Below are 57,671 nucleotides of genomic sequence, written 5' to 3' on the forward strand. Positions count from 1 at the left end.
CAAATATCACCGCTTTATTCACAGTACGAATTCCTTGGAACGTTTGAATCAGGAAGTGAGACGAAGAGAAAGAGTCATACGTATTTTTCCAAATACCCAATCCGCCTTTCGATTGATTGGCGCCGTCTTAATGGATGAGGCTGAAAAACAGAAGCAAAAGAAAAATATTATCGGAGTTCCCAACCATACCAAGAAAAAATGACGATTTGGCAGGGTATGGGGCCGGCCCCATACCCTGCCAAATCAATATTCACATAAGAGCACTAAAGGTTGAAAGCTTGTAACCCAATTTACACATAACTATGGACTTGACTAAATATGTGCTGGAGAGAAGAATTATCAGCCCGAGAACGGAAATTTCGTCCCGAGAGCAAAAGTATCAGCTCGAGCGAGGGTTGCGCCTTTTAGCACTTAACGACAATCAGAAAGGGAGAATTTTCACTGGTTCGCACTTCCGCATTTTGTGACAAAATCCTGCAATTCCATTAACACCCGCTGCTCTTCTTTTGTTACAATAAAATCAGTTATACTATCTTTTTTACATAAGGAGGCAGTCAATATGGATTACCGGATAGAAAAAGATACACTTGGGGAAATGAAAGTGCCGGCAGAAAAGTATTGGGGAGCGCAGACACAGCGAAGCAAGCAAAACTTCCCGATTGGTGAGGAAAAAATGCCTATGGAAGTCATTCGGGCATTTGCGATTCTTAAAAAAAGTGCTGCTAAAGCCAACAGCGAGCTGGGCCTGCTTGATAAACAAAAAGCGGATGCGATCGGTTATGCTGCTGATCAGATTGTAGAAGGGAATCTTGACGATCATTTTCCATTAGTCGTGTGGCAAACAGGAAGCGGCACCCAGTCCAACATGAACGTTAACGAGGTTATTGCTTACGTGGGAACAGAATGGCTGAAAGAGCAGGGTAGTGATATAACGCTTCACCCGAATGATGACGTGAATAAATCACAAAGCTCCAACGACACTTATCCAACAGCGATGCATATCGCTTTTGTTTTGAAACTGGAAGATCATGTTTTGCCTGCTGTACAAGCTCTGAAGAAAACAATGGGCGAAAAAGTTGAAAACTTCCAGGAAGTGGTTAAAATTGGCAGAACACATTTGCAGGATGCGACACCTTTAACGTTGGGGCAGGAAATTAGCGGCTGGCACCGTATGCTCGAAAAGTCAGAAACGATGATCTCTGAAAGCATTGCCTATGTCAGAGATCTGGCTATCGGCGGAACAGCCGTCGGGACAGGCCTTAACGCGCACCCTGATTTTTCGGAAGCTGTCACGAAAGCAGTTGTTGAAGAAACTGGTAAAACATTTAAATCTGCTCCGAATAAATTTCATGCATTAACGAGCCATGATGATACGGTTCATGTTCATGGGGCTTTAAAAGGACTGGCAGCCGATTTAATGAAAATCGCCAATGATGTGCGCTGGCTGGCAAGTGGTCCGCGTTCGGGCATTGGGGAAATTACAATCCCGGCTAATGAACCCGGCAGCTCGATTATGCCTGGTAAAGTCAATCCGACGCAGCCTGAAGCCGTCACAATGGCAGCAACACAGGTTATGGGGAACGATGCTGCGATTGGATTTGCAGCAAGTCAGGGCAACTTTGAACTGAACGTCTTTAAACCGGTTATCGCTTACAATTTTCTGCAATCATGCCAGCTCCTTGCTGATACGATGCTTTCGTTTGATGAACGTTGTGTTCAGGGGCTCGAGCCGGATTTGGAAAAAATTGAGACGTATCTGCGCGATTCCTTAATGCTTGTTACCGCCTTAAACCCGCATATCGGGTATGAAAATGCAGCGAAAATTGCCAAAAAAGCATTCAATGATAATTCAACATTGAAAGAAGCTGCTGTTGAGTTGGACTTGCTTACTGAAGACGAATTTGAAAAATACGTTAATCCAAAAGAAATGACATATCCGAAATAAAATGATCTAAACTACAAAAACTCACTATCTTCTCAGGTAGTGAGTTTTCATGTTGATTGGTCATTAATATGGTTTTGATAGAGATTTTAAAGAACACGTCGATATAAGCAACAATTACCAGCTGCATTTTATGATAAGTTTCCGAGTTCTGTTCACAATAATGCGTACAGGAGGTGATAAACATGGCTAATAACAACAGTGGAAATTCAAATCAGCTGGTTGTGCCTGGTGCTGAACAAGCTCTGAACCAAATGAAAACTGAGATTGCCTCAGAATTTGGTGTTAACCTTGGCGCTGATACAACTTCCCGTGCAAACGGTTCGGTTGGCGGTGAGATTACCAAGCGACTCGTTCAGTCAGCTCAATCTCAATTTAGCGGACAATAACAATAATAAATGGCCTCAGAGGGGCACTGCACCCCTATGACAAAGACAGAGGGAAGTTTTAAAAGCTTCCCTCTGCTTGCATCACTTGGTATTTTTTACATTTCCCACGTTATTATACTGAAGTCATCTGTTTTTATCTGCCCCACTGATTGAAGATTCACCGGATACGCTCTTCTGTTTCACGATCAAAGAAAATGGCTTTGTTCATATCAAAGGCCAGCTCGATCGTGTCACCTCCGTGAACGTCCGATCGGGCGTCAACACGAGCAATGAAGTCCTGTCCATTAAATTTCGAGTATAAATACGATTCAGCACCCATCAACTCGGCAACGTCAACGGTTGCTGAGATTTTTGTTTCAGGGCTTGCTTCAATAAATGCCGGCTCATCATGTATATCCTCAGGCCGTATACCTAACACAATATCCTTATCAAGATACCCTTGATCACGCAATGTCTTCATTTTGCCTTCAGGAATTTTAATCGTTGTGTCTTCACTAACGAATGCGTCATCCTTAATCGCACCGGAAAGAAAGTTCATTGATGGGGAACCAATAAAGCCGGCAACAAACATATTTTCCGGCTGGTCGTAGACATCTTTCGGAACGCCCACCTGCTGAATAATACCATCTTTCATGACAACAAGGCGTGTGGCCATTGTCATCGCTTCTGTTTGATCATGTGTTACATAAATCGTAGTGGTTTGAAGACGCTGGTGCAGCTTTTGAATTTCCGCGCGCATTTGGACACGGAGCTTGGCATCAAGGTTGGAAAGCGGTTCGTCCATTAAGAAGACTTTCGCATCACGGACAATGGCACGGCCTAAAGCGACACGCTGGCGCTGACCGCCCGAGAGTGCTTTTGGTTTACGGTCCAAATAATTTTCCAATCCGAGAATGGAAGCGGCGTTCTGCACTCTTTTATCAATTTCGTCTTTTTTGAATTTACGAAGCTTTAACCCAAAGGCCATATTGTCATAGACATTCATGTGCGGGTATAAAGCATAGTTTTGAAAGACCATTGCGATATCACGGTCTTTCGGTGCGATGTCATTCATCCGTTCATCATTAATGTAAAGCGACCCGTCAGTAATTTCCTCAAGACCGGCGATCATTCGTAACGTGGTTGATTTTCCGCAGCCTGATGGCCCCACAAACACAATAAATTCCTTATCCTTAATATCAAGGTTAAAATCATTGACAGCGGTAACATTTTTATCGTATTTCTTTTGGATATGTTCCAAGCGCATTTCAGCCATCTTCGTATTCCCCCTATGTAATCGTTTAACTAATTTTAGCTGACTGGAAGAGACGCTGTAAACGGCTAATGTGCCTGAAAAATTTGATTTCTTTTGTGCATGTTGTTATTCATTAGACTAGCAATACTTGCAAAAATACAACGCCTGATTTGAAGTTTTACTTATTTGGTTGCCAGAATTGCTAAATATACCGTTGCTGCCTGATGGAAGTCACGTATGTCAATATTTGTTTTTTCTTTAAATTTATCAAGCCTGTACTGAAGACTGTTGCGGTGCAGGTACAGTTCCTTTGCGGTCAAGGAAACGTTTAGATTGCAGGCAATAAATGTTTCAGCGGTTATGAGAAGTTCAGTGGCGTCTATAGCCTCAGCCAAAACAGTCCGGGCAAGCCCATTTCGAAAAGCGTTTGTTGTCTGGTTAATCAGCATAAAAGGGAAGGCGTCGACGTAAGTTGTAACGGGCTTACCCGAATATTTCCGGGCGATGACAGCTGCTTCCATGAGCCACTTATACCCTTCTTTAGCATTTTTAAGCGATGTCATAAATGGCCCTACGAAAAAACGGACCTTGACGGCAAGGTCGCTCATGAGAATATCGATGATGGTGTCATATGAAATAGGCTCATCAGGCTCCGTTTCAACAATGATACCTTCATGGTCATTCTCCCATAAAACAGGAACCTCTTTGGCAAAGAACGCGTTCACTGCCTCCTTAAACAAAGAAGGTTCTATCTGGTTCGGCCGAAACGAAAAGTGGATAAAACGGAAGACCTGTGATGAAGGTTCCGGAATACGATCGGCTCGGATATATGTAAGCCAATTCTTTTCTTCAGGTGCTAAATCGGGCAAGGAGTTGCTGTGAGGCCATAAAAAAGTATTTAATAACTGGATATCTTTTGTATCCAGTTCGCTGTTGTGAATGCCAATTAACGTTCCATTTTCGGTCGTAAACCATTGATAGTTATCGTTTTCTTTTTCAGCTGCATCTTCAGATAAAATTAATGAAGAAAAAATATTACGTAATTGTTCAATCATAAAATGCCTCTTTCCCCTGGACTTTTTTCCATTATAGCAATGTATGACAGAATCGAAAATCAATTTTTCCATTTATTCGTCTCTTTACTAATGGTATACAGGGGTATTAACGTCTGTTATAGTATGTTTAGACGAAAATTAAGGAGGACTTATCGTGGCAAATATTTACGATAGTGCATACGATCTTGAAAAGGCAATTCGCAACAGTGAAGAATTCACGAGTTTAAAACAAGCATATGATGCCGTTATGGCGGACGAATCAGCTAAGAAAATGTTCGATAACTTCCGTAACACACAAATGGAACTTCAAGAAAAACAAATGCAGGGTCAGGAAATTTCTGAAAAGGAAGTTGAAGAAGCCCGCAAAGTTGTTGAATTAGTACAGCAGCACGAGGACATCTCCAAATTAATGGAAGAAGAACAGCGTTTGAATGTTGTTATTAATGATGTCAGCCGCATTATTACAAAACCGCTTGAAGAGCTGTACGGCAACCCTGAAGAAGAATCAAACGAATAAACGGTTTTTATCCCTCGCAATAAAGTAGATGTTGCGGGGAATTTTTTTCATATAAGAAGGATTTTTGATAAAAGTCTCGAAATATGTCTTATATAAATTTATTGGAAGAGGTTGATGGCATGCGTACAGTTTTATTTGAAAGCAAAAATAACGTATCGTACGTTTATTTGAACCGACCGGAGCGGTATAACGCTATGGACAGAGAAATGCTGTTTGAATTGAATCATGTGCTGGGTCAAGTGGAAGCGAACGATGATAAAGTTGTTATTTTAAGCGGCAAAGGGAAAGCGTTTTCTGCAGGTGGCGATGTTGGTATGATGGTTGATTTAGCTGGGGAAGACTATTATCAGGAAGTAATGGAACAAATCGAAGAAGTTGTTCTGAAGCTTTACCGGATGCCAAAAATCGTCATTTCAGCCGTACAAGGGTCCGCTGCCGGCTTAGGTTTAAGTGTGGCGTTAACGGCGGATTATACGGTGGCGGATAATCACGCTAAGCTTGGAATGCTGTTTATTGGAATAGGGCTTGCTCCTGATGGAGGCGGACACTTCTGGCTGAGTGAGCGCGTTGGCACACATCGGGCAAAACAGTTCATATGGGGAATGGAGCAAGTTAAAGGAAAAGAAGCTGAAGAAATGGGCTTGGTGGATGTATTGACCGATGAAGGTGTGATGGAGGCAGCTGTACATATTTCCGAGAAAATTTTGGCTTCCCCGATTGTTTCCATGCTAAAGACGAAAAAAATCTATCGGGATCAAAATATCGACAGGCTTAAAAGCTATCTCCAAGCCGAGCGGCAAACACAATGGGAATTGCTTCATACTAAAGATCACAGGGAAGGTGTAAGGGCTTTCCAGGAAAAACGCAAGCCGGCTTTTATTGGAGAATGACACGGTTGCCGGAGGGAGCGGAATATCCCGCTCCGCTAACCCCCGTCATCCCGTCACCGGTGGAAGAGGACGAGTTTTGCGTTTGGTGAAACACAGCGGTGGGTATACTCGCTGTAGCCTTCTTCGCCAAGCCGTGTCTGGCCAATCTTTTTTGCCTCTTCATTATCGCTCGCTTCAAATGATTCATTAAGCAATCTTTCACCAGTCTGGTCAAAAACAGTTAAAAAATAGGTTTTCATCGGAACTTCCTCCCAAATACTTAATCTGCTTAATGTAAACATATCACAAAGCAGAGGAAAGTAGAAGGAATTTTATGATAACAGATGTAGTGAAGCACATTGTAAGCTAAGTCATTAAAGGTTGTCTGGTAAATTTACGTTCGCATTCAGCAGTCATTAATGGTAAACTATTTCCAGATTAGAAAACTAGCTATTTTGCTGGTAACCCCATGAGGAGACCGGTGCGATAAGCAGCATTATTTAAATAACTAAAACCTCTGATAACTACATATGGAGGGATCCGATTGTCTGATGACAAAAATCTAAATAACGAAGAAGAAAAATATGAAGAAGCGGTGGAAAAATTTATTCAGGTAATCGCCAAAAACATGAATCTGTATGGCATTACTTCATCTATCGGACGATTGTATGGTGTATTATATTTTTCGGATGAACCGATGACACTGGATGGCATGCGTGACGCCCTTAAAATGAGCAAAACCAGCATGTCAACAGGTGTCCGGGCGCTGTCCGACATGAAAATGGTCGAATCCACATTTAGAAGAGGGGAGCGGAAAGATTTATACCAATCGGAGGAAGACTGGTATAAATCATTTACCTCATTATTTGGCAATCGGTGGCGGCACCATACTGAAACAAATATTGAAGAAGCCGATGAGACCATAGTGGAACTACAAAAAATTGCGGAGAAAACCAGTGATCAAACCCTCAGGGATAAGATACTCCGTGACATTGAACGCCTGCGTTACGCGAAAGATTATTACAAATGGCTGATGCGTTTTATTCAAGTCGTTGAATCCGGCGAAATTTTTGAATACATACCAAAGAATGTTCAAGGTGAAGACAGAGAAAACGATTAAGATAAAAAGCATGGCGTTATAAAGGGGGAGAAAGCAAATTGAAAAAAGGGATAGGAAACTGCAGTGTCGGGGATGCTTTTGATAACTTTTTATTGATCAAGGGGTCCTCGCGGGGGGTTGCCAGCAATGGGAAGCCGTTTTTGACATTAATATTTCGTGATGCCACAGGTGAGATTGAGGCAAAGTTATGGGACGCAACAAAAGAAGATGAAGAGTTATTTGTTCCTGAGCAGATTGTTAAAGTTTCAGGGGAAGTTAATCAATTTAGAGGCAAACCGCAGCTGAAAATATTTTCCGTCCGCCCTTCACAGCCAACAGATGGTGTTCAGGTATCAGATTTTGTGGAAAAAGCGCCGGTGGAAAAAGAAGCCCTAATGGAAAAGTTAACCGAAGCAATTTTTGAAATGAAAAATTCTTCACTTCAGCGAATTGTACGAGCATTTATCAAGAAGTATCAGGAAGCTCTTTTAACATACCCTGCAGCAGCGAAAAACCATCATGAATATGTATCCGGTCTGGCGCACCACATTGTCAGTATGCTTGCGCTCGCAAAAGAGCTTCATCATTTGTACCCGCAAACGAATAAGGATTTATTATATGCAGGCGTGATTCTGCACGATTTAGGCAAGATTAAAGAGCTGTCAGGAGTCGTCACAACGTCTTACTCGTTGGAAGGTAAGTTAATGGGTCATATCCCAATAATGGTGGAAGAAATTGGAGACATGGCCAAAGCGTTACAAATTGAAGGTGAAGAGGTATTAATTTTACAACATTTAATCCTTTCGCATCACGGTAAAGCAGAATGGGGGAGTCCTAAACCGCCATTAATACGGGAAGCAGAGTTGCTGCATTTAATTGATTTGATTGATGCACGCATGAATATGCTTAACCGTTCATTGGAAAAAGTAAAACCCGGGGAATTCACTGAGCGAATGTTCGCTCTTGATAACCGATCATTTTATAAACCGCTTTTTGAAGAACAGTAAACCGGGAATTTAGTAATTTTGGTCATGCTGCCGCCGCTACAGGCATATACATGAAATAGATTCGTTCATGGACAAGGAGGAAATCGACATGATCCTGGGCGTCCCTTGGTGGGTTTTTATGATGATTCTTTTCATTTTTTTAAGTGGTTTAATGGCTTTTAGAGCAATGAGAGCGGAACAGCGGCTTGAGGAGCAATTTATTGAGCAGGAAGGCAGAATCTATATTGACCGTATGGAAGAAGAACGCAGGGAAAAGCAGAACCGAAAACAAAGGCTGCCGCAATAATTAATTTGTTTACATTAAAAAACTGCTGGGCCACTTTTGTGGTTCAGCAGTTTTTTAATGTTTATTGGTTTAGCCTTGGCCTTGACCTTGACCCTGTCCTTGACCTTGACCTGAATTTTGCTGTTCGAAGATATCTTCCAGACCTTCAGCCTGCACGTTGACGTCAGCTTCCTCAATCATGCTGCTAACTTTCTCTTGAAGCGCTTGAGGATCAATCCGCTGATTTATAATATTACGGCGAATGCTTTCTTTCTCTTCCTCAAACGATCCAATATCCGCTTCAGTTTCCCGCTTGTCGTTTACTTTTATAATGTGAAAACCATGTTCTGATTCAACCGGATCGCTTACTTCATCAGCCTCCATGTTGTATGCAGCATCTTCAAAAGCAGGCACCATATCGCCGGATGAGAAGTAACCCAAGTCGCCGCCATTTTGTGCTGACGCATTGTCAGTGGAATATTCCTCAGCGAGGGAAGCGAAATCACCGCCGTCTTCCAGTTTGGTTTTTACTTCATTGGCTGTTTCTTCATCCTCAACTAAGATGTGCTGTGCTTTAATTTCTGTCTGCATGCGGTCATAGCGCTTCTGAAGTTCTTCTTCTGTTATGTCCATATCTTCGGCAGCTGCCTCCATTTGCAGAAGACTCAGCCGGATTCTGTCGCGATAGGCTTGTTCATCCGAAATACCCTGTTGTTGGAGGAACATCTCGAATTGATCGCCTAATTGGTCTTTTGTACTTTGAACTTCTTTATCAACTTGCTCATCAGATACATCATATTTATCATTGAGAAGCTTAAGTGTCACTAATTGCTGTAAAACCTGCTGTCCGGATTGTGATTTCATCTCCTGGTAGAATTCTTCCTTTGTAACATCTCCGGCGCTGGTTTCGGCTACAACTTCTGAGTCGCCTTCACCTGAATTACAAGCGGTTAACGTGAATATACTGACTGTCAGCGCTGCAGCAATTGCTGTTTTTTTCATTTTGAGCACACTCCTAGATTCTTGTTCACTTTTACATGAGTCAATTTTAATACGTACCATCGATCAGCTTGAATGACGAGCATCAAACGGTGGCATTTAACACTCTGACATATGAAGATACGAGTAATATGAGAACCATTATATTAATAACACGGAACATGGAAGATTGCTTTTTTTCTTTCATTTCCATTTTCGTGCAAAATTGCTGGGTCAGTGAATTAAAAATTAAGAGCACCAGTATTGCATAAAACGGAAAAATCAAATCCATTTCAAAACCCCCTTAAAAGGATACCACATCATCCATATTTAATACTTTATCAAAAGATGCCTGTCATGAACAGTATAAATTTTCAGCGTTGGAATTCCATGAATTGCAGGGTGCAGGCTAATAGTCATATAAGAGCATAACGTACTGCTGTTTTAATAAGCAAAAAAAATCGGCTATATAGCCGATTCATTTTCTTTGCTTATTAGAATTGTAATTTCATTGTTGCTGTTTTCAATATATGAACGTTTTGGTGCTTTAACAATATATCTGATATAAATGAAGTCAGTAAATGTCAGTGCTGTGTGAACAGACGTGAAAATGAGAAAGTACACATAGAAATCACTGAATAAGAAGGTTGCTGCTACCCCTGGTACTGTAATTAATAATGTAGGAGCCATCGCAGCAAACAATGAAGCTTTTTTAGACACGTATTTTTTAGTATAATAATTAACAATTGGAAATAATAGCGCATCGCGTTTATAAATTAGCCGCGCCTGTTTGTTCATTAAAATTAAAGGCAGTATATGCGTGAACGAATGTAGAAACGGCAACAAGCACAATGCTATAATTAATGGCCAAACGCCAGTTTCATCGATGGTAGAGGTACCATGCTTAATTGAAAAAGGTATATATAGAATTATAAAACTCAGCAGGCCGATTAAAAATGATTGCAAATACAACCTGTTTATTCCGAACTCTTTGTTGAAATTAATGATTTGCCAGCAATTCATTTTAATCCCTCCTGCGTAAATGGTTAATCTGATTTCCCTAAAGCATCATAGTACTTCCACTATTAAAAATCAATAGGTTCGACAAAAAAATTTATTCTTTTACAAAACACTGTCATAAAGAGTCTGAAGAATATAACTTTGGGGGTCATTTTGTTGATAAATGAAGAACAGAATGAAACAATTAATTTCCATCTTCAACTGTTATCCAGAACGATTGATATGAATCGGTTTCCATTTACAAAATTGGTTATTGAGAAAAATATTACGAAGTCTGATTATGAAAAACTGTTTAATATGCTGAATGAGTTGGAACGTCAATATAAAAAACAGAAAGAAGAAGGGTTTTTGGATTTCTCTTCTCTTTTAGTTCAATTTGCCGGCATGCTGAATGAAAGATTTGAACCGACCACCTTGGTTTATGCATTAAAAAAAGAAGGATACTATCCTTCTTTAATGAGTGAATTTATAAAAATCTTAGAGTCTTAAGTTTCGTCTTCGCTGTTTTCCAACTGGTTGAAGGAGGTTTCAATCTGCCGGTGAAATCGGATAATTTTATCCAGGCTGTCAATAAGGTCCGGATGATCTTCTGTATCACTTAGTTCCATCTCTGTTTTAATATGGTTTAATGCATCCTTTTGTTGGCCGGAAATACTAATCCACTTACTGATATAATGCGTCATAAATGTTTTGAACAACGCCTCGTTTGCTGCATATAAATCTTTTCGCACGCCTTTTTTCCATATAAGTGAGACAAGCCCATAATTAGATAAGTTTCGTATGTTTGTATTTATGGATGTCTTGCTTTTTCCGAACGCTTCACCCATTTCATCCAAGGTCTTTGGGTCCTTTTGCAAATACAGATAAGCAAACAATCGTGCTTCTGGTCCATTTAACCCAAACAGTTCGATCGTTTTCGAAAACTCCAGGATAATGTTATTAATTTTGTCCTCAGTTGCTAAGTTTTGCATATAATCCCCCTAGTAGAAACGACTGTTTAAAGATTACATGAAAATAAACCTGAATAAAAATGTAGAAGAAACCAGTATAATATCGAAAAATGGAGGAAATTTAAGAATGTGGAAGAATAGTTTTGTACAGTACAAACTGTACAAAAATTACATTTAAAATTTTTGGTATTTAATATTTGAAATTTATGTTTGAGAGTAATATAGTGTTAAGAGTGAGCGATGCGAGGTCGGGTTATAAATCAAGTCAAAAATCAAACCAAATAGCGTTTGGGTTGATTTATGGTATTTATCTGATGAAAAAGTTGCAGGACTATTATCCTTTCCATTTTGTCTTAAGGTCGGTTTGAAAAAAGACTTAATAGAAAGTTAGATTTAAGCGAGCAGCTGAATTATATTTCTTTTTTCTAAACACAACGATTTCGCAAAACAAGGAAGTTAATTCCTGACAAATGAATACCCCGTAATTGGGATAAGAGAGGTGAAAGAATGAGTAAAATAAAGGTGGATCGCTTGACTAAAATATTCGGCAAGCGTCCGAAGCAAGCGGTCAAATACCTGGACGAGAATAAATCCAAAGATGATATTCTCGAACTGACAGGTATGACTGTAGGTGTGAACCAAGCTACATTTGAGGTTGAAGAAGGTGAAGTCTTCGTTATTATGGGTTTATCCGGAAGTGGTAAATCCACTCTTGTTCGTATGTTGAACCGTTTAATCGAACCAACTTCAGGAGACGTTCTGCTTGGTGATGAAAACATTACGACGATGAATAAAGAGCAGCTTCGCGAACTGCGCAGAAAAAAAATGAGTATGGTTTTCCAGAACTTCGCATTGCTGCCACATAAGACGATACTTAAGAATGCGGAGTACGGGCTTGAGATTCAGGGTATTGATAAGTCGGAACGCGAAAAAAAAGCAACTGAGGCGCTTGAATTGGTTGGCTTGGGCGGCTATTTGGATAAGTATCCGAATGAGCTTTCCGGTGGTATGCAGCAGCGTGTCGGATTGGCACGAGCACTCGCCAACGACCCCGAAATTCTTTTGATGGACGAGGCGTTCAGTGCATTGGACCCATTGATTCGTAAAGATATGCAGGATGAATTGATGGATTTGCAACAGCGCGTGCATAAAACCATTATTTTTATTACGCATGATTTGGACGAAGCATTAAGAATCGGTGATCGAATCGCACTGATGAAAGATGGAAGTATCGTGCAAATCGGTACGGCAGAAGAAATTCTGATGGATCCAGCCAATGATTACGTTGAACGTTTCGTGGAAGATGTGGATCTGGCGAAAGTACTGACAGCCGGCCATGTTATGAAACGCGCAGAAACAGTTACAGTTGACCGGGGTCCTAAAGTAGCGCTGAAGCTAATGAGAAACGATGGGATTTCAACTGTATATGTCGTCGATAAGAGGCAAAAATTACTCGGCTATGTAACAGCAGACCAGGCATCGCAAGCCGATAAAGAAGGTAAGACCCTGGAAGAGGTCCTTACCACTGATATCCCAACTGTGCACCAGGACTCGTTGCTTGTTGATCTATTTGAACCAATGGCTGACGATAAAGCACCCCTTTCAGTCGTTGATGAAAACGGTAAGCTACTGGGTATTGTTGTCAGAGGCTCAGTTATTGGTGCGTTAGCCGGTAATAATGAAGTGCTGAATGAAAATGGGGGTGAAGGTATAAATGAATAACGAAGGAACTCTTTTCCCCAAATTACCGTTAGCTGAATGGGTAGAATCATTTGTTGATTTTCTTACTGCTAATCTATCGGTTGTCTTTGATTCAATTTCAGCAGTTGTTGCGTTTATTACAGAGAACTTTGTTGTGCTGCTGGAAATGGTGCCGCCTTTATTGCTGATTGTTCTTGTTGCACTGCTTGCATGGTGGGTCGTGAATTGGAAACTTGGCCTGTTCGCGCTTATTGGTCTTGGTCTTATTAACAACCTTGGTTATTGGCCGGAGACACTTGAAACGGTAGCACTGGTTATTGTTTCTGTTGTGATTTCGATGGTTATCGGGATTCCGATTGGTATTTGGATGTCACAGAAAGCATCGGTCCAGGCCATTGTTACACCTATACTCGATTTCATGCAGACAATGCCGGCCTTTGTTTACTTGATTCCTGCAGTCGTATTCTTCAGTCTCGGAATGGTGCCGGGGGTCGTGGCAACGATTATCTTCTCCATGCCGCCGACTGTCAGACTGACAAACCTTGGTATTCGCCAGGTGGATCAGGAATTGATTGAAGCATCGAATGCGTTCGGTTCATCAACCGGACAGCGACTTGGAAAAGTACAAATTCCGCTTGCTATGCCAACAATCATGGCAGGTATTAACCAGACAATCATGCTTTCATTATCGATGGTTGTTATCGCATCTATGGTTGGGGCGCCGGGACTTGGTACAGTTGTTTATCGAGCTGTAACACAGGTCGCTATCGGTCCTGGCTTTGAAGGTGGTTTGTCCCTTGTTATTCTGGCTATGCTGCTGGATCGTATTACACAGGGAGCAAACGCAAAATAAGGATGTTTCCGGGATGACTCTGCCCTTTTGACAGGGCAGATGCCCGAACATATATATAATTATTATTTTAAGGAGGTCAATTTCTTATGTTTAAGAAATTTAGATTTTGGGGATTAGCTGCAGCCCTTGTGCTGGCAATTACATTGGCAGCTTGCGGCGGTGGAAGTGACGAAGGAAGCGGTGACGAATCCGGCGACAGCGGCAATGGTGAGAGTGGAGACAGTTCAGGCAACGAAAGTGTCGAACTGGGAGAAAGTGAACTCTCTATCCCGTACGTTTCTTGGGCAGGCGCTATTGCTCGTACGCCTTTAGTTCAGCAGGTTCTGGAAGAAGTAGGATATACTGTGGAAACGTCACAAGTTGATGCTGGGTCGATGTGGACAAGTGTTGCCAACGATGACGCATCATTCATGACCGCTTCATGGCTGCCGGCGACACACACATCTTATCAAGAGCAATATGGCGATGATGTGGAAGCTATTGGTGAATTCGTAGCACAGGCACCTCTTGGTATGACAGTTCCATCATATATGGATGTTGAAGCTATCGAAGACTTGAAAGGCAACGAAGAAATTGGTGAAGCAACAGACTGGACAATCACTGGCATTGATCCTGGTGCCGGTGTTATGCAGAGCACGCAAGATGCTATTGACACTTACGGTTTGGAAAACTGGGAACTGCAATCCAGTTCTGAAGGTGCTATGCTGTCAGAACTGCAGTCAGCCATTGAAAATGAGGAACCAATCATTGTTCCGGGCTGGCAACCGCATTGGAAGTTTGCAGAAATGGATCTGAAAATGCTTGAAGACCCTGAAGAAGTCTACGGTGGTGAAGGTGACCGTATCGAAGCTGTAGCACACACAAGCTTCAAGGAAGATTCACCTGCAGCATACGAAGTCGTCCAACGTCTGACAGAAGACTACGATACTGAAATGGAAAACGAACTGCTTGTAGCGATTAATGATGGTGGCGATCCAGCTGAAGTTGCAAGCCAGTTCCTTGAAGACAATCCTGATCTTCTTGAAAAGTGGACAGAAGGACTTGGTGAATAATACACCGGTTTTTGAATAGAAAAGCTGCTCCCTTAAACGGGGAGCAGCTTTTTAATGAAGAAAACGTAACATTAATCGTTATTCCTTAGCTTTTTCTTCTAAGTCTTTCAGGCTTGATTCAATTTGTTCCAGATAATCATGAATGTTTTCCTGATGCGGTTCAATTGTTTTTTTCCACTCTTCAACAGAGTTCTTCATTTCCTGAGTCAATTCTTTGATAAGAACGGCACCTTCTTTTGACGTTTCAGTAAGCTGCTCTTTCAGCTGCATACTGTCATCTTTTAATTTGTCAAGAAGTTCTTTCCATTCAAAGCCTTGTTCTTTGACACGGTTCCTGAGATTTCTCCCCGAATCGGGTGTGCTCAGCAATGTGGCAGCTGCACTGATCGTTCCTCCTACAAGAATTCCCAGAAGTATGGATTTTCCTTTCCCCATAACAGTTAGCGCTCCTTTCAGATTCTCCATATAACTTTACCTGTTTAGAACATAAAAAAACATTCGGTTTAAATTAATTTTTGAAAAAAATCCTCTGACAAAAAATGTGCCAGAGGATTAATCAAGTTTACCGTCTTAACTTAGACGGTGGTTAGTGGGCGGGACTGTTTTAAAATGTTTTGAACGATTGGGTAGATAACAATCATAAATGCTGTATTCAAAGCAGCTGCAGGCAATACAATCGTACCGAACAGAATCAGAAATGCGCCTTCCATCAGACCAATCATGTAGAGTGCCACTGTTAAAAATATGGCACCGCTGATCATTGTCCCGACAGCTGTCATCACTGGCACATTAATCTTAGGATTCACCCGATCCTTTACTAACAAGAGCAACGCGAAAAACAATATGCCGGTAATTGGTTTATCGATCATATTGGCAATCTGTCCGCCGGGTGTCTGTGTGGTTAAAGCTGAAATAACGCCTGCTGCTACAGACAGCACCAAAACATAATTTGTCTTAGGAAACAGCATGATACCTAAAAACATCATAGACAGCAGCATGTCTGGTTTCATTCCGTAAATAAATGGCGGAACGACAAAGTGTAAAACAGCACCAATCCCCAATAACAGTGATAAAAGTACTAAAACCCTCGTATTCATTTATACCTCTCCTCTTCTCGGCTAAGCTAAATTTAGTTTCCAGCTGTGCACTATTGCCAGCTGCGAAAGTATAAAATTATTATAACAGAAAACATCGAAAATAAACAGTGCTGTAATAATTTTCTGACCTTTTCAGGCTGGTGATGTGACGCGCCCGAATCGATCGGTTAACTATGTTTGATTCTGCATACTTACAAAGCTTCATTAATTTCTTGAGCAATTTGCTGCAAATCATCTTGTGAATAATCATCTGAATGGACCTGCCAATTAAATGAAAAGCCGTCATCCTCGCCATAACGGGGCAACAAGTGGATATGTAAATGGAATACTGACTGGTCGGCCGGTTTCTCATTATTATTGAGCAAATTCATGCCGATTGGCTGATATGCTTTTTTAATGGCATTCGCGATATACGGAACGCGTTCAAACAATTTACCGGCAACTTCCGGCGGTGTTTCATAAATGTTTTTGGTATGTGTTTTGGGGATGACCAACGTGTGGCCTTTTGTTACTTGACTGATATCAAGGAAAGCATAAACATCATCATCTTCGTAAACTTTCGCTGATGGAAGCTCGCCATCAAGAATCTTGCAAAAAATACAATCTTCGTGAGCCATGCCAATCACTCCTATACAGGTTTTCATCCATTGTATAAAGAAACAGGGTGAAAAGTAAAGCTTTGTGACCAGCAGCCAAAAAAATAACAGGTCAGACTCACGTTTTAAGTGAGCCTGCCTGCTTTAAGAAGCAAGAGGATGACAATGCATCTAACGTTGGGGACTTCGTAATTCTTGTTAAACCGCATCTGCTCTTTAACGTGATTACAAAAACCAGTTTGTCAGCATCCCAAATGACTTGGGGTTTTGGCAAAAAGGTTTAAAGCATTAGATGGAACGTTAGATCGGCTTTACATCACGTATGATGTTCAGCTTTAAGATCTGTTCTGACAATCACCTAATTGTCGATCACAAACACCTCATTTGTGTGCAATACGAAATTATATGATGTTGTACATCCCCTTAACTTCATTTATAGTCTGTCGCATCGGTACATTTATTATACATATTTATGTTTTTTTATTTAGCTGTTATCGTGTATTATTTTTACCTACTCCGCGCATTAGATGTGAATTGCGACGGAGTGAAAATTAATTAGCCTCTCGAGCGACGCAGCTGGAATACCCGGGTGCTCGCCGTCTGCAGGTGATTTCAGAGAAGCAGGATTCCTCGCAGATCGTAGCATGTTCAGCGAAGTGTTGCTTTGTGCTCGTCGTTTTACGCGGCCCCGTGCTGAAGCATCCGCTCTCCGGAACATATTTTTGTTCTCCGGCACATATTTCAGCTCTCCGGCACATATTTTTGTTCTCCGGCGCATATTTCAGCTCTCCGGAACATATCTCTGCTCTCCGGAACATATTTTAGCTCTCCGGAACCTATTCCCGCTCTCCGGCGCATATTTCTGCTCCCCGCCCCCCGATTTCTGCTTTTTTCAGGAAGCGGTCTGTCCTTCAGAGATATCACAGCAAAGTACGTCGCAGTTTATGGAAACTGTCGAATGGCAACGATGAGTTTGTTTTGTTATGCCGCTGTAATCGTGGTAAAATTTAACTAAGTGAAAATTGGGAGGCGCGCTTGTGGAACCTTTGCTTCGTATCGATAATTTACATGGCGGATATACACATAAAAACGTGCTGCACGGCATTTCGTTCAATCTTTTTCCCGGCGAGATAGTTGGACTGATCGGATTAAACGGTGCCGGCAAGAGTACGACAATAAAACATATCATTGGTCTGATGCAGGCTAAAAAAGGAACGGTCGCTGTTAACGGAAGAACTTTTAAGGAGAATCCTGACACTTACCGAAATCAAATTGCCTATATCCCTGAAATGCCGATCCTATATGATGAATTGACACTGTATGAACATCTGAAGTTGACGGCAATGGCGTATAACATTCCGGAAGATACATTTGAAAAAAGACTTCCGCCGCTTCTTAAAGCGTTCCGGATGGAAAAACGTCTGAAATGGTTTCCGACCCATTTTTCAAAAGGGATGCGGCAAAAAGTTATGATCATGTGTGCGTTTTTAATTGAGCCGCCGCTGTATATAGTGGACGAGCCGTTTGTTGGTCTTGACCCGCTTGGCATAAAGTCTTATTTGCAGCTAATGGATGATATGAAAGCGGACGGTTCAGGTGTTTTAATGTCAACACATATTCTTGCTACGGCGGAACGAAATTGCGACCGGTTCATTATTTTGCATGAAGGTGAGATAAGGGCGATTGGTACACTTGATGAATTACGGGAAAAATTTGATATGCCTCGGGCAGCGCTGGATGATTTATATGTAGAACTGACAAAGGAAGATAGCCATGTTTGACGCACATGCTTTTTTTAAAGAGCGGTTTGCGGCGCATTTAAAGGAAACCAGCCGCTACATGCGTTATATTTTTAACAGTCATATTGCATTTGCTATGTTCTTTTTTGTATCCGTTGCGGCTTATTATTATCAGCTATGGCTGCAAGGGCTTCCGGATGACTTTCCCACAGCAACAATCATTGGCATAACGTTCGGTCTACTGGTCAGCTATAGTCCGGCCAGAACGCTCTTGAAGGAACCTGATTTAGTATTTTTAATTGCTGCTGAGAATAAAATGGGGCCATATTTCCGGGATGCCCTGGTTTACAGTTTTGTGGTACAGCTTTATTTAATATTTCTTGCAGGTGCAGCGTTTGGTCCGCTTTATTTTGCAACTTATCCTGAACGGGCAGGGAATGTTTATTTACTGACATTGCTTATCGTCCTGATATTTAAAGCAGGGAATCTAATTGCTTCCTGGTGGATGCTCAAAATAAGGGAGCCGGGAACTCGACGGATAGACCAGGTTGTAAGACTGCTGCTCAATTTGGCTGTTTTTTATTTCCTTATTGAAGGGGAAACGCTTTGGGCTGGTGTGACAACCGTGTTATTTGCACTGGTGTTCCTGTATGATTTGAATGTTTCCCGAAAGCAGCCGGGGATTGTTTGGGATCTGCTGCTTGAAAAAGATCAAAGCCGTATGCAGACGTTTTACCGGATAGCTAATATGTTTACGGATGTTCCTCATTTAAAAAATCAAGTTAAAAGCAGGCATTGGCTTGTATCGCTTGTGGCAAAAGTTCCATTCTTGAACAAGCATACGTTTGATTATTTGTACCGTATTTCCTTTGTCCGGAGCGGTGACTACTTGGGGATGTATGTCCGACTGATCGTTCTTGGCGGTCTGTTCATTGTTTTCATTCCTAATTTATGGATGAAATTATTTCTTGCGCTATTGTTTTTATATATGAGCGCATTCCAGATGATGACCTTATATTCCCATCATAAAACGATCATGTGGCTTGATTTGTACCCGGTTCCGCTTGAGATCCGGAAACAGTCACTCATTAAGCTTCTGTTTCAGTTGACATTCATTCAGACAGTGATTTTTGGTCTGTTATTTATTGCTTTGCAGGAATGGATTGGAATGGCGGCTGTGTTTGTTGGCGGCATCGTGTTCAATTATATATTTATTCAAGGGTACGTTAAGAAAAAAATTGGAGCATCTTAAACTTAACGAGTGTATTTATCCAGATTGATAGGTTTTAAAAAAAACTGCTCCAAACGATTGGTTTGGAGCAGCTTTAATGGTTAATGAACTCTGGGGTCCGTCAATAATCGCTGAATTTCTTCCTCATGTCCTGTTTCATCGGCAATCATATCTTCAAGCTTAACAACGAGTTCGGTGTAGCCCAGCGCTTCTGCCTGGTTTCTGCGGTTTTCATAACGTTTAATAGTTGCTTTTTCAGCTTCCAATGAGGCTTCCAGTAAGTCTTTCACTTCAGTAGGCTGCGGTACTGAAGCTGATTCAGTTGTCGGTGTTCCGCCTAATGATTTAATCTTTTCAGACAAGTACAAGGCATGACCCATTTCGTCATTAATTTCACTTTCAAAGAAAGGTTTCAGGGCAGAACGATATAAACCGCTGACAACCGCTGCGCTGTACGTATATTGAATTGCTGCTGCATATTCATGTGCCAAATCATCGTTAAGTCCATCGATTAGTTCCTGTAAATCTTTATCCATCTTATATCCCAACCTTTCTAAAAATAATAAGAGCACATAATTAATGTACCCTTCTTGATATTTTTGAAACGTGATTTACTGGAGCTGTGCCCGGGAATTATGACAAAGTAAAATCAGGTATGATAGGATCAGGGAGTGGTACATGTGCGACAAAAACGAAATTATGGGCTCTTACTATTCTTTTCAGCAGTCCTTCTGGTTATTGGAATATGGATTTACCGGATTGTCAGCGGAAGCGTGCTTTACATTGATACAGCAACACGCGGCCTTGTGGAAGCGTTATCGGGTACTGCAACGTTTACAATTTTTCGATGGATTACGGAACTGGGTTCTGGTGAATTTCTGACACCGTTTACGATTATCATGTCTCTTGTAATGTGGTATGTTTTCCGCGACTGGCTTCCGGGATTGGTTTTGGGGTTAGGAACATGGAGTACCCATGGTTTAAATATAATGATTAAACAGATTGTTGAACGTGAACGCCCGAGCATTTTCATCGCAGCGAATGCGGAAGGTTATAGTTTTCCATCCGGTCATGCAATGATTCCAATGGTATGTTACGGCTTGCTTGCTTATTTTGCTGCCAAAAAACTTTTGTCGAACAAGAGTGCTTTAACTGTTCAAGTAAGTCTTGCTCTGCTTGTCTTTTTGATTGGGATCAGCCGTTATATTATTAATGTGCATTATTTATCAGATGTGATCGCAGGCTTTGTTTTTGGGTTCATTTATTTAATGGTTTTAATATATTTGTATAACTGGGTGCAGGCCTTAAAAGGGCCAACAGGAAAAACGTCAGCGTGACAGAACCATAATGTTCACAAAACCGACGAATTTTAATTGATTAAAACACTATTAAAAGACTTCCCTTTTGATTTATAATCAATTTTAGCTGTATAATACGGAAGAAATGAAAGGGAAAGGACGTCCATATGGAAAACGCAAAAACAAACGAAACATTGTTGATGATAATATGGGCGCAATCGGTTGCAGCGGTACTCGGCAGCTTGTTTTTTTCCGAAGTACTCGGCTACGTGCCGTGTGAATTGTGCTGGGTTCAGCGGATATTAATGTACCCGCTGGTGATTATTTATGGTACTTCGCTTATAAAAAAAGATGTATCGATTGCTCTTCCCGGGTTAGTCTTAAGCAGTATTGGAGCAGTTGTATCCATCTATCATTATATGGTGCAGAAAGTGCCGGCACTTCAGGAGGCAGGAGGTTCATGTGGCGCTGTACCGTGTAATACCGAATATGTGAACTACTTTGGCTTTGTCACGATCCCATTTTTAGCCGGTTCTGCTTTTATTATTATTACCGTATTGCATATTTTTATCTTAAAACGGAGGAAAATTAACTTATGAAAAAGAAAATGATTATTATATTAAGTTCAATCGTCGTATTGTTAGTTGCGCTGTATTTTGTTGTTGATTACAAAAATCAGCAGGCGATGGGTGATAATGAAAATCCATATGGAAAAGAAGACTTGGATCAGGCAACGATTGATCAATTAGATAACCCGAACTATCAAAATCAAATTTTGCCGGATGAATTAAGTGATAAACTGGAGAATGGAGAAGACATGATGGTCTATTTCTATGATCCGACATGCCCCCATTGTCAGGAGTTAACGCCAAGGCTTGTCCCAATTGCAGAGGACATGAATGTCGATATGAAGAAGTTGAACCTACTTGAATTTCAGGGTGCTTGGAATACGTACGGCATACAAAGTACCCCGACACTCGTTTATTTTGAAGATGGGGAAGAGGTCGACCGTATTAACGGCGCCCAGCAAAACGAACTGTTCGAAGCGTTTTTCAATGAATATGCTGCTGACGATTCAGGAGATGAACAAGAGGCTGGGGCATAACTTATATTTAACATAAAAGACGAACGATAATTTAGAGGGGGCGGGATACACCGCTCCGGAAATATGCTTCGCTTTCCGCGGGCGGCTGGTGAGCCAACTCGTGCTCGTCGTGTTGCAAGTTTTTCTGTGATGCAGCACTCCTCGCAGGTCGAAGCATACTCGATGAAGTCTTGCTTTGTGCCAAGGCACTTCGTCGTCTCACCTATGCCTCTGTTCCCGCAGGAGGCTACGCATATTTCCTCCGCTAACCCACATTATCGTTCGTCTTTTCTTTCACCTTTAAACCTTTTGTCCCAGGCTCTTATTTTATTTTTCTTCTAAATCAATCATCCGGTAACTGGTTATAAATGGCCGGTCAAGAAAATAGGCTGGCGGTTTCACATTGCTTCCTTCTTTATGTGCCTTCTTGAATTGATCTGATTTTTTCCAGTTTTCAAAGTCTGCTTCTGAAGCCCATTGTGTCATGACAACATATGTGTTTCCTTTCTTTGGTCTCAGTAATCTGAGTGCCTCAAAGCCAGGCATTGTTTCAACATTTTGCTGGCGCTGTTTAAATTTATCCTCAAAGGTTGCCTTGCCGTCATCGGCTACGGGAATATTATTCATGACCACAAAGCCGGTGTCTTTAAGGTCTCCCTGTTGCAGTATGATTTCATAGGATCTCCCGGAAGCAAAGATGCTCTTTTTTTCATCTTCGTAATAGACAAGTGTGCTGGCACTTTCCCGCATAAAATAAAAATTTTTCCCAGGGTGTTTTTCCGGAAGCTTTCTTAAAAAATCCAGCGTCCCGTTTGTCATATAGCCGTTCATATTTGAATCCCCCTTTGTATTTTAGGCTTTTTCGTAAGCATTGTTGTTTCCTTCACATTTGATGTAAAGTGCGAACCAATGAAAATTCTTCCTTCTAATTTCAGTAAGTGCTATACCACCGCTTCGGAAATACACGCCGCTTTCCGCGGGCGGCTGGTGAGCCAACTCGTGCCAAGGCACTTCGTTGTCTCACCTATGCCTGTGCTCCCGCAGGAGTCGGCGTGTATTTCCTTCGCTAAGATTGTTTATTTCTATACTATTATGGAAACAGTAAACACTTCCCAGCGCAGGCAATATACGAAGACTCCTATGGGAACAGCACGTGTCCGAAGACACCTTGAAAAGTGGTCTTTGCTTTTCAAGGTGGCTGAGGCCGTGCCCATGGAAAGCGAAGTATATTGCCGGAGCGGCTTTAAGCACCCATGTGTATTTCCGAAGTGGTGGACGAGGCACTAACTAGTTCGCACTTTATGGATTTTTTGTAACAACAATCTCACAGAAAAAAAGCCTTTATTTACTGTTAGTTTATCATACCCGTTTCTCTAATGTGTTACGCTTAATTTTAAACACCGTACGTTATTTAGAATGATTATCAGATGACAGTGGATATTATTCTTTCGTCACTGCGAGAATTGTCGTATACTAATACTGAGGTGAATTAATAATAAGATGAAGAAGCTTAAATGGCTGCTTTTGTCATTAGTTTTTGTACTTGCATTGGCTGCAATGGGGTATGCGACCGTTCTCTTTGGCGGTGCCCTGATTGTTGATAAGGAAGACATGATTCTTGATGCAACAACTACCATTGAAACAAATGACGGAACAGTCATCGGAAAGTTATATGAAGAAAATCGTGTGCCTCTATCGCTTGATGACATACCTGAACATGTCCGAAAAGCCTTTATAGCAATCGAAGACAGGCGCTTTTATCAACACTCCGGCGTTGACTTCAAATCGGTTGTTCGGGCCGTTTATCGTGATATCATTGCCATGGCCAAAGTTGAAGGAGCCAGCACCATAACACAACAGCTGGCAAAAAACTTGTTTCTGACCAATGACAAAACATGGCTCCGGAAAACGAAGGAAGTTATGGCTGCCATGCATTTGGAACGAAACTTCTCCAAAGATGAAATTCTTGAATTGTACTTGAATGAAATATACTTCGGCGAGGGCGTTTATGGTATCGAAATGGCGTCTCAAACGTTTTTCGACAAGCCGGCCGGTGAATTAACACTTTCCGAGAGCGCACTGCTTGCGGGTTTGGCTAAAGCCCCAAACGGCTATTCACCAATTCGCCATCCGGAAAAAGCGGAAAACAGACGAAATATCGTGTTGCAAGCGATGGAAGATTCAGGCGTAATCTCCTCGGAGGAAAAGACTGCGGCACAGGGTAAAACATTGGGGTTGGATATTCAGGAATACGAGCCGAAACCATGGGCAGCCAGTTACATAGACCTGGTTTTAAAAGAAGCAAAAGACAAGCATCATTTGTCGAATAAAGAAGTGCGCCGGGGCGGCTACAAAATTGTCATCAACATCGACCCTGAAATCCAGCAAATCGCCTATGAAAAGTTCCAGAATGAGACGTATTTCCCGGGTAATACAGAGGGGGTGGAGGGGGCTTTCGTCATGATTGAACAGGAATCGGGGGCAGTCGCCGCAGCTGTCGGCGGAAGGGATTATCAGCTGGGGGACTTGAACCGGGTCCTGGTAAACCGACAGCCCGGTTCAACGATGAAGCCGCTCGCTGTATATGGGCCCGCGATGATGAAGGAGAACTATCAGCCTTATACCCTGATTCGTGACCAGAAAATGGCGATTGATGGTTATACAGCGACAAATTATGACGGGCAATATGATGGTTCTGTGTCCATTTATGAAGCACTGGTAAAGTCGAAAAATGCGCCGGCAGTATGGTTGTTAAACGAGATAGGAATTTCTTATTCTAAAACGTATTTGGATGATTTAGGTTTGTCGGTACAGGACGAGGGGCTGGCAATAGCCTTGGGCGGATTATCAGAAGGGTTAACACCGCTTGAAATGACCGAAAGTTATCGTTCATTTGCCAGCGGCGGCGATAAAGTTGATGCTTTGGCTATCAACCAAATCTATAATCGGAAAGGCGAGGAAGTCTATAAAGGGCAAACAACACCTTCTGAAGTGTTCAGTCAGCAGGTAGCATGGAACATGACGTCGATATTGGCCGATGCTGTTACGGAAGGAACAGGAAGCCCCGGCTATTATTCAAAAGCGCTGGCGGGCAAAACAGGAAGTACACAGCATCCGCACGTTGATGGCGCGGTGAAAGATGCCTGGTTTGTCGGCTATACACCGGAGTATGTCAGTGCAGCATGGATGGGCTATGATCATTCGGATAAAGAACATTACTTAACAGCTGGAAGTGAAAAGCCAACACAGTTGACCAAAGATATTTTATCTGAAGTGGATCAGCAGAGATCTTTAGCTGCATCGTTTGATAAGCCAAAAAGTGTCGCGGAAGTCCCAAAACCAATCGATTTGCCTGAGGATATCACATTGCACGGCGGCTATTCGTTCAGAGGCATTTCCCTTTTTAACGGCAAACTCGAATGGAACACGGCTGAAGATGACCGGATTGTGTATCGTGTTTACCGGGAAGAGGAAAACGGGATAGATGAACGGATCGCTGAAGTCAAAGGCGGGCATGAATATACCATTGACCGTGTTAATATTTTCAGCAGGTCCAGCTACTATGTTGTGCCGTATGATCCATTAACTAAAATGGAAGGCGTTCCATCAAATACGGTTGAACTTTCCTCCTGAAGCTAAAATTTACATTAATTGAGACAAATTGATGACAATCCATCAAGCTTTCTATACAACGAGGCTGAGAATCGCTATAGTAAGTATTGGAAGCTATAGTAGGGTAAAGGGTGAAGTAAGTGTCAAAACAGTTTAATGATACGATTCTAAAAGCATATAAAGGCGAGAAGACTGATTATACGCCTGCATGGTTTATGCGTCAGGCTGGCAGGTCACAAAAAGAGTACCGGGAGCTGAAAGAAAAGTATTCGCTATTTGAGATTACGCATCAGCCTGAGCTGTGCGCTTATGTGACACGCCTTCCTGTCGAACAATACGGTGTTGATGCTGCGATTTTATATAAAGATATTATGTCGCCGCTTCCGTCACTTGGTGTTGACGTGGAAATAAAAAAGGGTGTTGGACCGGTTATTGATAACCCGATTAGAACGTACCAGGACGTCGAAAAGCTTGGGATGATTAATCCTAAAGCAGACGTGCCGTATGTTCTTGATACGATTCGTCTTTTGACAGAAGAACAGCTTAGTGTACCACTTATTGGATTCAGCGGCGCCCCATTCACACTTGCAAGCTATATGGTTGAAGGCGGTCCGTCAAAAAATTACAGCAAAACAAAGGCATTGATGTACAGCCAGCCGGATGTCTGGTTTGCTTTAATGGATAAATTGGCTGATATGACGATTGCTTACGTAAAAGCTCAAATTGACGCCGGAGTGAGCGCTGTACAGGTTTTTGACTCCTGGGTAGGTGCTTTGAGTGCTGAAGATTACCGCTATTATATCAAGCCGGTTATGGAGCGAATTTTTTCGGCATTGCAGACGAAAGATGTGCCACTGATTGTTTTCGGTGTCGGTGCACGGCATCTCTTGCCGGAGTGGAATGATTTACCGGTTGATGTTATCGGCCTTGACTGGCGCACATCGATAACAGAAGCGCGTGAAATGGGGGTTACCAAAGTGCTGCAGGGCAATCTCGACCCGACAGTCCTGCTTGCAGACTGGGAAACAATCGAAACTAAAACGAAAGCGATTTTGGACGAAAGCAAACAGGATAATAAGCATGTTTTTAACCTTGGTCATGGTGTCACGCCGGATATTAAGCCGGCGACACTTAAAAAATTGACTGAGCTTATCCAAACTTATTCAAAACGATAATTTTTAGACTGATGAGGTGTTTCAAATGGGAAAGAAAAAACTGGGTTTACTGGTCATGGCATATGGCACGCCTTATAAGGAAGAGGACATTGAACCGTACTACACTGATATTCGCCATGGACGAAAACCGTCTGAAGAAGCATTGCAGGATTTGAAAGACCGTTATAAAGCAATCGGTGGTATATCACCATTAGCCCGGATTACGGAAGAACAGACGAATGCTTTAGAGGAAAAATTGAATGGGATGCAGGATGACGTTGAATTCAAGGCATACATTGGCTTGAAACATATCCATCCATTCATTGAAGATGCGGTTAAGCAAATGGCTGACGATGGCATTGATGAAGCTGTATCCATTGTCTTGGCCCCCCATTATTCAACTTTCAGTGTGAAGTCGTATAATCAGCGTGCCAATGATACAGCGGCCAAATACGGCATTTCCATTGAGTCGGTGGAAAGCTGGTACAATGAACCGGGCTTTATCAAATATTGGGCTGATGCGATAAGTGATGTTTATGATGCGTTACCTGAAGCGGAAAAGGAAAAAGCCGTTCTTGTTGTTTCGGCGCACAGTCTGCCGGAGAAAATTTTGAAAGATGGCGATCCGTATCCAGATCAACTGAAAGAAACAGCCGAATTAATTTCAGATCAAACAGGCATTCAAAACTATGCAATCGGTTGGCAAAGTGAAGGTAATACGCCTGATCCATGGCTGGGTCCGGATGTTCAGGATCTAACCCGTGATTTGCATGAACAATATGGCTACCGTTCATTCATTTACGCACCGGTTGGTTTTATCGCTGATCACCTTGAAGTGCTCTATGACAATGACTATGAATGCAAAGTGGTGTGTGATGAGCTTGGCGCAACTTATCACCGTCCGGAAATGCCAAATGCGCATCCACAGTTTATTGCCACACTTGCTGAGGTGGTCTTGAATAAAGTGAAGCGTGAAGTACAATGAGTGAGACGAAAAAAATATTAATAGTGGGCGGCGGAATAACAGGTTTATCCGCTGCCTACTATTTGCAGAAAGAAATAACTGAAAAAGACTTGCCGTATGAGATAAAACTTGTCGAAGCAGGAAACCGGCTGGGCGGTAAAATAAAAACGACCAGGCGCAACGGCTATGTGATTGAGCAAGGACCTGATTCGTTTTTATCACGTAAAGAGCCCGGCGTTAAGCTGGTGAACGAGTTGGGGTTAAGCGATCAACTTGTGCGTAACGGTACGGGGCAATCTTATATTTTAGTAAATGGTAAATTGCATAAAATGCCTGCAGGGTCCTATATGGGCATCCCTGTCAGGATGCGGCCATTCTTGTTTTCCGGCATTTTTTCACCTGCCGGAAAGCTGCGTGCCGGAATGGATTTTGTGAAACCAAGAGGCAAAGCAGGCGACCAGTCACTAGGAAGCTTTTTCCGCCGGCGGTTCGGGAATGAACTTGTCGAGAACTTGGTAGAACCGCTTTTATCCGGGATTTACGCCGGGGATATTGATAATATGAGCATCAAAGCAACATTTCCTAACTTTTATCATTTGGAACAAAAACACCGCAGTTTGATTAAAGGGCTGCAAAAAACGACGCCGAAACCACCGAAACAAAAGAAAACAGGTGCTAAAAAACAAGGTATCTTTTATTCGTTTGAAAATGGATTGGAAACATTGGTGGAAAAGCTTGAGTCCGTTCTTGGCGATATTGTGTCACTTGGCACAGGGGTGGACCATATCGAAAAGAAAGAACATGGTTACCACGTGTTATTGAGCGATGGTGACGTATATAAGGCGGATGCAGTTGTGATGGCCACACCACATAACACAGTACCTAAGATCTTCAGTCAGTACAGCGTCTTTGATGACTTCAACGATATTCCTGCAACCTCTGTGGCCAACGTTGCAATGGCGTTTGATGCCTCAGCCATTAAACAGGATATTGATGGAACAGGTTTCGTTGTTTCCCGAAACAGTGACTTTCGAATAACCGCGTGCACGTGGACGCATAAGAAATGGCCGAACGCCGTACCTGAAGGAAAAGCACTCGTCCGCTGTTACGTCGGGAAACCGAGTGATCAGGCCGTGGTGGATTTATCGGATAAAGAAATTACGGATATTGTCATGAACGATTTAAACAAGACAATGAATATTACTGAGGAACCTGAATTCAGTGTCATCAGCCGCTGGAAAAATGCCATGCCGCAATATACCGTCGGCCATACCGAGCGTATAGCGAATGTCCGGGAAACAATGGGTCACCAACTTCCAGGCGTATTTCTGGCCGGCAGCTCCTACGAAGGCGTAGGCATTCCTGATTGTATCGGCCAGGGAGAAAAAGCAGTTAAAGATGTGCTCAAGTATCTACAAGGTTGATTTTGAACGGGAGACCGGGAGACCGGCACCAAATTGTATGTTTGGTGCCGGTCTTTTTGCGATTAAAAAAATTACAGTGGAACGGATATCGACAGAAGGAGCGAAGAATCTTCAGAAGAGAAATTATATCAACGGTAGAATGATAATATCAACAGAAGACCGGGAAAATCAACAGATGAGCGATAATATCACCAGAAGAAAAAATTTATCTGCAGAAGATAGGCTATATCACTAGAAGAATAGTGGCCCTTCAAAAATTGAACTATTAATATGTGGAAATGAGGAATTTTGTGGAAAATCACTCATATACGGCGCGTAGTATTTCCTTCCTTTATTCCGTCCATCGTGTTGAAGATGCATGCTGTTTAAAAGGGTGTGAGCCGTTCTTGGTGAATCAATCTGCAGTATTTCCCGGCATTCTTTATTTGTGATTGTAGGTCCATGAAGAAGAAAATAGTCTAATATAACCCTTTGATGAGCTTTAAAGGATGTTGAATAACAATTTGGGCATTGCCATTTTTTATATAATCGCTTCATAGGGTAATGCTGGCATCTCTCACAAGGTATCCCTTTTATCAAATGTCGTTCAGTTAAATGATGCTTCTGCAATAAGTCTGTCCGAAGTGCAGTATCTTCGTGCAATAACGTTTTGCACAGATTTCTCAAATCCGCTTTTGTAAATTGTTCCTCTGTAAAGTTATTGTTCAATCGATCCAAGTGCTGGTGCAAACTTTCATTGTGAATTATTTTCTTATAAACATCTGGATCCTCCCTGACGTTCTCAATAATCGTTGAGGGAAAAGCAACCACTACAAGGGTTTCAATCGGAATATTATATTTTGCCTTATTTTCCATCCAGCTGACTAGATGTGCTTTTTGGGCTTCAGCCTGAAGTATCGGATCTTTAAAAGACTTCGTTTCGCCGTTAATTTCTTGTGTTAGTTGCTGCTGTTTGGAATCATACTTAAATGTTCCTTTTTTATTTTTAATTTCGAGAATGCAGATGAATTTTTTTGTCAGGAGGAGCGTGTCTATTTGAAAATGAAACGGAGGGTTTGCCAACCGGAGACCTTGAAAAATGAAGAGATTTTTATGTGGGTAAGTAGAAAGTTTGTAGTCAACGTTTCTTTCGCCGTCATAACCGGCTTTTTCCCGTTTGTATGCTGAAACTATGGAATCGTTTAGCCAATATTCTTTTAAAATGCGCCGGAACATTGCCTCATAAGCTAACAATTTATGCGTCTTTGTTCTGTATTTAACTGTTATGGAATTCAAAGTCAAATCACTCCTTTTTGTGAATAGCTATATATTCGACAAAAAAGGATAATTTCCTGCTTTAAGAAGTCAATTTTTTTGTGACAAAATAGCACGATTACAATAAAATGCTACTCGAAAAGAAAGCATTAGCAGAACTTTTAAATAGAACACCAGCAGAAAATGACCAGAATCTGCAGAAGAGAACATAAATCAACAGAAGAATGAGAATATCAACAGAAGACCGGGGAAATCAACAGATGAGCAAATATATCAACAGAAGAAAAAATTTATCTGCAGAAGACTAACGATATCGACAGAATAAAGGGAATATCAACAGAAGCATCACCGTCCTATCTAATATAAAAAAGTGCCCCGGCCAGGACCGGGGCACAGACTTTCTATGCATAGCTTTCTTCCAGTTCATCGACGAGTTTGCCTACATAAGCGACGGCTTCTCTGATTGCTTCGGGGTTGGACATGTCCACACCGGCTTTTTGGGCCAACTCAAGTGGTTTCATCGTTCCACCCGCTTTCAATACAGCCAGCCAGCGGTCGACAGCAGGCTTGCCTTCTTCCCGGATTTTCCCGGCGACGGCTGTGGAAATCGTCAGGCCGGCTGAATAAGTGTATGGGTAAAGCCCCATATAGTAGTGCGGCTGGCGCATCCACGTCAGGCCGGCGCCTTCATCAATTTCCACTGCATCTCCCCAAAAGTTTTGCAATGTTTCGCTTTTCTGCCCGGTTAGGACGTCTTCTGTCAGCGGCGTGCCAGACTCAGCCAATGAATAGACTCTGCGCTGGAATTCACCTTCAAGTAAATGCGTCACAAAGTTATGATAATACGTTTCAAGAAGCTGTGTGATAACCCAACGTTTCATTCGTTTATCATCTGTGTTGGCAATCATATAGTCTGCGAGCAGCAATTCGTTCAGTGTTGAAGGGGCTTCAACAAAGTAGGTTGATGGTTCAGTGTTAACCAGTGACTGGTTCTCACCGGCGAGATAGAAATGGCCTGCGTGTCCCAGCTCATGGGCCAGTACAAACGCACCACGCATTGTGTCTGTCCATGTGATTAAAATATACGGATGAACTCCATATGGTGAAGCACAAAAGGCGCCTGACTGTTTTCCTATGTTATCAGCCCGGTCCACCCAGCGTTCATTGATACCTTTGCGTATAATTTCACTATATTCAGGTCCCATCACCGCAAGTGCCTGTTGTATTGTGTCGGTTGCTTCCTCAAATGTTGTGGAAGGATTGAATGCCGGATCAAGCGGCGCTTTTAAATCATAGAAATGCATTTTTTCAAGGCCAAGTTTTTCTTGCTTGAGCTTGGCAAACCGGCGCATGTGCGGTGCGAGTTCCTCCTGTACGATATCAAGCTGATTATGATACATTTGTTTGGTTACCTGCTGTGAATGCAGCAGCATATCAGTCACGGAGTCGTACGAACGAAGCCGCGACATTGTGACCTGTTTGGTTACTTCAGTACTGTATGCAACGGCATACGTATTTTTATAGTGATTTAACGTTTTTGTAAATGATTCAAAAGCCTGTTTGCGGATAACAGCATCCGGGGAAGTTTCATAGCTGTCTTCGTAAAGGGCTGCTGACATGGGGAGTTCTGTTCCGCTTTCATCTGCTATTGCATCAAATGCCAGATCGGATGATTTGCTTCGTTCATAAATCATAAAAGGCGCGTTATGTACATCGCTGAGTGCAGCCAGCGTTTCTTCGGTTTCCGGTGCCAATACAAATGGTTTCTTCTCGAGAATATCTTCAAGCAGTTTTCGGTACGTTTCCAGTTCGGGTTCTTCTTCGACAAGCGGTTCTAAATGGTCAGCCTGCAGTTCGAGAAGTTCGTTTTCAACGAATGCAAGTTTAGCGCCAAGATCTGCGAGAACAGAAGCTGTGCGGGCTGAATCCGCTTGATTTTGCGGGTCTGAACCATCTGTGCTTGATTTTAATTCCGCATATGTTGAAACACGAATCAGACGGTCTTGGAAACGTTCATAAGCCTTCAGACCGTTTAACAGGTTTTCGACATTTGCTGTGAGACGTCCTTTATATTGTGTCACGTCACTCACATTAGCTTGGATAGCGTTTAATTCCCGCTCCCATTCGTCCCGTGAAGCGAATAAATCAGTCAAATCCCACGTTTTGTCTTCGGCCACTTCAGAACGTTCGAACCGTTTCATTTCATGTGTCATCGTATCAGTCCTTTTCATCCAATTCTTACTAAAGTATAAAGTAAAACTTCATTCAGTGGAAGGGTTTTATTCCACTGAATGTTAGTTGACCTTATCAGACATTTAGGGCCAGTTAACCGCCGTATTCTGGCGGATTAGTGGCCATTATATGGGTGGAAAAGTAAAACTTCATTCAGTGGAAGGGGTTTGTTCCACTGATGAAGAGGAACAAAGGCTAAGTTCGCAACATCGTGTTGCAACGCCTTTGTGACCTGCATCGTGCAGGCCCGAACTTATCAGACATTTAGGGCCAGTTAACCGCCGTATTTTGGCGGGTTAGTGGCCATTATATGGGTGGAAAAGTAAAACTTCATTCAGTGGAAGGAATTCATATTTGGGCGTCGGGCAAGATAACGTATAGCATAAAAAAAGATACAGCTGTATGAGTAGCTGTATCAGTGGAAAAAAAGTATATTATTCATCTACAATGAACTTAGGCTCAAAGCAAGTTATCTTGCAGGAGTGTCGCATTCGTCACACAGATTGCCGTAACAATCCGCTTTTTCTATCATGTCGTGACCGCAATTGCGGCATTTTTTTCTAGGCAGATTACGGAAAAACTCAACAACGTTCATCATATATAACATCCCCTTTGTTGTGTTAAAACTATTGTATTATAACAGTATGTGTGTTGTCAATACTGTGTTACAACAAATTTTAAATTCGAGGTGAAAAATTTATGAAGCTGACGATTATTGGGTATTGGGGTGGCTATCCAGCCCCGGGTGGCGCTACTTCAGCGTATTTATTGGAACAGGATGATTTTACACTGTTAATTGATGCGGGAAGCGGGGCGTTATCCAAACTCCAGCATACGAAACACGTCATGGATCTTGATGCGGTCATCCTGTCGCATTATCACAACGATCATGTAGCCGATATTGGTGTGCTTCAATATGCATGGCTCGTTCAGTCTTATATTCGTGAAAGGAATGAAATTTTGCCGATATACGGGCATACAGAAGACGAAGAAGGCTTTAAAGCATTGACACACAAAAATACAGAAGGCATACCTTATGATCCGGATGCTGCACTGGAAGTCGGCCCGTTTACCATTACGTTTTTGCGGACGGAGCATCCGGTGCCGTGCTTTGGCATGCGGATTACAGATGGCGAAACAGTTCTTGTCTATACGGCGGATACAGCTTTTAAGGAAGAATGGTATGATTTTGCAAGAGACGCTGACTTTCTCATAACGGACTGTAATTTTTATGAGCATCAGGATGGCTCCGGCACCGGGCATATGACGAGTAAAGAGGGTGCTATGATTGCGGAGGAGGCAAACGCTGGAAAGCTTATTCTGAGTCATCTGCCGCAATATGGAGACAATCGAAATCTGGTTAAAGAAGCAAAACAATATTTCTCCGGAAGTATTCAGTTGGCAGCCGAAGATCTCGTGTGGGAAAAGTCATAAATTTTGCCTGGGATCGCCATTTTTATTAAACTGTTAACTAGGACGTTAGAATGACAAGGGAGGAACAAAACGTGAAATTTATTGATAACCAAGGTATCACCGACCCGACTATAAACTTGGCCATAGAGGAATTTATCCTGCAGAATTTTGGGGAACAAGATACATATTTATTATTCTATATCAATAAGCCCTCAATTATTGTCGGAAGAAATCAGAACTCAGTGGAAGAGATTAATACCGACTATGTCGATAAAAATGGTATTAAAGTTGTCCGCAGGCTGTCCGGAGGCGGAGCAGTCTACCATGATGAGCAAAACCTTAATTTCAGCTTTATTACAAAAGATGATGGGGAAAGCTTTCAGGATTTTGCAAAATTCACCCAGCCGATTGTTGATGCGTTGAACAAAGTAGGTGTGCCCGCCGAAATGAAAGGCCGTAATGATCTGGCTGTAGAAGGCCGTAAAATCTCCGGCAATGCCATGTTCTCAACACGAGGCCGGATGTTCAGTCATGGCACATTGATGCTTGATTCAGAAATTGAAAATGTTGTTTCAGCATTGAATGTCAACAAAGAAAAAATTGAATCAAAAGGGATCAAATCGATACGCAGCCGTGTGGCCAACATTTCGGAATACCTTAATGAAAAGATTTCGATGGATGCGTTCAAAGAAATGATCCTGAAACATGTATTTGATGTGGAAGATGTTAACGATGTGCCCGAGTATAAGCTCACTGAAGCCGATTGGGAAGAAATTTATAAAATCTCAGAAAACAGGTATCAAAAATGGGAGTGGAACTTTGGCAAGTCCCCTAAATTTAATGTGCAAGAGTCACATAAATTTGATGCAGGACTTGTTGACGTGCGGCTCGATGTTAAAAATGGCATCATTGAAAACTGCAAAATCTACGGTGACTTTTTCGGACTTGGAGAGATCAGTGACCTGGAAAATGCATTGACAGGTGTACGCCATGAACGTCAGGCGATTCAGGAAGCACTGGCTGATGTTGATGTCCCGCATTACCTCGGTAAAATTCCAAAAGAAGAATTTATGAAAATGCTGTATTAATACAGATGAATTTTTATTAAGCAGTCCAACACAAAATGGACTGCTTTTTTTCTTGGGAAGATATCTTACACAGTTGTGGCACCTTTTAATCTTGTCAAACCCGTAAAATTAAGAAAAAATTGAATTTTCTATTGTCTTTTGCATTTCTTATTGGTAAATTATAGATACGCCTCTTTCTTTTCATGTTTACATGAAAGGATGAAAGATTATGCTCGATAATTATTACGCCCCATCTTATGAAATAACACCTCTCACCATGGCTGTCATCGCTCAGCAGGACGAAAATGGAAACACCACCACGCGTATCCTGGAAGATCAGGAGGAATATTCCATCCATTATACCCCAAGTAAAATGGTTGATAACGCCTGCAAGTTTTTCGGGAGCAGCCTTCGGGGAAGACAGGATGGCACCCGCGACATATGTGGCATCACCCACAAAGCCCCGATTTCAATCGACCCGACCAGCGGCATGTATTTTTTCCCAACAACATCACCAACCAACACGAAATGTTCATGGATCGCCCATTCGCATATTGATCAGGTGAATCAGGGACCTGGGAAACAGACTGAAATCATTTTTAAAAACCAGAAATCCATTATTCTGTCTGTCTCTTTTGGCTCGATGCTTAACCAAGTACAGCGGACTGCACAATACCGCTACTTACTTGATAATCGGATTAAGTATCTGCAGCGGCATAATCCGGAGATGATTGCTGAGCCTTTTGTATAAGTTCCTGTATGATGACCTCCACTTTTTTGCGGATTGCCGGGTTAAAATAATTGCGTTTTTCTTCCCGTCCCCTGCAAAGGAACAAATAGGAAGAAAACGAATCATTTTTATTCAGTGCCATAACTTGAATTTTTTTGTCCCGCATGGTCTTTCGCAGCTCTCTCCGTTCGTTCGCAGCTTCAGCATGCATTTTTTCCAGAAGTTTTATATACGGTTCCTTAATTTTAAAGTTTCCCTGCTCAATTGTTTGAAGATCCTGCTGAATTACCACAATGGCCATCGAAAGAAACAAAAAGCGTGAAGCCAGTTGTAATTCCTCGTCATTTAAATAGCGCAAACCATTCCCTCCGTTCACGAACGTTTGTTCCTTTTATTGTTAGTATATGATAAATTGAACAAAAAATACACTAAAAAACTCAAATTGAGGTAAAATGATAAGAAAGAGGCATCTGTCATTCTACTGACAAAAGATCATCTGGAGGATAATGGGCTGGATATTTTTTACTGTGCACGGCGTAAAGATTGCTATAAAATAAGTATAATGAGAATGACGATGAATGAAGAAAACGCTTTTGAGTAAGGGGACACAAAATAGATGAAGTTGCTGAATATCAGCCTGGCTGACTGGCGGCTGTGGCTGGAACAGGACAAAATGGATGAATATATTTTAAAATTACTGAATGAATATGAAAGTCTTGGCCCGCTGCCGGGGATTTTATTGCCATTTATAGAAGCATTTCTTCCGTTTTTGCCGTTAATCGTATTTGTCTTTGCCAACGCAGCAGCATATGGTTTGTGGAAGGGCTTCATATTTTCCTGGATTGGTGCATGCAGTGGGGCTGTCCTGGTATTTTTAGCCATACGCAAGCTTGGGGATAAGCGTATATTTCAAATCATACGCCGTAACAAGCAAGTTCGCCGGGTAACCGCATGGGTTGAGCGGCACGGTTTTGGTCCGCTCTTTCTGTTAATGTGTTTTCCTTTCTCACCGTCGTCAGTCATCAACATCGTGGCAGGGCTTTCAAAAATAAGTGTTCAGCAATTTATTTTGGCCGTTCTTCTCGGAAAGTCGGTCATGATTTTCTCCCTGGCTTTTGTCGGATCAAGCATCTTTGAATTTGCCAAAAATCCGGTCAGAACAATTGTCGTCGGTATCTGCATAGGCTTGTTCTGGCTGTTTGGAAAATATATTGAAAGGCGGCTTCAGCGAAGAACCGTCATAAAGGAGATTTCTGAGCGGGAAAAGATTAAAAATTAGCCAATCAGGGTATGCTGTTATAAGTGATAGAAAGCGGCTGCATTTATAAGAGAAGCGTGAATTTATTGCGCTGCACGCTTATGTGGATGTTATTCCGTATTCAGTTAACACCCTGGAGGAAGATTGGTATGAAAAAAAGATACTTACGAAAGATTGTCCCGGTCGTGTTGGCAGCTGTGGTTCTGGCAATTATTTTCCGTTCCTCGCTTTTTGCCAGTTACGTGGTTAATGGTGAGTCAATGGAGCCAACTTTATATGACGGGAATTTATTAATGGTCAATAAAGTAGTTTATAATTTGACAGATATTGATCGCTTTGACATTATCATCTTCCGGGCTGATAAAGACGATGATTATGTTAAGCGGGTCGTCGGTCTCCCCGGCGATAAAATAGTTTATGAAAATGATAAATTGTATATTAATGGTGAACATGTGAAGGAGCCGTTCTTAGAGCCGTTTCGTGATTTGAACGATAGTGAACCGTATACGAAAGATTTTACGCTTAAGGGTGTCACAGGCTCTGCAGAGGTACCTGAAGGGAAATTGTTTGTCATGGGAGATAATCGTCAGGACAGTCTCGACAGTCGTGAGATTGGGTTTGTGGACGCTGAAACATTGGTTGGAAAAGTCGATATTAAGTACTGGCCCATTTCAGAGTTGAAATTGAGTTTTGGCTAGGGCATATAAAATAAACGGAAAGTGTATTAAACCTATTTCTCTGATAAAATGAGAAATAGGTTTTTCGTTTTAGACTCTTTTCGTAAACGTTGAACCTTCGTAGTTTCCATAAACTGCGAACTAACTCTAATTTTGAGTTGGTGTGTATCCCGCCGCTCCGGAAATACACGCCGCTTTCCGCGGGCGGCTGATGAGCCTTCTCGTGCTATCGCACGCGAAGTCTCACCTATGCCTTTGCTCCCGCAGGAGTCGGCATGTATTTCCTGCGCTAAGATTGGCTTGAGCGTATAGCATCACAGAAACAGTAAGCATCCCCAGCGCAGGCAATATACGCAGACTCCTATGGGAACAGCACGTGTCCGAAGACCCCGCAAGAAAGCGGTCTTTGCTTTCTGAGGAGGCTGAGGCCGTGCCCATGGAAAGCGAAGTATATTGCCGGAGCGACTTTTAATACTTACCGTAATTAAGAAGGGAAGAATTTTCACTGGTTCGCAGTTTACATCCAGTGCGGAGCAGATAACAAAATCTATGCGAAAACAGTCTTGTTTTAACATCAGTTAATGTTATAAAACAGTCTTTAATTTCAAGGGGGGACTGGATAAATGGGAGTCCGATTTTTATTAGGCAGGGCCGGCGCGGGAAAAAGTGAACGGGTTTTAAACGACATCCGGAAAAAACTCGCGGAAAACCCGCAAGGCTCACCGATTTTTTATATTGTACCGGAGCAAATGACGTTCCAGCGTGAATACGCGCTGTTTCAGGACGCCATCACTGGCAGCATCCGGGCTCAGGTCGTCAGCTTTTCCCGCCTGGCTTGGCGGGTGATGCAGGAAACAGGCGGGGCTACAAAGCAATTTATCAGCTCTGTCGGCACGCAAATGATGCTCCGCAAAATTATTGCCGAAAAAGAAAGCGATTGGCACGTTTTTCAAAAAGCGCTTGAAAAGCAAGGGTTCCTGGAGCAGCTTGAAAACATGATAACAGAATTTAAACGTCACCGTGTGACACCGGAAATGCTTTATATGCAAATCGAACAGATGAAGCAGTTTGTTCATAAAGAACCTGGTGAAGCAGCACTGGAAGGTAAGTTAAATGATTTGGCTTACATCTATGACAATTTAATCCGCGTGCTGCAAGGTAAATATGTGGACAGTGAGGATCAGCTTCAACTGCTTGCAGAAAAAATAAAGCACGCGCCGCTGCTGGATGATGCTGACATTTATTTAGACGGGTTTCATCGTTTTTCACCGCAAGAGCTCCTCGTCGTTGAAGAACTGATGAAAAAATGCCGTTCGGTAACGGTAGCATTGACAACGGACACGTTAAATGACGCCAGCTTGTCCGAACTGGATCTCTTTTACCAGACAAAAGAGACGTGTCGTGAATTACAGGCGATTGCTCATGAAAATGCAGTTCCGATAGATGAAACGCTCATACTCGGACCGGAAGACGGCAGGCTGCATAACCGTCCCTATTTTACGCATCTTGAACAGCAGTTTGATGTAAGGCCTGCCCCTGTTTATGACGGTGAAGTGCCGATTCAGATAGCTGAAGCAGTCCACCCGCGTGCAGAGGTGGAAGGCGCGGCTCAGGAGATACTCCGCCTCGTAAGAGAAGAAAACTACCGCTTTCAGGAGATAGCTGTATTTATCCGCCAGACTGATGTTTATCATGATTTAATCGCCACGATTTTTAATGATTATGATATTCCTGTTTTTATAGATGAAAAGCGCAGTATGCTGAATCATTCGCTGATTGAATTTATCCGTTCGATTATGGATGTGGTGGATGGAAATTGGCGATACGATGCGGTGTTTCGCGTGTTGAAAACAGGATTCATTCCAATAACGGATTCCCGGCATCCGCTCGATAATGACGGTATTGATGAGCTTGAAAATTACGTGCTTGAATACGGCGTTCGGTCACGTTCGCAGTGGATGAGTGATGAGGACTGGGTTTTTCAGCGATTTGCCGGTTTTGACCGGTCGGCGCAGACCGATGCGGAAAAAGAAACACAGAAGCGGATTAACGCATACCGGAAACAAGTTGTTCGGGCTTTAGGAGGATTTGATAAAGCATTTCGGAAAGCTGCGACCGTAAGTGAACGCTGTGAAATTTTGTATACATTGCTTGAAGAACTTGGCGTTCCGACCAGACTTGAAAAGATGCGGGAAACGTTTGATGAACAAGGTCAACTTGAAAAAGCACGCGAACAGGAACAAGTATGGAATGCTGTTATTCAGCTGTTTGATGAGATAGTTGAAATGGCGGGAAATGAAACAATGTCCCTGGAAACATTCCGCTCTGCTGTTGAGGCTGGTTTTGAATCACTCACATTCGCCCATGTACCGCCAAGCATTGACCATGTGATTGTGGGTACGATTGACCGGTCGCGCATAAGTGGAATGAAATGTTCATTTCTGCTCGGTGTGAACGAGGGCACGTGGCCGATGAAAGCGGCAGACGAGGGCATGATCAATGAACAGGAACGGCAGCGGCTTGCCGCACAGGGTTTGGAGCTTGCTGAAAGCAGCGAGCGTCAGCTTCTGGATGATTGGTTTTATATGTATCTCGCATTTACCTCAGCGAACGACTATTTATGGGTCAGTTACCCGCTGAGCGATGAAGAAGGTAAATCGAAAATGCCATCCCAGCTGATTAAGCGGGTGGAAGACTTATTCCCTTCATGCTGTGATCATCTTCTGCTGCAAGAGCCTGATGAACTGTTTGATGCTGAACGTTTTATCACAACCCCGCTTAAGACGAGGGCAGCGCTCACTGTACAGCTGGCCCGCAGTGCAAAAGGCTATCCGGTTAAAAAGGTGTGGTGGTACGTGCTCGACTGGTACATACGCCATCATGCAAAGTACAGTACCACTTATACGATTCTGCAGAGTCTGTATTATCAGAATCTGCCGGTGAATCTGAGCAAACAGACGACCGAATCGCTTTATCCGCAACAGGTGAAAGCGAGTGTATCAAGGCTTGAGTCTTACTATCGCTGTTCCTATCAGCATTTTGCCCAGTACAGCTTAAATCTTCAGGAACGAAAAACGTATAAGCTTGATGCCCCGGATATTGGCCAACTGTTCCATGAAGCACTGAAAAAGATTACCGAATGGATCCAGGCTGACGGCAGGGACTTTGCTCAACTAACGCGACAGGAAAGTGCCGGCTATGCCCGGCAGGCCGTTGAAAATCTGGCGCCGGTCCTGCAGCATCAGATTTTGCACAGTTCAAACCGCTATAAGTATATCCAGAAAAAGCTGCAGGACGTGATCACTCGCGCCACCCACATTTTAAGTGAACAGTCACGGCAAAGTGAGTTTTCACCGGTTGGACTCGAGCTTGGATTTGGGGATAAACAGACTCTCGATCCGGTTTCACTAAAACTTCCGAATGGCTATGAACTGATGCTGCGCGGACGTATCGACCGGGTCGATAAAGCGGAAAGTGCTGAGGGTTTATTTCTGCGGATTATTGATTATAAATCGAGCGAAAAGGGCTTGAGTCTTTTAGAAGTATATTACGGGCTGGCGCTTCAAATGCTGGCATACCTTGATGTTGTGCTGTCCCAGTCTGAACAATGGCTCGGGGTGAAAGCGAGCCCGGCAGGCGTTCTTTATTTCCATGTTCACAATCCGATGCTTTCTGACGCTATGAATCTATCAGATAACGAAATTGAAAAGAAATTATTCAAAAAATATAAGATGCAAGGCTTGCTGTTGTCTGATCAAGAGCTTATCAGGCAAATGGATACCTCGCTGGAATCAGGCGTGAGCGACATCATACCGGCCGGCTTGAAAAAAGACGGTGATTTCCGAAAAGGTTCCAGGATTGCCGATCAGGAAACGTTCAGAAGTCTTCAAAACCATATTCACCATTTGATGATGCAAGCAGGACTGGATATGACTTCAGGCGGTGTACATCTGAACCCTTATCAGCATAAGCAGCAGACAGCATGCACGTTTTGCTCATTCCGGTCAGTTTGTCAGTTTGATCCGACATTGGAAGAGAATAACTACCGCAAACTGACCGATATGAAGGATGAGGAAATTTTGGACATGCTGCGTCATAAGGAGGAATCATAGTGGTCAACTGGACAACCGAACAAGAAGAAGCGATTTATACTGATGGGCGTGATGTTCTTGTTGCTGCAGCTGCCGGGTCAGGAAAGACTGCGGTCCTTGTTGAGCGGATCATCCAAAAACTTGTTCGAAAAGAAAACCCGGTGGATATTGACTCGTTGCTGGTGGTGACTTTCACCAATGCAGCTGCACAGGAAATGCGCAACCGTGTGGCGGAGGCACTTGAGGAACGGTTGGCAGAAGATCCTTCTTCCATCCATTTGAAAAAACAATTATCACTTTTGCAGCGTGCTTCAATTTCCACATTGCATTCATTTTGTCTTGATATTGTCAGACAGTACGCCTATCTACTTGATATTGACCCGGGCTTTCGGATTGCAGACGATATGGAAGCCGATCTCATCAAGCAGGAAGTGATCGATGACTTATTTGAAGAATGGTACGGGAAAGAAGATGCTGAGCAGCAGGAAAATTTCTTTTCAGTCGTTGACCGTTTTTCCAATGACCGTAGTGATGCCGATGTTGAGGAACTTGTTTTCAAATTATATAACTTTGCCATGCAAAATCCCTGGCCGGTCAAATGGCTCGACAGGCTGGCAGATGCCTATGACGTGCCGGAAAACTGGGAAGAGGACGATTTGGGCTGGCTTCAAATTATCAAAAATGAAGTGCAGAATGAGTTGGATGCTATCAATCAGGAGATGCAGCTCGCCATGGAACTGACACGGGCAAGTGACGGCCCTTATCATTACGCTGAAGCCATTGAATCTGATATTGAATTAGTGCACGAAGCAAAAGCCAGGCAAACAAACTGGCGTGATTTGCAGGCGTTTATGACGTCAAGTTCATTTGGAAGGTTATCCGGTAAGTCTGTTGAATGTGATGAAGCAAAACAGGATAGTGTCAAAACGCTCAGAAAAAGTTATAAAGACCGATGGGAAAAAATGAAAAAAAACTGGTTCAGTCGCAACTTGGAAAGCCATGTGGCAGATATGCAGACACTGGCTCCCGTCATCAGACAACTGGCTGAATTGGTGAAGCAGTTCAAAGAACGTTTCAGCGAGCAGAAACGCGAACGCGGGATCGTGGATTTCTCCGATTTAGAACATTTTTGCCTCGAGCTTTTAATGGACGAATCGTCAGATGAAGGAAATGTGGTACCGTCCAATGTCACCATCAGTTTAAGGAATCAATTTACAGAGCTCCTGGTTGATGAGTATCAGGATACGAACCTTGTTCAGGAGACAATTTTGACAATGATAAGCGATTCAAACGGGCCGGGGAACATGTTTATGGTCGGCGATGTCAAACAAAGCATCTACAGGTTCCGTCATGCTGAACCATCCTTGTTCATTGATAAATATAAACGATTTGCGAGTGAAGAACTTTCGGCAAGGCGGATCGATCTCGCAAGTAATTTCCGCAGCAGAGAACAAATCTTGAAAGGAACGAATTACGTTTTCAGGCAGATTTTGGATGAAACGCTTGGTGAAATAAATTATGACAAAGACGCTGAGCTGATTTATGCCAACAACCGGTATGATGCACTCCCGCATCCGGAACCGGAACCTGAACTTGTCATTATCGACCGCGAGGCACCTGAAGAAAAAGAGGATGTCTCACCGGAAGAAGAAAATTATCAAGATTTGGAGAAGGCGCAGCTTGAGGCCCGGGCTTATGCTGAAAAAATTAAAAAATGGATAGGGAAGAAGGACGAAAAACCGCTCCAGGTTTATGATAAAACAACCGATGCCCAACGGGATATGCAATACCGGGATGTTGTGATATTGCTCCGATCGATGACATGGGCACCTGCCATTATGGATGAATTGAAGAAGCAGGGCATCCCTGTTTATGCTGAACTTTCCACGGGCTATTTTGAAGCAATGGAAATAAGAATCATGATTAATCTGCTGAAAGTAATTGATAATCCGAGGCAGGATATTCCGCTTGCTTCTGTATTAAAGTCGCCAATCGTCGGTTTGGATGAGGAAGAACTCGGGCAGGTAAGACTGGCTGACAAACATGGAAACTATTATGATGCGTTAAAAGCCTATTACAAGCAATATAATAATGATACAGCCGTTAAAGCCGGAAATTTTCTGACTCAGCTTGAACGCTATCGTCTTGCTTCAAGGCAGGGCGCACTGTCGGAACTTATTTGGCAAATCTATCGGGAAACCGGTTATTATGACTTTGTCGGCGGTATGCCCGGCGGCCGTCAGCGCCAGGCTAATCTAAGGGCGCTTTATGACCGTGCTCGCGGCTATGAATCAACGTCATTTCGCGGGCTGTTCCGTTTCTTGAGATTTATTGAACGGATGGAAGAACGGGGCGACGATCTTGGGGCCGCCCGGGCGCTCAGTGAACAGGAAGATGTTGTAAGGATTATGACCATTCATAAAAGCAAAGGGCTCGAATTTCCTGTCGTTATTCTCGGCGCAATGGACAAACAATTCAATACACAAGACCTAAGCGCGCGCTATTTATTGCATAAAGACCTTGGATTTGCCAGTAAATTTATCGATCCTGTTAAACGGATTATGTATCCAACACTGTTTTATCATGCGATAAAAGCAGAAAAGCGCCGTGAAATGCTGGCTGAAGAAATGCGGGTTTTATATGTTGCGCTGACGAGGGCAAAAGAAAAACTGCTGATGGTCGGCAATGTCGCATCTTTCGCCAAAAAACAAGCGAAGTGGGAACAGATTATGCATCATGCTGACTGGGTACTCCCCGCGCACTATCGCTCGGGATCGAAAACATATTTGGACTGGGTCGGCCCGGCTTTAATCCGCCACCAGTCCAATGCGCCATTGCGTTCAATGGAGGTTTCTGACCAGGTGCTTGATGCGATTCAAGTTGACCCGTCTGAGTGGCATGTGTCAGTGATCCATGGAAGTTACTACGCGAATTTGGATGAAGAGCCATCGCGTGAAGCGGGCGAACTGAAGGAAAACATTGTGAACTGGCGAGAGCTGGATTTAGAGGATAATGTTTATCATAAAGCTGTTGACAACCGGTTATCCTATGTCTACCCGTATCATGAAGCTGCACATTCCCGTGCTAAACAGACCGTGACTGAAATTAAGCGGCAGCGTGAAATAAAAGATGAATACAGCGATGACCAGCTTGTTCAAGGCTTTCGGCAGCCGATTATAAAACGGCCTGCCTTTATGCAAAAACAACAGACGATAACAGCTGCAGAGCGAGGCACCGCGATGCATACCGTTATGCAGCATCTCCCGTTGGATAAGCCTCTTTCCGGAACAGAAATTGAAGAATTTGTTGAATCACTCGTTGAACGTGAGTTACTTACGGAACAGGAAGCAGAAGCGATTGAGATACCAGCTGTTGAAGCCTTCTTTACGACCAGCATCGGTCAAATGGTGATAAATGCGCGGGTTATTTATCGTGAAGTGCCGTTCAGTTTAACGCTGCCCGCATCAGAAATCTATGCGAACTGGACGAGCGATACGGATGAACGCGTGCTTGTGCAAGGTGTGATTGACTGTGTTATCCCCGGTGAAGATGGCTGGATATTATTGGATTATAAAACAGATGCCATCACTGGTGAACTCACTGAAGCGAAAAAGCATAATTTGCTTAAGCGTTATGAAGTACAAATAAAACTTTACAAACAGGCATTGGAATCAATCTGGAAAGAACCTGTCACAGCAGCTCATCTTTATTTCTTTGATCGTCAGCTGGAAATGAATCTTTGATTTAAATATATGACAAATTTGTTACAGAGTAATGCTAAGTAACTGCTTGCCAAAACCTTGATATATCAGGGTTTTGGCTTTTTTTAACCTGGAAAAAGTGTCAACCTGTTAAGACTGTTGCAGAAATCACTTTTACGTGTGATTTAGTTCACTTCGACAGAGCCTCAAACTGAATAAGATATAACCATAGCCAGTTAAACAAGGAGGGGGATTTACATGGAGGACGTCAAAAAGAACGTACCTGAACAAGAACATAATGAAGACGAAAAGTCGTTAAAGGGAACTTTTGCATCTGTTATGCTTCTCGCGGGTTTTCTCATTGCTTCTTGGGCGGGAGTCTTTCTGCTGTTTATGGACCGGGTGTAATCGAGCATTCCTCGATATTCATTAAGTCCCTGATTCAATCGATGGAGATCTCCTTACCTGCAAGTACGGGGAACATCCGATAATTAAGCAAATTCAGACCTTATCATAGGGAGGGAATGACATGCATCGTTTAGAGGAAATTTGGCTTAGCGTAAGTGCGGGCGTTTTAGTACTATTTATGGTTATTGTAGGTTATCAGGCTTTTGCGCTGGGAATGGGTCCGCCAAGTCACCAGGAAACAATTGATCCACAGAAAGTTGATGAAACAGAACCATTTGATGAACCTGGCGTCTACGAAACAGGCGAAAATGAATACGAAGTCGTAATGACACTTCAGGCATTTAGTTTTACGCCAAACGAAATTGAAGTTCCGGCGGGTGCAGAGGTGACGTTCACGATGACATCAAAAGACGTTACCCACGGATTTCAGGTAGCCGGTACCAATATTAACGCTATGGTTATGCCAGGGCATATACAGAAAATCACGCACACCTTTAAAGAACCGGGCAATTATCTCGTATTGTGCAATGAATACTGCGGAACCGGGCATCAGCTGATGTCAACGGAAATTATGGTGAAGTAAAGGAGTGATCATATGGCGAAACCACTGAAAGAAATTATTAAAGACGACCCGAAAAAAGCCTTGGGTGTTAATCCTGAGGACGCAAAGATTTCAAAAGTATATATTTCAGTAGCTTTTATAACATTACTCATTGGCGGACTTTTAGGATTATTACAGGGTCTTGAACGCGGCGGCCTTTTGCAGCTGCCATCATGGCTGAACTACTATCAGGTTTTGACCGCACACGGCGTTTTATTAATTCTAATCTTTACAGCAACGTTCTCAATTGGTTATTTATATGCCGGTTTTTCGCATACGATAGGCGGCTTGCTTCCTAAAGTACGGAAAATGGCCTGGACCGGACTCGGACTGATGCTGTTTGGCACAGCCCTGGTTGTTGCAACAATTGTTATGAATGAAGCATCGGTACTGTACACATTCTATCCGCCAATGGCGGCATCACCTATATTTTATATTGGTTTAGTCTTTGTTGTCCTTGGTATCTGGTCTTGTGCATTTGGTGTATTTATTAACTATAACCACTGGCGTAAAAATCACAAAGGTGAAGTAACACCACTCTTTGCTTTCTTCACAATGGGGATTTTTATCCTTTGGTTCTTTGGAAGCCTCGGCGTAACGGTAGAAGTTTTTATGCTGATTCCGTGGTCAATGGGCTTGACGGAAACGATCAATGTTATGGTCAGCCGGACACTGTTCTGGAGCTTTGGACACACGTTAGTTAACGTTTGGTATCTGATTGCAACATCAGCATGGTATGTAGCTGTACCAAAATTGATCGATGGAAAAGTTTTCAGTGATAAATTGGCAAGAGTCGTTGTTATCCTGTTGGTCATCTTGAATATTCCGGGCGGGTTTCACCACCAAATTATCGATCCGGGTATCTCTGAAACGGTTAAATTCCTGCACGTCTTCATGAGTGTCGCAATAGCGTTCCCATCACTTATGACTGCATTTGCAATGTTTGCAGTATTTGAGCGGGCTGGACGCAAAAAAGGCGGCAAAGGACTCTTTGGCTGGTTCAAAAAGCTGCCGTGGGGCGACGTTCGTTTCCTGGCACCAATGATTGCTATGATTGCCTTCATTCCTGGCGGTGCAGGCGGCTTGATTAACACAAGTAACCAGATGAACCAGGTTGTTCATAATACATTATGGGTTGTGGGGCACTTCCATATCACAGTAGGTGTTACGGTTGTTCTGACATTTTTCGGTATCTGTTACTGGCTGATTCCGTATATCTCAAAACGCAAGCTGACACCACAGATGAACCGTTTAGGTATCATTCAAACAATCGTTTGGACCGTTGGTATGCTTCTTATGTCAGGTTCACAGCACTTAGTTGGTCTTTTGGGTGACCCACGGCGGACATCGTATACAACATACGGCGAGCACGAGACAGCTTTAAGCTGGATTCCGTACGAATATGTCATGGCATTCGGTGCAACATTGCTGCTGGTTGGTGTCATTATTCAAGTGTATGCGGTATTCAATATGATGTTTTTCGCGCCAAAAGGCGAAACCGAATTCCCTGTCGGTGAAGAAGAAGCAGGGGCAGAGAAGACACCATTTTGGACTGAGCGCTGGAGTCTTTGGATTATCTTACTGCTGATGGTTGTTGCAATGGCTTACGTTGTTCCGATTGTAGACTTCGTCGTCAACGCACCTCCAGGGTCTCCTCCAATTAAGACATGGTAGAATACTGAAGGGGAAGGTCCCGGCTGAAAGTTGTCTTTCGGCCGGGTTTCAGGTAAATCTGCTATAGGTCTGCTAACCATAAACGGTTCCGACCTCATATTTGCTTGTTAAGGGTGTGATCACAATAATCAAAAATGGCCACAGCACAATTGCCGTCTTTATCGTGTTAGTCTTTGGGTTTGTGCTTTTTTATAATGGCACAGATGGTTTTCAAGCTTTTACGGCTGAAAGTGCCCGAACTTATGATATTAATCAAAACCAGCCTGCTTTTACGAATGTAACGCTGGAAGATAGTAAGGAACGAACTTATTCATTTAAAGAATTTGCTGAAGGAAAATATGTTTTCGTCACATTTATGTACACGAACTGTACAACTGTCTGTCCACAGCTGGAAATGAATATGGCGCAAGTGTATGAGCAAGTTCCGGATAAATATATTGGCGAAGATATTGTGTTTTTAAGTATCAGTTTCGACCCTGAGCGGGACGATCCTGCCACATTATCGAAATACCGATCATATTTCGGCAGTGACGGTGAAACGTGGCGGATGGCCAGGGTTAACGATGAAAGTGAGCTGAATACCTTACTGGATAATTTGGGTGTCATTGTTATTCCTGATGGTGAAGGTGACTTCACGCACAATAGCGCCTTTTATTTTATAGGAAAATCCGGTCACTTACTGGAAATGATGGACTACACGCTCATTGATGAAGCGGCGGATAAAGTAAATGAAACGCTTAACAGTGAAGAAGGTGTGTAAGCTATGAAACAGGCATTTTATGGATTGCTCTTATTTATTTTTCTTGCCTTGCCGCCTGTTGCTGCCATTATGGAATCAGTGATGATTGTTCATATGCATATGCAGATGACGCTATTGGCTGTTTCAGGGTTGTTGATGGCGCGTTTCTTTCAAATTAAATTTCCGGGCTTTTTCAGGAAGTGGAATTCAAATGGTGTCCCAGGTATTCTATTATTCGTGATTATATGGAGTTTTTGGATGATTCCGCGCTCAATGGACGAGGCGCTTACAATCCAACTCGTTGAAATATTCAAGTTTATCAGCCTGCCGTTTCTCGCAGGGATTGCTCTTAGAGATAGCTGGACGAAAATCGGTTCGTTCGGGCAGAAAATTGTTTTTGTATTTTTCATTGTCATGTTTTCAATTATGGCGTGGATTTATATTGGTGCCGACAGCCAAATTTGCAACAATTATCTTCAAGTTGAACAGCAAACAGTTGGATGGGGTTCGTTGTTTTTTGGCGTATTTCTGCTGATTTATGTTCTGCAACTGATATTCATTGACCATTCTCAATATGAATAAGCACCTCTTGATTAAGGTCAGGAGGTGTTTTTCGTTGTGATATGATCAGATGGTTTTGTTGGCATTTGCACGTCCTTCTTTCCTATAATTTATTTATGCTGTATTGAGGGATGTGAAAAATATGCAGACGGCGGCACCACTAAAGAGATCTGAACGCATGATGTGGATCGATGCTTCCCGCGGGTTTGCCATTTTAGGGATTTTTGTTGTAAATATCGGTGCTTTCTCAGCGCCGTACTTTTTATACGGGGGTGGGATGGAAGCTTGGAGTAATCAAGTTGATCAAGCTGTGCAAGTCATCATTGATATATTCTTTCAGGCAAGTTTTTATACATTATTTTCAATCCTCTTTGGGTTTGGTTTGCAAATACTAAAAGAACGGCTCGAAGAAAAAGCCATTGCCGTCAAACCGTTTCTATACCGCAGGCTTTTTATACTAATCGGGTTTGGCCTGGTGCATGCATTTCTAATATGGCATGGGGATATCTTGTTGTCTTATGGAATCATCGGGCTGGTTTTCACAGCTTTTGTATTCCATGATGAAAAAACAATCTTGGCTTGGGGATCGCTTATCCTCTTGGTTAGTGTCAGTTTATATACGTTGATGCTTTATAATGTGAGGGATTTACTTGGTACGGCAAATACATTCGAGATTCGTCTTGCCAAGGAAAATTATGCCAGTAATGATCTGGGTGCAATCCTTGGCCAGAACTTAAACGACTGGCTGTATTCGAATAGCGTCTTTTCCTATATACTTTTGGGGACGACTTTATTGCCGCTCTTTTTGTTCGGGATGTATTTAGGCAAAAAACGCTGGCTCCATCGCCCGGCTGATTTCAAACAGGAACTTATGAAGGGGTGGCTGATCAGTTTATTTTTCTTTGTTGTGCTGAAAGCGGGGCCGTATGTGTTCGGCAATCCGGATTGGTTTTCTTATGCACAGGATAATCTAGGCGGCTCGGCGTCGGCATTGTTTTATCTGTTTACGATTACATTGCTGGCACAGCGCAGGTTTGGGGTGAAGCTGCTGAAGCCATTCAGTTTTGTCGGCCGTATGTCCTTGAGCAATTATATTCTGCAGTCGCTTATATGTTTTGTTTTATTTTATGGAATAGGGTTTGGGCTGTACGGTTCGGTGAGACCGGTGGAAGCCATGGGCGTAGTTGTGCTGGTTTACACAGCGCAAATACTTTTCAGTAAATGGTGGCTTGCCAGGTTTCGTTATGGTCCGCTTGAATGGCTGTGGCGAAGTTTGACATATCGACAAAGACAGCCATTGCGTGAGAGGAATTAGAGCTTCTACCGGCAATCTCCCCCGAGTATTCAAACATCCAGCGTTTCCTGGGAAACTCCCATGAAAAAGGCTGCTCGTTTGTTGGAGCAGCCTTGAGGGGATTTCCGTGTTTTATCCTTTTAACACTTCTTTTATCTGATCGATGGCCCAGTCAAGATCGGCTTTTTCTATAATGAGCGGCGGAGCAAAGCGGATGACATTTTCGTGTGTTTCCTTACAAAGCAGCCCGCGTTCTTTTAAAGCTTCACAGTACGGACGCGCTGATTCGGTCATTTCCACACCGATGAACAACCCTTTGCCTCGAACTTCTTTGATTTTCGGGTTACTGATGCTTTTCATCTCATCCATCATATAGTTGCCCAGTTCCAGCGAGCGATCAGCTAAATTTTCTTCTTCAAGAACTTCAAGCGACGCGAGTGAAACGGCGCTTGCGAGCGGGTTGCCGCCGAAAGTTGACCCGTGCGAGCCGGGGTTGAAGACACCGAGTATATCTTTATTGGAAACAACGCACGATATTGGAAAAACACCGCCGCCTAACGCTTTACCTAAGATCAGCACATCAGGGGTCACGTCCTCCCAGTCACACGCAAACATCTTGCCGGTACGTGCCAAGCCTGACTGGATTTCATCGGCTACATATAAGACGTTGTTTTTGGCACAGACATCATAAGCTTCTTTTAGAAACCCTTCAGGCGGTATATTAATGCCTGCTTCGCCTTGTATAGGCTCAAACAGGAAACCGGCTGTATTTTCATTAATAGCTTCTTTTAATGCATCAATATCACCATACGGAACGGTTTTGATACCTGGAAGCAACGGTCCGAAACCGCGCTGGTATTCTTCTTCTGACGAGAGGGAAACAGCGGTCATTGTACGACCGTGGAAGTTGCCTTCAGCTACGATAATTTCGGCTTTGTCCTCAGGAACCCCCTTAACGTCATAAGCCCAGCGGCGGACGGCTTTAATCGCCGTTTCAACTGCTTCTGCGCCGGTATTCATCGGAAGTGTCATTTCTTTGTTCGTCAGTTTGCATATTTTTTCATACCATGGACCAAGCTGGTCGTTATGAAACGCACGGGAGGTCAGGGTAACTTTATCTGCCTGCTTTTTCAATGCATCAATAATCTTCGGATGACGATGGCCCTGGTTTAAAGCAGAGTATGAACTGAGCATATCCATGTAACGATTGCCCTCAGGATCCTCGACCCAGACACCTTCTGCTTTTTCGATGACGACGGGGAGCGGATGATAATTTTTAGCACCGTACTCCTGCGTCTGATCAATAATTTCCTGACTTGATTTTCCCATAGTATCCCTCCGAATAAAAAATGCGACTCACTCATTAGTATAACAGTTTTTATTTAAATTTACTTCCGTTCAATAAATTTTCAAATGATTTTCTTAGTATGACGTGTTAAGATAGATGTTACGATATTGCAGTTGTTCAGAAAGGCTATTTCCCTTTTGAATAATTTTTAATCACGTAAATGTATGATTCAAGGAGGAACAGTAATGAATACGCACTTGCATGTGACATCATGGGTTTTGGCATTCATTCTATTTATCGTTGTGATCGCTCTCAATAAAGCGGGTAAAGCAAAAGCGGCTAAAATCGTTCAAATGATTCTTCGGCTGGATTACTTGTTAATTTTATATTCAGGCGGTGACTTGCTCGCGGCTTATTTCAACGGTGCCCAAATGGGTGAAGCAATCTTCAAAGGGATTGCAGGCATATGGGCTATTTTTGCCATGGAAATGATCAGCCTGAAATCAGGCAGGGAAGAGCCGACTAAGAGCTGGTGGATACAGCTTGTCATAGCGGTTCTCTTGACTTTAATTTTAGGGTTTGGCCGATTAGGTTTTGGGTTTTTGCCATAAGCTTAAATGGCTTCAGGGTTTTCTCTGTTCAGGGGAAATCCTTTTAAAGTTGTAATGTCTTTCTCGGGGCGTAAACCATATATTCTCGTTGAAAAAACGACCTAAGCGGCATGCACGTCATCCGCTTAGGTCGTGTTGTGATTAGTTGCATTTCCTGTTTTCATCCATGTCTTATCTTATAATTGAAAAGGATTATTCCGCCAGTGCTTTAAGCAGGTCATCAATCGTTTTTTCCGAAGCAATTAATCCTTTATTTGTCCAGTTACTTGATTCATTTATCGTATAAACGTTTCCATTTTCCACCGCGGGTGTACTTTGCCAGACGTTACTGTCCTTAAGTGTTTGCAGTCCCGGTTCATTTTCTTCTGCCAAAAGAAATACATGATCAGCTTTTAATTGAGACAATTTTTCCAGGGAAATCGGGTTCCATTGCGTCTCAGCTTTGCCAAGGTCTTTGACCAATTCAGGCTGATTAATATCAAGTTCGGAATACAGGACTTCTGCGCTGTGACGATTTTGCTCAAATAAAAAGAATTGATCGCCTTTAGCCCAAATGGCTGCGACTGTTTCGTCGCCGATGGCATTGTTTAATGTTTCTTTGGCTTTGGCAACTTTCGCATCATATTGGTTCAGGACTTTGTCTGCTTGCGATTCCTTGCCAAACATTTTGCCGAATGTTTCGATTTGCTTGCGCCAGTCATTAGTCGTTTCTTCGGTCATGATGTATGTTGGAGCGATTTTTTGGTAATCTTCATAAGATCCTTCATAACTGTCTGTACCATTTTCTAAAATAATTAAATCAGGTTCATGTTTTAGCACCTGTTCCTGGGGCATATTCCACTCGATCTTTGGAACCTCTTTTATCTGATCTTCGAGGTAGCCTTGGACCGTTTGCCCAATCGCCCATTTAGCAACCGGTTTAACATCCAGTGCAAGCAACGCGTCTTCATGGAACGGAGCAAGGACACGCTGGGCGTCTCCGGGGATGGTGATTTCTCCCTTAGCACTATTCATGGTCACGTCTGAATTCTGATTCTTACTCTGTTCACTGGAATTACTGTCCGTATTGTCGCCGCAGGCTGTCATCAGTACTGTTAACAAAAATAATAAACCGATTACAAGAAAGCTTGATGTGTTTCGTTGTCGCATATGTAAGTCACCTCCATGTTATAATAGTTTACTACCGACAATGATAATCATTTTCAATTAATGCGTCAATTTTTTTGACAAGCGACAGGGGTGGAAAGAAGCAAGGAGTCAATTGTGTTTACATATTTATGTTTTTCCGGCCCGGTTTAGCAAAGATTCTTCGTGATTTTAAACGAGAAAGAAATCAATGTAGAATGAGCGGGAGTAAATTATGTTTTCATTTATTCAGCATTCAAAGTTTATTAAACTGATAATCGTTTTTTTGACAATAATCGCCTTGGGAATTTCCATAGGTTTTTCTGTTTCATTTGGGGCCGCTGATATTCATCTTTCGGTTGTATGGCAGGCAGTCTTTAATTTTAACGAAAACCTTACATCTCATCAGGTCATTCAAGAGTTACGGTTACCGAGAGCGCTTGCGGCCGTAATGACAGGTGCTTTTCTGGCGGTTTCCGGGGCAGTAATGCAAGGATTGACCCGGAATCCGCTTGCCTCACCCTCGATAATGGGGGTGACCCATGGAGCAGCGTTTGCGCTTGTCGTGGTGATGGCGTTTTACCCGGCAGTATCTAACTTTGGGATGACGATTGCTTCATTTGCAGGTGCCGGGATTGCCGTTATATTGATTTTCATGATCGGATCTTTTTCACCTGGCGGCTTGACTCCGGTTAAACTTGCGCTGGCAGGAGTGGCGATCGGTACGTTGTTAAGCTCACTTTCATCGGTCATTGCACTTCATTTTCAACTGGAAAAGCAGCTGGGATTCTGGATGGCGGGCGGACTAGCCGGAACAGACTGGACGTCCAACAGAATTCTGCTTATCTCAGGCGTTATTGGTATGCTGATTGCTCTGATCATTTCCAAATCGATGACCGTGCTTAACCTGGGAGAAGAAGTGGCTGCAGGGTTGGGACAAAATACGATACTCATTAAAATAATGGGCATACTGACCGTATTGTTACTCACCGGGGCGGCTGTGTCTGTCGCAGGTGCCATTGGCTTTATTGGGCTTATAATTCCGCATATGACCCGTTTTATAATCGGGACAGATTACAGGTGGGTTATTCCTGTTTCTGCGTTGTTCGGAGCATTATTGCTTGTGTTGTCGGATGTCGTTTCAAGAATGATTAATGCCCCATATGAAACGCCGGTTGGTGCAATCACATCAATTCTTGGCGTTCCTTTCTTCCTTTATCTTGCCCGGGGAGCAAAAAGGGGTGGTAACGAATGAATACACGCAAGATGCGACGCATGACAGGGATAATTGCGTTACTCATGCTGTTAATTGTTGTTATGTTTTTTATCACGCTTGGAACAGGTGTCGTTAATATTTCCCCTCAGGAAGTTATTCAAACACTGCTGGGAAACGGGACAGATCAGCAGGAGCTGGTGTTATTTGAATTCCGCCTGCCAAGAATTATTTTAGCTCTTTTAATCGGCATTGGTTTGGCGGTTTCCGGGGTGATACTCCAAAGTATAACGCAGAATGATTTGGCCGAACCGGGTATTTTAGGTATTAATACCGGAGCAGGGTTTGCTGTTGTGTTGTTTATATTTTTTTTACAGGATTCAATGAACAGTGTGCTCTCTTTTTTTATCATGCCATTATTTGCATTAGCAGGTGCCTTGTTTGCAGCGTTATTAATCTACGTACTCGCGTGGAAAAAAGGTGTTAATCCAATCAGGCTGGTGCTCGTCGGAATAGGTATTAATGCAGGTTTCTCTGCGGCATTGGCTATCCTTCAGCTGAAGATGAGCCCGCAGGATTTTCGCCAGGCCACTGTCTGGCTCTCCGGTGATATATGGAATGCTAACTGGACGTTTGTACTTGCATTATTGCCGTGGATCCTGATTTTTGTGCCCTATGCTCTGCAAAAATCAAATACCCTCAATATTATGAATCTGGGGGACGATGTTGCTGGAGGACTCGGGTCAAGCGTGGAAAGTGATCGGCGCATACTCTTAATTATAGCCGTGGCATTGGCGGGCGCCAGTGTTGCGGCTGGTGGCGCTATTGCCTTTTTGGGACTTGTTGTACCACATATTGCCCGAAGAATTATTGGACCACTGCACCAATATACGATTCCGATATCAGCATTAATGGGCGGCTTGCTTTTAATGGTATCGGATACGATTGGAAAAAATTTGTTAACACCGATGGAAATACCTGTGGGGATTGTTGTCGCGATTCTTAGTACGCCATATTTTATATATTTATTAATCAAGGAAAAATGAATTCAATTATGAATGATTTTCAACAATATGCCAATCAGCATTGACTATCGGAATTAAAAGTTAATAATAGAAAAAGAACATCATGCGCATATGAAGGAGTACATATATGAAACATTTAACAATGATTATTGCGGGTTTAATGCTGGGGTCCTTTTTAACAATACCTGTCTCGGCGGCAGAAGAGACAGCGGCTGTAAACAGTGAAATCTATTATGATATTCTGGTGGACCGTTTTAATAACGGCGACCCAACCCTCGATAAACAGGTCGACCTTGACGATCCGTTAACATATCACGGCGGAGATATTCAGGGGGTTATCGACAAACTTGATCATCTGAAGGAATATGGCTATACAACGTTGGTATTATCACCGATTATGCAAAACGCATCAGACGGCTACCACGGGTATTGGATTGAAGATTTTTACCAAGTGGATGAGCAATACGGGACAATGGGTGACTTAAAGAAACTGGTGGAAGAAGCGCACAGCCGTGATATGAAAGTTGTGCTCGAATTTGTGACGAATTATGCTTCCGAAACGCACCCAATGACAGAAGACCCTGCTAAAAGCGATTGGTTTAAAGAAAATAATGGGTCTGATACGTCTTTCCAGTGGGCTGATAAGACGGTCAGTTTGAATCAAGGGAATCCGGAAGTGCGCGATTTCATGAAAGATGTAGCGGACTATTGGATTGAGGAAGCCGGGATTGATGGCTATATGTTTCATGCGGCCGATCAGGCGGATACCGGTTTTTTAAACGATTTAACCACCTCGCTTCGGGAAAATAATCCTGAATTTTATCTACTGGGTGATGTTCTTGAGGATGAATCATACAATGGCAATCTTACTGAAAAGACAGCTATTCAAGCGACAGAAAATACTGAGCTGTTTCAGCCGGTGACAAATGTGTTTGCTGAGGCTGGGACACCGCTTACTCAAATATATGAAAACAATCAAGGTCATCATAGTCCGGAAAGCTTAAATTATGTTGATACGCCGTATATGGAACGTTTTACGCAAAAAGCTCTGGAAAATGGCCGGAAACCACTGACGACATGGAAACTTACGTTAACGTATTTGTATACGGCGCCGGGTGCACCACTGATATATCAGGGAACTGAAATTCCGATGGGTGGCACAGATTTTCCTGAAAGTCAGAAGCTGGTCGAGTGGAACAGTGCTGATGATGATTTGGAACAATTTACAAATCGGATTGCCGCTCTGCGTTCTGAATTCCCTGCTTTAAAGTACGGTGACTATGAATTAGTGGGCTCGAGCGGAGCGATGAGTGTATTTAAGCGTTCATATGAAGGGCAGTCTGTCTACGTTGCAATTAATAATGATACTGAATCACAGGTAATTCAAGTTGATACCATTGAAGCCGGTAAACAGTTGGACGGTCTGCTTGGCGATAATCTCGCACGGGATAATGGTGAAGGGGTAATCAATATTGGGCTGCCGCGGGAGACATCTGAAGTCTATGTTGTCGAACCGGAAACAGGCATTAATTGGGTTGTTGTTGCCCCGATTGCCGGCATATTCTTATTATTCGTTGCA

56 protein-coding genes (1 of these 56 running past the window's edge) are annotated in these 57,671 nt (G+C 42.8%); 38 read left to right on the forward strand and 18 right to left on the reverse strand.

The window, feature by feature from the left end; all coding sequences use genetic code 11:
• The 3 genes from BMZ22_RS00005 to BMZ22_RS00015 all read left to right on the forward strand — a co-directional run.
• Positions 1-202: transposase (locus BMZ22_RS00005; RefSeq protein ID WP_177183305.1), on the forward strand; the 202-nt coding region annotated here is incomplete at its 5' end.
• A gap of 357 nt (positions 203-559) precedes the next feature.
• Entirely contained in the window at positions 560-1,945 is a 1,386-nt protein-coding gene (gene fumC, locus BMZ22_RS00010) for a class II fumarate hydratase (protein WP_090079728.1), read from the forward strand.
• A gap of 182 nt (positions 1,946-2,127) precedes the next feature.
• Complete coding sequence (locus BMZ22_RS00015; RefSeq protein ID WP_090079731.1) at positions 2,128-2,331, forward strand: alpha/beta-type small acid-soluble spore protein; 204 nt, start codon at positions 2,128-2,130, stop codon at positions 2,329-2,331.
• A gap of 157 nt (positions 2,332-2,488) precedes the next feature.
• On the opposite strand, the gene BMZ22_RS00020 is transcribed toward BMZ22_RS00015, so the two are convergent.
• Complete coding sequence (locus BMZ22_RS00020; RefSeq protein ID WP_090079733.1) at positions 2,489-3,586, reverse strand: ABC transporter ATP-binding protein; 1,098 nt, start codon at positions 3,584-3,586, stop codon at positions 2,489-2,491.
• Positions 3,587-3,747: 161 nt separating this feature from the next.
• Positions 3,748-4,620, reverse strand: a complete 873-nt coding sequence (locus BMZ22_RS00025; RefSeq protein WP_177183306.1) for a PucR family transcriptional regulator — start codon at positions 4,618-4,620, stop codon at positions 3,748-3,750.
• Positions 4,621-4,774: 154 nt separating this feature from the next.
• On the opposite strand from BMZ22_RS00025, the gene BMZ22_RS00030 reads away from it, so the two are divergent.
• Positions 4,775-5,137, forward strand: coding sequence for a YlbF/YmcA family competence regulator (locus tag BMZ22_RS00030; protein ID WP_090079738.1), 363 nt, complete (start codon positions 4,775-4,777; stop codon positions 5,135-5,137).
• Positions 5,138-5,220: 83 nt separating this feature from the next.
• Positions 5,221-6,027 carry an enoyl-CoA hydratase gene (locus BMZ22_RS00035; protein ID WP_245745097.1) on the forward strand — a complete coding sequence of 269 codons (807 nt, stop codon included), beginning with the start codon at positions 5,221-5,223 and terminating at the stop codon, positions 6,025-6,027.
• A gap of 53 nt (positions 6,028-6,080) precedes the next feature.
• Here BMZ22_RS00035 and BMZ22_RS00040 read toward each other — a convergent pair whose 3' ends face one another.
• Positions 6,081-6,266, reverse strand: coding sequence for a YhzD family protein (locus BMZ22_RS00040; protein WP_090079743.1), 186 nt, complete (start codon positions 6,264-6,266; stop codon positions 6,081-6,083).
• 284 nt (positions 6,267-6,550) lie between these two features.
• Here BMZ22_RS00040 and BMZ22_RS00045 point away from each other — a divergent pair, with 284 nt between their 5' ends.
• The 3 genes from BMZ22_RS00045 (at position 6,551) to BMZ22_RS00055 (ending at position 8,398) form a co-directional block, all read left to right on the forward strand.
• On the forward strand, positions 6,551-7,126 hold the full coding sequence (locus BMZ22_RS00045) for a GbsR/MarR family transcriptional regulator (RefSeq protein WP_090079745.1): 576 nt from the start codon (positions 6,551-6,553) through the stop codon (positions 7,124-7,126).
• Between the two features lie 38 nt (positions 7,127-7,164).
• Positions 7,165-8,112 (forward strand): 3'-5' exoribonuclease YhaM, encoded by a 948-nt coding sequence (gene yhaM, locus BMZ22_RS00050; RefSeq protein ID WP_090079747.1) that lies wholly within the window; start codon positions 7,165-7,167, stop codon positions 8,110-8,112.
• Positions 8,113-8,200: 88 nt separating this feature from the next.
• On the forward strand, positions 8,201-8,398 hold the full coding sequence (locus BMZ22_RS00055; protein WP_090079749.1) for a sporulation YhaL family protein: 198 nt from the start codon (positions 8,201-8,203) through the stop codon (positions 8,396-8,398).
• Positions 8,399-8,467: 69 nt separating this feature from the next.
• Here BMZ22_RS00055 and BMZ22_RS00060 read toward each other — a convergent pair whose 3' ends face one another.
• The 3 genes from BMZ22_RS00060 to BMZ22_RS00070 all read right to left on the reverse strand — a co-directional run bounded on the left by BMZ22_RS00060 (position 8,468) and on the right by BMZ22_RS00070 (position 10,378).
• Positions 8,468-9,379 (reverse strand): peptidylprolyl isomerase, encoded by a 912-nt coding sequence (locus BMZ22_RS00060; RefSeq protein ID WP_090079751.1) that lies wholly within the window; start codon positions 9,377-9,379, stop codon positions 8,468-8,470.
• An 82-nt stretch (positions 9,380-9,461) separates the two neighbouring features.
• Positions 9,462-9,647: a hypothetical protein gene (locus BMZ22_RS00065; protein ID WP_090079753.1), complete on the reverse strand. Its 186-nt coding sequence runs from the start codon at positions 9,645-9,647 to the stop codon at positions 9,462-9,464.
• Between the two features lie 173 nt (positions 9,648-9,820).
• On the reverse strand, positions 9,821-10,378 hold the full coding sequence (locus BMZ22_RS00070; protein ID WP_090079755.1) for a DUF3267 domain-containing protein: 558 nt from the start codon (positions 10,376-10,378) through the stop codon (positions 9,821-9,823).
• A gap of 150 nt (positions 10,379-10,528) precedes the next feature.
• Between BMZ22_RS00070 and BMZ22_RS00075 the strand changes: the two genes are divergently transcribed.
• Positions 10,529-10,864, forward strand: a complete 336-nt coding sequence (locus BMZ22_RS00075) for a DUF1878 family protein (protein WP_177183307.1) — start codon at positions 10,529-10,531, stop codon at positions 10,862-10,864.
• On the opposite strand, the gene BMZ22_RS00080 is transcribed toward BMZ22_RS00075, so the two are convergent.
• Positions 10,861-11,346: a GbsR/MarR family transcriptional regulator gene (locus BMZ22_RS00080; protein ID WP_090079758.1), complete on the reverse strand. Its 486-nt coding sequence runs from the start codon at positions 11,344-11,346 to the stop codon at positions 10,861-10,863. The genes BMZ22_RS00075 and BMZ22_RS00080 overlap by 4 nt on opposite strands.
• A 486-nt stretch (positions 11,347-11,832) precedes the next feature.
• On the opposite strand from BMZ22_RS00080, the gene BMZ22_RS00085 reads away from it, so the two are divergent.
• The 3 genes from BMZ22_RS00085 to BMZ22_RS00095 all read left to right on the forward strand — a co-directional run bounded on the left by BMZ22_RS00085 (position 11,833) and on the right by BMZ22_RS00095 (position 14,931).
• Positions 11,833-13,047, forward strand: a complete 1,215-nt coding sequence (locus BMZ22_RS00085) for a quaternary amine ABC transporter ATP-binding protein (RefSeq protein ID WP_090079759.1) — start codon at positions 11,833-11,835, stop codon at positions 13,045-13,047.
• Positions 13,040-13,879, forward strand: a complete 840-nt coding sequence (locus tag BMZ22_RS00090; RefSeq protein ID WP_090079761.1) for an ABC transporter permease — start codon at positions 13,040-13,042, stop codon at positions 13,877-13,879. Before BMZ22_RS00085 ends, BMZ22_RS00090 begins: the two co-directional genes overlap by 8 nt.
• Positions 13,880-13,965: 86 nt before the next feature.
• Positions 13,966-14,931, forward strand: a complete 966-nt coding sequence (locus tag BMZ22_RS00095; protein WP_090079762.1) for a glycine betaine ABC transporter substrate-binding protein — start codon at positions 13,966-13,968, stop codon at positions 14,929-14,931.
• Between the two features lie 78 nt (positions 14,932-15,009).
• Here BMZ22_RS00095 and BMZ22_RS00100 read toward each other — a convergent pair whose 3' ends face one another.
• The 3 genes from BMZ22_RS00100 to BMZ22_RS00110 all read right to left on the reverse strand — a co-directional run bounded on the left by BMZ22_RS00100 (position 15,010) and on the right by BMZ22_RS00110 (position 16,645).
• Positions 15,010-15,366: a YtxH domain-containing protein gene (locus tag BMZ22_RS00100; RefSeq protein WP_090079764.1), complete on the reverse strand. Its 357-nt coding sequence runs from the start codon at positions 15,364-15,366 to the stop codon at positions 15,010-15,012.
• Positions 15,367-15,506: 140 nt separating this feature from the next.
• A complete protein-coding gene (locus tag BMZ22_RS00105) occupies positions 15,507-16,028 on the reverse strand; it encodes a tryptophan transporter (protein WP_090079766.1) in 522 nt (173 codons plus the stop codon).
• 191 nt (positions 16,029-16,219) lie between these two features.
• Positions 16,220-16,645 carry an HIT family protein gene (locus BMZ22_RS00110; RefSeq protein ID WP_090079768.1) on the reverse strand — a complete coding sequence of 142 codons (426 nt, stop codon included), beginning with the start codon at positions 16,643-16,645 and terminating at the stop codon, positions 16,220-16,222.
• Positions 16,646-17,661: 1,016 nt separating this feature from the next.
• Here BMZ22_RS00110 and BMZ22_RS00120 point away from each other — a divergent pair.
• Positions 17,662-18,405 carry an ABC transporter ATP-binding protein gene (locus tag BMZ22_RS00120; protein WP_090079772.1) on the forward strand — a complete coding sequence of 248 codons (744 nt, stop codon included), beginning with the start codon at positions 17,662-17,664 and terminating at the stop codon, positions 18,403-18,405.
• Positions 18,398-19,615, forward strand: a complete 1,218-nt coding sequence (locus tag BMZ22_RS00125; protein ID WP_090079774.1) for an ABC transporter permease — start codon at positions 18,398-18,400, stop codon at positions 19,613-19,615. The genes BMZ22_RS00120 and BMZ22_RS00125 overlap by 8 nt, the downstream gene beginning before the upstream one ends.
• A gap of 80 nt (positions 19,616-19,695) precedes the next feature.
• On the opposite strand, the gene BMZ22_RS00130 is transcribed toward BMZ22_RS00125, so the two are convergent.
• A complete protein-coding gene (locus tag BMZ22_RS00130; RefSeq protein ID WP_090079778.1) occupies positions 19,696-20,130 on the reverse strand; it encodes a ferritin-like domain-containing protein in 435 nt (144 codons plus the stop codon).
• A 144-nt stretch (positions 20,131-20,274) separates the two neighbouring features.
• Here BMZ22_RS00130 and BMZ22_RS00135 point away from each other — a divergent pair, with 144 nt between their 5' ends.
• The 3 genes from BMZ22_RS00135 to BMZ22_RS00145 all read left to right on the forward strand — a co-directional run bounded on the left by BMZ22_RS00135 (position 20,275) and on the right by BMZ22_RS00145 (position 21,997).
• Positions 20,275-20,931: a phosphatase PAP2 family protein gene (locus BMZ22_RS00135; protein WP_090079781.1), complete on the forward strand. Its 657-nt coding sequence runs from the start codon at positions 20,275-20,277 to the stop codon at positions 20,929-20,931.
• A 128-nt stretch (positions 20,932-21,059) separates the two neighbouring features.
• Positions 21,060-21,491: a disulfide oxidoreductase gene (locus tag BMZ22_RS00140; RefSeq protein ID WP_090079783.1), complete on the forward strand. Its 432-nt coding sequence runs from the start codon at positions 21,060-21,062 to the stop codon at positions 21,489-21,491.
• Positions 21,488-21,997: a thioredoxin family protein gene (locus tag BMZ22_RS00145; RefSeq protein WP_090079785.1), complete on the forward strand. Its 510-nt coding sequence runs from the start codon at positions 21,488-21,490 to the stop codon at positions 21,995-21,997. Before BMZ22_RS00140 ends, BMZ22_RS00145 begins: the two co-directional genes overlap by 4 nt.
• Before the next feature lie 306 nt (positions 21,998-22,303).
• Here BMZ22_RS00145 and BMZ22_RS00150 read toward each other — a convergent pair whose 3' ends face one another.
• Positions 22,304-22,807, reverse strand: coding sequence for an antibiotic biosynthesis monooxygenase family protein (locus tag BMZ22_RS00150; RefSeq protein ID WP_090079787.1), 504 nt, complete (start codon positions 22,805-22,807; stop codon positions 22,304-22,306).
• Between the two features lie 669 nt (positions 22,808-23,476).
• On the opposite strand from BMZ22_RS00150, the gene BMZ22_RS00155 reads away from it, so the two are divergent.
• The 4 genes from BMZ22_RS00155 to hemY all read left to right on the forward strand — a co-directional run bounded on the left by BMZ22_RS00155 (position 23,477) and on the right by hemY (position 29,130).
• Entirely contained in the window at positions 23,477-25,609 is a 2,133-nt protein-coding gene (locus tag BMZ22_RS00155) for a transglycosylase domain-containing protein (protein ID WP_090079789.1), read from the forward strand.
• A gap of 119 nt (positions 25,610-25,728) precedes the next feature.
• Entirely contained in the window at positions 25,729-26,763 is a 1,035-nt protein-coding gene (hemE, locus tag BMZ22_RS00160; protein WP_090079790.1) for a uroporphyrinogen decarboxylase, read from the forward strand.
• Between the two features lie 25 nt (positions 26,764-26,788).
• Positions 26,789-27,727 (forward strand): ferrochelatase, encoded by a 939-nt coding sequence (hemH, locus tag BMZ22_RS00165; RefSeq protein ID WP_090079792.1) that lies wholly within the window; start codon positions 26,789-26,791, stop codon positions 27,725-27,727.
• Positions 27,724-29,130 (forward strand): protoporphyrinogen oxidase, encoded by a 1,407-nt coding sequence (gene hemY / locus BMZ22_RS00170; protein WP_090079793.1) that lies wholly within the window; start codon positions 27,724-27,726, stop codon positions 29,128-29,130. Before hemH ends, hemY begins: the two co-directional genes overlap by 4 nt.
• Positions 29,131-29,361: 231 nt before the next feature.
• Here hemY and BMZ22_RS00180 read toward each other — a convergent pair whose 3' ends face one another.
• The 3 genes from BMZ22_RS00180 to yhfH all read right to left on the reverse strand — a co-directional run bounded on the left by BMZ22_RS00180 (position 29,362) and on the right by yhfH (position 33,214).
• Positions 29,362-30,405 carry a nuclease-related domain-containing protein gene (locus BMZ22_RS00180; RefSeq protein WP_245745098.1) on the reverse strand — a complete coding sequence of 348 codons (1,044 nt, stop codon included), beginning with the start codon at positions 30,403-30,405 and terminating at the stop codon, positions 29,362-29,364.
• 380 nt (positions 30,406-30,785) lie between these two features.
• Positions 30,786-32,615 (reverse strand): oligoendopeptidase F, encoded by a 1,830-nt coding sequence (pepF, locus tag BMZ22_RS00185; protein WP_245745099.1) that lies wholly within the window; start codon positions 32,613-32,615, stop codon positions 30,786-30,788.
• A gap of 470 nt (positions 32,616-33,085) precedes the next feature.
• A complete protein-coding gene (yhfH, locus tag BMZ22_RS00190) occupies positions 33,086-33,214 on the reverse strand; it encodes a protein YhfH (RefSeq protein ID WP_090079796.1) in 129 nt (42 codons plus the stop codon).
• 101 nt (positions 33,215-33,315) lie between these two features.
• On the opposite strand from yhfH, the gene BMZ22_RS00195 reads away from it, so the two are divergent.
• The 3 genes from BMZ22_RS00195 to BMZ22_RS00205 all read left to right on the forward strand — a co-directional run bounded on the left by BMZ22_RS00195 (position 33,316) and on the right by BMZ22_RS00205 (position 35,847).
• The gene (locus BMZ22_RS00195; RefSeq protein ID WP_090079797.1) at positions 33,316-34,050 is read left to right on the forward strand and encodes an MBL fold metallo-hydrolase; all 735 of its coding nucleotides are present in this window, start codon (positions 33,316-33,318) and stop codon (positions 34,048-34,050) included.
• 71 nt (positions 34,051-34,121) lie between these two features.
• Complete coding sequence (gene lplA / locus BMZ22_RS00200; protein ID WP_090079799.1) at positions 34,122-35,117, forward strand: lipoate--protein ligase; 996 nt, start codon at positions 34,122-34,124, stop codon at positions 35,115-35,117.
• A 208-nt stretch (positions 35,118-35,325) separates the two neighbouring features.
• Positions 35,326-35,847, forward strand: a complete 522-nt coding sequence (locus BMZ22_RS00205) for a competence protein ComK (protein ID WP_090079802.1) — start codon at positions 35,326-35,328, stop codon at positions 35,845-35,847.
• Here the strand turns inward: BMZ22_RS00205 and BMZ22_RS00210 are convergent.
• A complete protein-coding gene (locus BMZ22_RS00210; RefSeq protein WP_090079805.1) occupies positions 35,795-36,184 on the reverse strand; it encodes a YhjD family protein in 390 nt (129 codons plus the stop codon). The two genes, BMZ22_RS00205 and BMZ22_RS00210, sit on opposite strands and share 53 nt — an antisense overlap.
• Positions 36,185-36,442: 258 nt before the next feature.
• Between BMZ22_RS00210 and BMZ22_RS00215 the strand changes: the two genes are divergently transcribed.
• The 10 genes from BMZ22_RS00215 (at position 36,443) to BMZ22_RS00255 (ending at position 50,851) form a co-directional block, all read left to right on the forward strand.
• Complete coding sequence (locus BMZ22_RS00215) at positions 36,443-37,105, forward strand: TVP38/TMEM64 family protein (RefSeq protein ID WP_090079809.1); 663 nt, start codon at positions 36,443-36,445, stop codon at positions 37,103-37,105.
• Between the two features lie 128 nt (positions 37,106-37,233).
• Positions 37,234-37,782, forward strand: a complete 549-nt coding sequence (gene lepB, locus BMZ22_RS00220) for a signal peptidase I (protein WP_090079812.1) — start codon at positions 37,234-37,236, stop codon at positions 37,780-37,782.
• A 602-nt stretch (positions 37,783-38,384) separates the two neighbouring features.
• Positions 38,385-41,873, forward strand: a complete 3,489-nt coding sequence (gene addB, locus BMZ22_RS00225; protein ID WP_090079814.1) for a helicase-exonuclease AddAB subunit AddB — start codon at positions 38,385-38,387, stop codon at positions 41,871-41,873.
• Positions 41,873-45,595 carry a helicase-exonuclease AddAB subunit AddA gene (gene addA / locus BMZ22_RS00230; RefSeq protein ID WP_090079817.1) on the forward strand — a complete coding sequence of 1,241 codons (3,723 nt, stop codon included), beginning with the start codon at positions 41,873-41,875 and terminating at the stop codon, positions 45,593-45,595. Before addB ends, addA begins: the two co-directional genes overlap by 1 nt.
• Before the next feature lie 216 nt (positions 45,596-45,811).
• Positions 45,812-45,961 carry a cytochrome c oxidase subunit 2A gene (locus BMZ22_RS16705; RefSeq protein ID WP_143069937.1) on the forward strand — a complete coding sequence of 50 codons (150 nt, stop codon included), beginning with the start codon at positions 45,812-45,814 and terminating at the stop codon, positions 45,959-45,961.
• A gap of 121 nt (positions 45,962-46,082) precedes the next feature.
• A complete protein-coding gene (locus tag BMZ22_RS00235; RefSeq protein ID WP_090079819.1) occupies positions 46,083-46,544 on the forward strand; it encodes a cytochrome c oxidase subunit II in 462 nt (153 codons plus the stop codon).
• Between the two features lie 12 nt (positions 46,545-46,556).
• Positions 46,557-48,236, forward strand: coding sequence for a cbb3-type cytochrome c oxidase subunit I (locus tag BMZ22_RS00240; RefSeq protein ID WP_090079821.1), 1,680 nt, complete (start codon positions 46,557-46,559; stop codon positions 48,234-48,236).
• A gap of 124 nt (positions 48,237-48,360) precedes the next feature.
• Entirely contained in the window at positions 48,361-48,996 is a 636-nt protein-coding gene (locus BMZ22_RS00245) for an SCO family protein (RefSeq protein ID WP_090080596.1), read from the forward strand.
• 3 nt (positions 48,997-48,999) lie between these two features.
• A complete protein-coding gene (locus BMZ22_RS00250) occupies positions 49,000-49,557 on the forward strand; it encodes a hypothetical protein (RefSeq protein WP_090079823.1) in 558 nt (185 codons plus the stop codon).
• Positions 49,558-49,714: 157 nt separating this feature from the next.
• Positions 49,715-50,851, forward strand: coding sequence for a DUF418 domain-containing protein (locus BMZ22_RS00255; protein WP_245745100.1), 1,137 nt, complete (start codon positions 49,715-49,717; stop codon positions 50,849-50,851).
• Positions 50,852-50,962: 111 nt separating this feature from the next.
• Here BMZ22_RS00255 and BMZ22_RS00260 read toward each other — a convergent pair whose 3' ends face one another.
• Positions 50,963-52,159 carry an ornithine--oxo-acid transaminase gene (locus BMZ22_RS00260; protein ID WP_090079829.1) on the reverse strand — a complete coding sequence of 399 codons (1,197 nt, stop codon included), beginning with the start codon at positions 52,157-52,159 and terminating at the stop codon, positions 50,963-50,965.
• Positions 52,160-52,363: 204 nt separating this feature from the next.
• Between BMZ22_RS00260 and BMZ22_RS00265 the strand changes: the two genes are divergently transcribed.
• Entirely contained in the window at positions 52,364-52,729 is a 366-nt protein-coding gene (locus BMZ22_RS00265; protein ID WP_090079832.1) for a YisL family protein, read from the forward strand.
• 192 nt (positions 52,730-52,921) lie between these two features.
• Here BMZ22_RS00265 and BMZ22_RS00270 read toward each other — a convergent pair whose 3' ends face one another.
• Complete coding sequence (locus BMZ22_RS00270) at positions 52,922-53,878, reverse strand: ABC transporter substrate-binding protein (RefSeq protein WP_090079835.1); 957 nt, start codon at positions 53,876-53,878, stop codon at positions 52,922-52,924.
• Between the two features lie 211 nt (positions 53,879-54,089).
• On the opposite strand from BMZ22_RS00270, the gene BMZ22_RS00275 reads away from it, so the two are divergent.
• The 3 genes from BMZ22_RS00275 to BMZ22_RS00285 form a co-directional block, all read left to right on the forward strand.
• Complete coding sequence (locus BMZ22_RS00275; RefSeq protein ID WP_090079837.1) at positions 54,090-55,109, forward strand: FecCD family ABC transporter permease; 1,020 nt, start codon at positions 54,090-54,092, stop codon at positions 55,107-55,109.
• Positions 55,106-56,113 (forward strand): FecCD family ABC transporter permease, encoded by a 1,008-nt coding sequence (locus BMZ22_RS00280; RefSeq protein ID WP_090079841.1) that lies wholly within the window; start codon positions 55,106-55,108, stop codon positions 56,111-56,113. The genes BMZ22_RS00275 and BMZ22_RS00280 overlap by 4 nt, the downstream gene beginning before the upstream one ends.
• Before the next feature lie 106 nt (positions 56,114-56,219).
• Positions 56,220-57,671, forward strand: the 5' portion of a protein-coding gene (locus BMZ22_RS00285) for an alpha-amylase family glycosyl hydrolase (protein ID WP_090079843.1). Its footprint extends 51 nt past the window's final position; only the first 1,452 of its 1,503 coding nucleotides appear in the window; it begins with the start codon at positions 56,220-56,222; its stop codon lies beyond the right edge, outside the window.

Source organism: Lentibacillus persicus, assembly GCF_900112705.1.
In the GTDB taxonomy this organism is placed as follows: Bacteria; Bacillota; Bacilli; order Bacillales; family Amphibacillaceae; genus Lentibacillus; species Lentibacillus persicus.

Coding starts and splice junctions, on each gene's coding strand:
- BMZ22_RS00270 (WP_090079835.1), bottom strand. CDS start 53,878: ATGCGACAACGAAACACATCAAGCTTTCTTGTAATCGGTTTATTATTT.
- BMZ22_RS00020 (WP_090079733.1), bottom strand. CDS start 3,586: ATGGCTGAAATGCGCTTGGAACATATCCAAAAGAAATACGATAAAAAT.
- hemY (WP_090079793.1), top strand. CDS start 27,724: ATGAGTGAGACGAAAAAAATATTAATAGTGGGCGGCGGAATAACAGGT.
- BMZ22_RS00100 (WP_090079764.1), bottom strand. CDS start 15,366: ATGGGGAAAGGAAAATCCATACTTCTGGGAATTCTTGTAGGAGGAACG.
- fumC (WP_090079728.1), top strand. CDS start 560: ATGGATTACCGGATAGAAAAAGATACACTTGGGGAAATGAAAGTGCCG.
- BMZ22_RS00155 (WP_090079789.1), top strand. CDS start 23,477: ATGAAGAAGCTTAAATGGCTGCTTTTGTCATTAGTTTTTGTACTTGCA.
- BMZ22_RS00260 (WP_090079829.1), bottom strand. CDS start 52,159: ATGGGAAAATCAAGTCAGGAAATTATTGATCAGACGCAGGAGTACGGT.
- BMZ22_RS00090 (WP_090079761.1), top strand. CDS start 13,040: ATGAATAACGAAGGAACTCTTTTCCCCAAATTACCGTTAGCTGAATGG.
- BMZ22_RS00060 (WP_090079751.1), bottom strand. CDS start 9,379: ATGAAAAAAACAGCAATTGCTGCAGCGCTGACAGTCAGTATATTCACG.
- BMZ22_RS00110 (WP_090079768.1), bottom strand. CDS start 16,645: ATGGCTCACGAAGATTGTATTTTTTGCAAGATTCTTGATGGCGAGCTT.
- BMZ22_RS00015 (WP_090079731.1), top strand. CDS start 2,128: ATGGCTAATAACAACAGTGGAAATTCAAATCAGCTGGTTGTGCCTGGT.
- addB (WP_090079814.1), top strand. CDS start 38,385: ATGGGAGTCCGATTTTTATTAGGCAGGGCCGGCGCGGGAAAAAGTGAA.
- BMZ22_RS00275 (WP_090079837.1), top strand. CDS start 54,090: ATGTTTTCATTTATTCAGCATTCAAAGTTTATTAAACTGATAATCGTT.
- BMZ22_RS00255 (WP_245745100.1), top strand. CDS start 49,715: ATGATGTGGATCGATGCTTCCCGCGGGTTTGCCATTTTAGGGATTTTT.
- BMZ22_RS00195 (WP_090079797.1), top strand. CDS start 33,316: ATGAAGCTGACGATTATTGGGTATTGGGGTGGCTATCCAGCCCCGGGT.
- BMZ22_RS00250 (WP_090079823.1), top strand. CDS start 49,000: ATGAAACAGGCATTTTATGGATTGCTCTTATTTATTTTTCTTGCCTTG.
- BMZ22_RS00280 (WP_090079841.1), top strand. CDS start 55,106: ATGAATACACGCAAGATGCGACGCATGACAGGGATAATTGCGTTACTC.
- BMZ22_RS00105 (WP_090079766.1), bottom strand. CDS start 16,028: ATGAATACGAGGGTTTTAGTACTTTTATCACTGTTATTGGGGATTGGT.
- BMZ22_RS00130 (WP_090079778.1), bottom strand. CDS start 20,130: ATGGATAAAGATTTACAGGAACTAATCGATGGACTTAACGATGATTTG.
- BMZ22_RS00025 (WP_177183306.1), bottom strand. CDS start 4,620: ATGATTGAACAATTACGTAATATTTTTTCTTCATTAATTTTATCTGAA.
- BMZ22_RS00080 (WP_090079758.1), bottom strand. CDS start 11,346: ATGCAAAACTTAGCAACTGAGGACAAAATTAATAACATTATCCTGGAG.
- BMZ22_RS16705 (WP_143069937.1), top strand. CDS start 45,812: ATGGAGGACGTCAAAAAGAACGTACCTGAACAAGAACATAATGAAGAC.
- BMZ22_RS00205 (WP_090079802.1), top strand. CDS start 35,326: ATGCTCGATAATTATTACGCCCCATCTTATGAAATAACACCTCTCACC.
- BMZ22_RS00235 (WP_090079819.1), top strand. CDS start 46,083: ATGCATCGTTTAGAGGAAATTTGGCTTAGCGTAAGTGCGGGCGTTTTA.
- BMZ22_RS00140 (WP_090079783.1), top strand. CDS start 21,060: ATGGAAAACGCAAAAACAAACGAAACATTGTTGATGATAATATGGGCG.
- BMZ22_RS00035 (WP_245745097.1), top strand. CDS start 5,221: ATGTCTTATATAAATTTATTGGAAGAGGTTGATGGCATGCGTACAGTT.
- lepB (WP_090079812.1), top strand. CDS start 37,234: ATGAAAAAAAGATACTTACGAAAGATTGTCCCGGTCGTGTTGGCAGCT.
- BMZ22_RS00265 (WP_090079832.1), top strand. CDS start 52,364: ATGAATACGCACTTGCATGTGACATCATGGGTTTTGGCATTCATTCTA.
- yhfH (WP_090079796.1), bottom strand. CDS start 33,214: ATGATGAACGTTGTTGAGTTTTTCCGTAATCTGCCTAGAAAAAAATGC.
- hemH (WP_090079792.1), top strand. CDS start 26,789: ATGGGAAAGAAAAAACTGGGTTTACTGGTCATGGCATATGGCACGCCT.
- BMZ22_RS00095 (WP_090079762.1), top strand. CDS start 13,966: ATGTTTAAGAAATTTAGATTTTGGGGATTAGCTGCAGCCCTTGTGCTG.
- BMZ22_RS00055 (WP_090079749.1), top strand. CDS start 8,201: ATGATCCTGGGCGTCCCTTGGTGGGTTTTTATGATGATTCTTTTCATT.
- BMZ22_RS00240 (WP_090079821.1), top strand. CDS start 46,557: ATGGCGAAACCACTGAAAGAAATTATTAAAGACGACCCGAAAAAAGCC.
- BMZ22_RS00085 (WP_090079759.1), top strand. CDS start 11,833: ATGAGTAAAATAAAGGTGGATCGCTTGACTAAAATATTCGGCAAGCGT.
- BMZ22_RS00145 (WP_090079785.1), top strand. CDS start 21,488: ATGAAAAAGAAAATGATTATTATATTAAGTTCAATCGTCGTATTGTTA.
- BMZ22_RS00215 (WP_090079809.1), top strand. CDS start 36,443: ATGAAGTTGCTGAATATCAGCCTGGCTGACTGGCGGCTGTGGCTGGAA.
- BMZ22_RS00070 (WP_090079755.1), bottom strand. CDS start 10,378: ATGAATTGCTGGCAAATCATTAATTTCAACAAAGAGTTCGGAATAAAC.
- pepF (WP_245745099.1), bottom strand. CDS start 32,615: ATGAAAAGGACTGATACGATGACACATGAAATGAAACGGTTCGAACGT.
- BMZ22_RS00040 (WP_090079743.1), bottom strand. CDS start 6,266: ATGAAAACCTATTTTTTAACTGTTTTTGACCAGACTGGTGAAAGATTG.
- BMZ22_RS00065 (WP_090079753.1), bottom strand. CDS start 9,647: ATGGATTTGATTTTTCCGTTTTATGCAATACTGGTGCTCTTAATTTTT.
- BMZ22_RS00125 (WP_090079774.1), top strand. CDS start 18,398: ATGTTTGACGCACATGCTTTTTTTAAAGAGCGGTTTGCGGCGCATTTA.
- BMZ22_RS00150 (WP_090079787.1), bottom strand. CDS start 22,807: ATGAACGGCTATATGACAAACGGGACGCTGGATTTTTTAAGAAAGCTT.